The organism is Mucilaginibacter flavidus, assembly GCF_024055575.1.
GTDB lineage: Bacteria > Bacteroidota > Bacteroidia > Sphingobacteriales > Sphingobacteriaceae > Mucilaginibacter > Mucilaginibacter flavidus.
Genome location: NZ_JAMXOE010000001.1, coordinates 403,700 through 461,370, shown reverse-complemented (window position 1 = coordinate 461,370; position 57,671 = coordinate 403,700). Strand labels below are relative to the sequence as shown.

51 protein-coding genes and 1 pseudogene (2 of these 52 running past the window's edge) are annotated in these 57,671 nt (G+C 43.5%); 28 read left to right on the top strand and 24 right to left on the bottom strand.

Annotation, left to right across the window (positions count from 1 at the left end; all coding sequences use genetic code 11):
• Nucleotides 1-748: the 3' portion of an amino acid permease gene (locus NAF19_RS02070; RefSeq protein WP_252788085.1), read on the top strand. The gene continues 956 nt to the left of window position 1, outside the view; 748 of the gene's 1,704 nt are visible here — the last part of the coding sequence; its start codon lies off the left edge, out of view; the stop codon is at nt 746-748.
• Nucleotides 749-750: 2 nt separating this feature from the next.
• On the opposite strand, the gene NAF19_RS02065 is transcribed toward NAF19_RS02070, so the two are convergent.
• The gene (locus NAF19_RS02065; RefSeq protein ID WP_252788084.1) at nt 751-1,209 is read right to left on the bottom strand and encodes a hypothetical protein; all 459 of its coding nucleotides are present in this window, start codon (nt 1,207-1,209) and stop codon (nt 751-753) included.
• Nucleotides 1,210-1,278: 69 nt separating this feature from the next.
• On the opposite strand from NAF19_RS02065, the gene NAF19_RS02060 reads away from it, so the two are divergent.
• The 3 genes from NAF19_RS02060 (at nt 1,279) to NAF19_RS02050 (ending at nt 2,967) form a co-directional block, all read left to right on the top strand.
• Nucleotides 1,279-1,767, top strand: coding sequence for an ABC transporter ATPase (locus NAF19_RS02060; protein WP_252788083.1), 489 nt, complete (start codon nt 1,279-1,281; stop codon nt 1,765-1,767).
• A gap of 279 nt (nt 1,768-2,046) precedes the next feature.
• Nucleotides 2,047-2,334: a YciI family protein gene (locus tag NAF19_RS02055; RefSeq protein ID WP_252788082.1), complete on the top strand. Its 288-nt coding sequence runs from the start codon at nt 2,047-2,049 to the stop codon at nt 2,332-2,334.
• A 21-nt stretch (nt 2,335-2,355) separates the two neighbouring features.
• A complete protein-coding gene (locus tag NAF19_RS02050; RefSeq protein ID WP_252788081.1) occupies nt 2,356-2,967 on the top strand; it encodes a YdeI/OmpD-associated family protein in 612 nt (203 codons plus the stop codon).
• A 125-nt stretch (nt 2,968-3,092) separates the two neighbouring features.
• Here NAF19_RS02050 and NAF19_RS02045 read toward each other — a convergent pair whose 3' ends face one another.
• The 6 genes from NAF19_RS02045 to rpsF all read right to left on the bottom strand — a co-directional run bounded on the left by NAF19_RS02045 (nt 3,093) and on the right by rpsF (nt 6,187).
• Complete coding sequence (locus tag NAF19_RS02045) at nt 3,093-3,506, bottom strand: DUF1801 domain-containing protein (protein ID WP_252788080.1); 414 nt, start codon at nt 3,504-3,506, stop codon at nt 3,093-3,095.
• A gap of 9 nt (nt 3,507-3,515) precedes the next feature.
• Nucleotides 3,516-4,073 (bottom strand): PH domain-containing protein, encoded by a 558-nt coding sequence (locus NAF19_RS02040; RefSeq protein ID WP_252788079.1) that lies wholly within the window; start codon nt 4,071-4,073, stop codon nt 3,516-3,518.
• Nucleotides 4,074-4,123: 50 nt separating this feature from the next.
• Nucleotides 4,124-4,885, bottom strand: coding sequence for a monofunctional biosynthetic peptidoglycan transglycosylase (gene mtgA / locus NAF19_RS02035; RefSeq protein WP_252788078.1), 762 nt, complete (start codon nt 4,883-4,885; stop codon nt 4,124-4,126).
• Nucleotides 4,886-5,101: 216 nt separating this feature from the next.
• Nucleotides 5,102-5,545 carry a 50S ribosomal protein L9 gene (gene rplI, locus NAF19_RS02030; RefSeq protein WP_252788077.1) on the bottom strand — a complete coding sequence of 148 codons (444 nt, stop codon included), beginning with the start codon at nt 5,543-5,545 and terminating at the stop codon, nt 5,102-5,104.
• A gap of 16 nt (nt 5,546-5,561) precedes the next feature.
• Complete coding sequence (rpsR, locus tag NAF19_RS02025; protein WP_252788076.1) at nt 5,562-5,825, bottom strand: 30S ribosomal protein S18; 264 nt, start codon at nt 5,823-5,825, stop codon at nt 5,562-5,564.
• Nucleotides 5,825-6,187 (bottom strand): 30S ribosomal protein S6, encoded by a 363-nt coding sequence (rpsF, locus tag NAF19_RS02020; RefSeq protein ID WP_252788075.1) that lies wholly within the window; start codon nt 6,185-6,187, stop codon nt 5,825-5,827. The genes rpsR and rpsF overlap by 1 nt, the downstream gene beginning before the upstream one ends.
• 122 nt (nt 6,188-6,309) lie before the next feature.
• Here rpsF and NAF19_RS02015 point away from each other — a divergent pair, with 122 nt between their 5' ends.
• Entirely contained in the window at nt 6,310-6,924 is a 615-nt protein-coding gene (locus NAF19_RS02015) for a hypothetical protein (RefSeq protein WP_252788074.1), read from the top strand.
• Nucleotides 6,925-6,997: 73 nt separating this feature from the next.
• Entirely contained in the window at nt 6,998-7,222 is a 225-nt protein-coding gene (locus NAF19_RS02010) for a hypothetical protein (RefSeq protein WP_252788073.1), read from the top strand.
• Nucleotides 7,223-7,315: 93 nt separating this feature from the next.
• Here the strand turns inward: NAF19_RS02010 and NAF19_RS02005 are convergent, their stop codons facing one another.
• Nucleotides 7,316-7,630, bottom strand: a complete 315-nt coding sequence (locus NAF19_RS02005; protein WP_252788072.1) for a hypothetical protein — start codon at nt 7,628-7,630, stop codon at nt 7,316-7,318.
• A gap of 58 nt (nt 7,631-7,688) precedes the next feature.
• Nucleotides 7,689-7,844 (bottom strand): hypothetical protein, encoded by a 156-nt coding sequence (locus tag NAF19_RS02000; protein ID WP_252788071.1) that lies wholly within the window; start codon nt 7,842-7,844, stop codon nt 7,689-7,691.
• A gap of 63 nt (nt 7,845-7,907) precedes the next feature.
• On the opposite strand from NAF19_RS02000, the gene NAF19_RS01995 reads away from it, so the two are divergent.
• The 4 genes from NAF19_RS01995 (at nt 7,908) to NAF19_RS01980 (ending at nt 12,593) form a co-directional block, all read left to right on the top strand.
• The gene (locus NAF19_RS01995) at nt 7,908-8,144 is read left to right on the top strand and encodes a hypothetical protein (protein ID WP_252788070.1); all 237 of its coding nucleotides are present in this window, start codon (nt 7,908-7,910) and stop codon (nt 8,142-8,144) included.
• 130 nt (nt 8,145-8,274) lie between these two features.
• Nucleotides 8,275-8,511, top strand: a complete 237-nt coding sequence (locus NAF19_RS01990) for a hypothetical protein (RefSeq protein WP_252788069.1) — start codon at nt 8,275-8,277, stop codon at nt 8,509-8,511.
• A gap of 249 nt (nt 8,512-8,760) precedes the next feature.
• Complete coding sequence (locus NAF19_RS01985; protein WP_252788068.1) at nt 8,761-10,116, top strand: glycosyltransferase family 25 protein; 1,356 nt, start codon at nt 8,761-8,763, stop codon at nt 10,114-10,116.
• Between the two features lie 2 nt (nt 10,117-10,118).
• The gene (locus NAF19_RS01980; protein WP_252788067.1) at nt 10,119-12,593 is read left to right on the top strand and encodes a hypothetical protein; all 2,475 of its coding nucleotides are present in this window, start codon (nt 10,119-10,121) and stop codon (nt 12,591-12,593) included.
• Between the two features lie 33 nt (nt 12,594-12,626).
• Here NAF19_RS01980 and NAF19_RS01975 read toward each other — a convergent pair whose 3' ends face one another.
• The gene (locus NAF19_RS01975) at nt 12,627-13,400 is read right to left on the bottom strand and encodes a helix-turn-helix transcriptional regulator (RefSeq protein ID WP_252788066.1); all 774 of its coding nucleotides are present in this window, start codon (nt 13,398-13,400) and stop codon (nt 12,627-12,629) included.
• Between the two features lie 176 nt (nt 13,401-13,576).
• On the opposite strand from NAF19_RS01975, the gene NAF19_RS01970 reads away from it, so the two are divergent.
• A complete protein-coding gene (locus NAF19_RS01970; RefSeq protein ID WP_252788065.1) occupies nt 13,577-13,864 on the top strand; it encodes a helix-turn-helix domain-containing protein in 288 nt (95 codons plus the stop codon).
• Here the strand turns inward: NAF19_RS01970 and NAF19_RS01965 are convergent.
• Together NAF19_RS01965 and NAF19_RS01960 are read right to left on the bottom strand one after the other, a co-directional pair.
• Nucleotides 13,859-14,695: an aminotransferase class IV gene (locus NAF19_RS01965; RefSeq protein ID WP_252788064.1), complete on the bottom strand. Its 837-nt coding sequence runs from the start codon at nt 14,693-14,695 to the stop codon at nt 13,859-13,861. The two genes, NAF19_RS01970 and NAF19_RS01965, sit on opposite strands and share 6 nt — an antisense overlap.
• A 113-nt stretch (nt 14,696-14,808) precedes the next feature.
• Nucleotides 14,809-15,849 (bottom strand): RluA family pseudouridine synthase, encoded by a 1,041-nt coding sequence (locus tag NAF19_RS01960; RefSeq protein WP_252788063.1) that lies wholly within the window; start codon nt 15,847-15,849, stop codon nt 14,809-14,811.
• Between the two features lie 77 nt (nt 15,850-15,926).
• On the opposite strand from NAF19_RS01960, the gene NAF19_RS01955 reads away from it, so the two are divergent.
• The 6 genes from NAF19_RS01955 (at nt 15,927) to NAF19_RS01930 (ending at nt 24,405) form a co-directional block, all read left to right on the top strand.
• Nucleotides 15,927-16,994, top strand: coding sequence for a DUF6588 family protein (locus NAF19_RS01955; protein ID WP_252788062.1), 1,068 nt, complete (start codon nt 15,927-15,929; stop codon nt 16,992-16,994).
• 85 nt (nt 16,995-17,079) lie between these two features.
• A complete protein-coding gene (locus NAF19_RS01950; RefSeq protein WP_252788061.1) occupies nt 17,080-17,970 on the top strand; it encodes a 1-aminocyclopropane-1-carboxylate deaminase/D-cysteine desulfhydrase in 891 nt (296 codons plus the stop codon).
• Between the two features lie 107 nt (nt 17,971-18,077).
• Nucleotides 18,078-20,048 (top strand): amidohydrolase family protein, encoded by a 1,971-nt coding sequence (locus tag NAF19_RS01945; protein ID WP_252788060.1) that lies wholly within the window; start codon nt 18,078-18,080, stop codon nt 20,046-20,048.
• 217 nt (nt 20,049-20,265) lie between these two features.
• Complete coding sequence (locus tag NAF19_RS01940; RefSeq protein ID WP_252788059.1) at nt 20,266-22,173, top strand: amidophosphoribosyltransferase; 1,908 nt, start codon at nt 20,266-20,268, stop codon at nt 22,171-22,173.
• Nucleotides 22,174-22,421: 248 nt separating this feature from the next.
• The gene (locus tag NAF19_RS01935; protein WP_252788058.1) at nt 22,422-23,102 is read left to right on the top strand and encodes a YiiX family permuted papain-like enzyme; all 681 of its coding nucleotides are present in this window, start codon (nt 22,422-22,424) and stop codon (nt 23,100-23,102) included.
• A 196-nt stretch (nt 23,103-23,298) separates the two neighbouring features.
• Nucleotides 23,299-24,405, top strand: a complete 1,107-nt coding sequence (locus NAF19_RS01930) for a C1 family peptidase (protein ID WP_252788057.1) — start codon at nt 23,299-23,301, stop codon at nt 24,403-24,405.
• A gap of 267 nt (nt 24,406-24,672) precedes the next feature.
• Here the strand turns inward: NAF19_RS01930 and NAF19_RS01925 are convergent, their stop codons facing one another.
• Nucleotides 24,673-27,039 (bottom strand): glycoside hydrolase family 127 protein, encoded by a 2,367-nt coding sequence (locus NAF19_RS01925; protein WP_252788056.1) that lies wholly within the window; start codon nt 27,037-27,039, stop codon nt 24,673-24,675.
• A 145-nt stretch (nt 27,040-27,184) separates the two neighbouring features.
• Nucleotides 27,185-27,913 (bottom strand): hypothetical protein, encoded by a 729-nt coding sequence (locus NAF19_RS01920; protein WP_252788055.1) that lies wholly within the window; start codon nt 27,911-27,913, stop codon nt 27,185-27,187.
• Nucleotides 27,914-28,074: 161 nt separating this feature from the next.
• Between NAF19_RS01920 and NAF19_RS01915 the strand changes: the two genes are divergently transcribed.
• Together NAF19_RS01915 and NAF19_RS01910 are read left to right on the top strand one after the other, a co-directional pair.
• Complete coding sequence (locus NAF19_RS01915; RefSeq protein ID WP_252788054.1) at nt 28,075-28,638, top strand: carboxymuconolactone decarboxylase family protein; 564 nt, start codon at nt 28,075-28,077, stop codon at nt 28,636-28,638.
• 207 nt (nt 28,639-28,845) lie between these two features.
• On the top strand, nt 28,846-29,028 hold the full coding sequence (locus NAF19_RS01910; RefSeq protein WP_252788053.1) for a hypothetical protein: 183 nt from the start codon (nt 28,846-28,848) through the stop codon (nt 29,026-29,028).
• A 75-nt stretch (nt 29,029-29,103) separates the two neighbouring features.
• Here the strand turns inward: NAF19_RS01910 and NAF19_RS01905 are convergent, their stop codons facing one another.
• Complete coding sequence (locus NAF19_RS01905) at nt 29,104-29,301, bottom strand: hypothetical protein (protein ID WP_252788052.1); 198 nt, start codon at nt 29,299-29,301, stop codon at nt 29,104-29,106.
• Between the two features lie 231 nt (nt 29,302-29,532).
• On the opposite strand from NAF19_RS01905, the gene NAF19_RS01900 reads away from it, so the two are divergent.
• The gene (locus NAF19_RS01900) at nt 29,533-31,269 is read left to right on the top strand and encodes a phospho-sugar mutase (protein ID WP_252788051.1); all 1,737 of its coding nucleotides are present in this window, start codon (nt 29,533-29,535) and stop codon (nt 31,267-31,269) included.
• A gap of 124 nt (nt 31,270-31,393) precedes the next feature.
• Here NAF19_RS01900 and NAF19_RS01895 read toward each other — a convergent pair whose 3' ends face one another.
• Nucleotides 31,394-32,308: a TapB family protein gene (locus NAF19_RS01895; protein ID WP_252788050.1), complete on the bottom strand. Its 915-nt coding sequence runs from the start codon at nt 32,306-32,308 to the stop codon at nt 31,394-31,396.
• A gap of 305 nt (nt 32,309-32,613) precedes the next feature.
• On the opposite strand from NAF19_RS01895, the pseudogene NAF19_RS30675 reads away from it, so the two are divergent.
• Together NAF19_RS30675 and NAF19_RS01885 are read left to right on the top strand one after the other, a co-directional pair.
• Nucleotides 32,614-32,969, top strand: a pseudogene (locus tag NAF19_RS30675) (endonuclease domain-containing protein).
• A 328-nt stretch (nt 32,970-33,297) separates the two neighbouring features.
• Nucleotides 33,298-35,013: an AAA domain-containing protein gene (locus tag NAF19_RS01885; RefSeq protein ID WP_370362839.1), complete on the top strand. Its 1,716-nt coding sequence runs from the start codon at nt 33,298-33,300 to the stop codon at nt 35,011-35,013.
• A 308-nt stretch (nt 35,014-35,321) separates the two neighbouring features.
• On the opposite strand, the gene NAF19_RS01880 is transcribed toward NAF19_RS01885, so the two are convergent.
• Nucleotides 35,322-36,713: an alpha-amylase family glycosyl hydrolase gene (locus tag NAF19_RS01880; RefSeq protein ID WP_252788048.1), complete on the bottom strand. Its 1,392-nt coding sequence runs from the start codon at nt 36,711-36,713 to the stop codon at nt 35,322-35,324.
• Between the two features lie 1,218 nt (nt 36,714-37,931).
• Between NAF19_RS01880 and NAF19_RS01875 the strand changes: the two genes are divergently transcribed.
• Together NAF19_RS01875 and NAF19_RS01870 are read left to right on the top strand one after the other, a co-directional pair.
• Nucleotides 37,932-41,171: a SusC/RagA family TonB-linked outer membrane protein gene (locus NAF19_RS01875; RefSeq protein WP_252788047.1), complete on the top strand. Its 3,240-nt coding sequence runs from the start codon at nt 37,932-37,934 to the stop codon at nt 41,169-41,171.
• An 11-nt stretch (nt 41,172-41,182) separates the two neighbouring features.
• On the top strand, nt 41,183-42,655 hold the full coding sequence (locus NAF19_RS01870; protein ID WP_252788046.1) for a SusD/RagB family nutrient-binding outer membrane lipoprotein: 1,473 nt from the start codon (nt 41,183-41,185) through the stop codon (nt 42,653-42,655).
• Nucleotides 42,656-43,063: 408 nt separating this feature from the next.
• Here NAF19_RS01870 and NAF19_RS01865 read toward each other — a convergent pair whose 3' ends face one another.
• The 4 genes from NAF19_RS01865 to NAF19_RS01850 all read right to left on the bottom strand — a co-directional run bounded on the left by NAF19_RS01865 (nt 43,064) and on the right by NAF19_RS01850 (nt 50,516).
• Nucleotides 43,064-45,406 carry a S9 family peptidase gene (locus tag NAF19_RS01865; RefSeq protein WP_252788045.1) on the bottom strand — a complete coding sequence of 781 codons (2,343 nt, stop codon included), beginning with the start codon at nt 45,404-45,406 and terminating at the stop codon, nt 43,064-43,066.
• A gap of 615 nt (nt 45,407-46,021) precedes the next feature.
• On the bottom strand, nt 46,022-46,357 hold the full coding sequence (locus NAF19_RS01860) for a hypothetical protein (protein ID WP_252788044.1): 336 nt from the start codon (nt 46,355-46,357) through the stop codon (nt 46,022-46,024).
• Between the two features lie 734 nt (nt 46,358-47,091).
• Entirely contained in the window at nt 47,092-49,773 is a 2,682-nt protein-coding gene (locus NAF19_RS01855; protein ID WP_252788043.1) for an alpha-L-rhamnosidase, read from the bottom strand.
• A gap of 155 nt (nt 49,774-49,928) precedes the next feature.
• Nucleotides 49,929-50,516: a Uma2 family endonuclease gene (locus NAF19_RS01850; RefSeq protein WP_252788042.1), complete on the bottom strand. Its 588-nt coding sequence runs from the start codon at nt 50,514-50,516 to the stop codon at nt 49,929-49,931.
• Nucleotides 50,517-50,641: 125 nt separating this feature from the next.
• Here NAF19_RS01850 and NAF19_RS01845 point away from each other — a divergent pair, with 125 nt between their 5' ends.
• Nucleotides 50,642-52,450 carry a DNA polymerase III subunit gamma/tau gene (locus NAF19_RS01845; protein ID WP_252788041.1) on the top strand — a complete coding sequence of 603 codons (1,809 nt, stop codon included), beginning with the start codon at nt 50,642-50,644 and terminating at the stop codon, nt 52,448-52,450.
• 222 nt (nt 52,451-52,672) lie between these two features.
• Nucleotides 52,673-53,695: a sterol desaturase family protein gene (locus NAF19_RS01840; protein WP_252788040.1), complete on the top strand. Its 1,023-nt coding sequence runs from the start codon at nt 52,673-52,675 to the stop codon at nt 53,693-53,695.
• A gap of 7 nt (nt 53,696-53,702) precedes the next feature.
• Here the strand turns inward: NAF19_RS01840 and NAF19_RS01835 are convergent, their stop codons facing one another.
• Both NAF19_RS01835 and NAF19_RS01830 read right to left on the bottom strand, forming a co-directional pair.
• Nucleotides 53,703-54,230 carry a DinB family protein gene (locus NAF19_RS01835; protein ID WP_252788039.1) on the bottom strand — a complete coding sequence of 176 codons (528 nt, stop codon included), beginning with the start codon at nt 54,228-54,230 and terminating at the stop codon, nt 53,703-53,705.
• Nucleotides 54,231-54,283: 53 nt separating this feature from the next.
• Nucleotides 54,284-55,600: a gluconate:H+ symporter gene (locus tag NAF19_RS01830; protein WP_252788038.1), complete on the bottom strand. Its 1,317-nt coding sequence runs from the start codon at nt 55,598-55,600 to the stop codon at nt 54,284-54,286.
• Between the two features lie 110 nt (nt 55,601-55,710).
• On the opposite strand from NAF19_RS01830, the gene NAF19_RS01825 reads away from it, so the two are divergent.
• Together NAF19_RS01825 and NAF19_RS01820 are read left to right on the top strand one after the other, a co-directional pair.
• The gene (locus NAF19_RS01825) at nt 55,711-56,109 is read left to right on the top strand and encodes a VOC family protein (RefSeq protein WP_252788037.1); all 399 of its coding nucleotides are present in this window, start codon (nt 55,711-55,713) and stop codon (nt 56,107-56,109) included.
• Between the two features lie 65 nt (nt 56,110-56,174).
• Nucleotides 56,175-57,491 (top strand): multidrug effflux MFS transporter, encoded by a 1,317-nt coding sequence (locus NAF19_RS01820; RefSeq protein WP_252788036.1) that lies wholly within the window; start codon nt 56,175-56,177, stop codon nt 57,489-57,491.
• An 88-nt stretch (nt 57,492-57,579) separates the two neighbouring features.
• Here NAF19_RS01820 and NAF19_RS01815 read toward each other — a convergent pair whose 3' ends face one another.
• A protein-coding gene (locus NAF19_RS01815; protein ID WP_252788035.1) for an ATP-dependent Clp protease proteolytic subunit crosses the window boundary here: on the bottom strand, nt 57,580-57,671 show its end. The gene runs 595 nt beyond the window's last position; the window shows 92 of its 687 coding nt (coding positions 596-687); the start codon falls outside the window, past its right edge; its stop codon occupies nt 57,580-57,582.

Below are 57,671 nucleotides of genomic sequence, written 5' to 3'. Positions count from 1 at the left end.
GCTTACCGGTATGGTGAACTATAAAGAACTGGCGGTAGGCGACCCGTTAGCTTACGTGTTTACCAAGCTGCACTTAACCATGCTGAGCGGTATTATATCATTCAGCGCTGTGATAGCGACTGCCAGCGTACTATTGATATTTCAATTAGGTCAGCCGCGTATCTGGATGAGCATGAGCCGCGATGGTTTATTACCAAAGGCATTCTCTCGAATTCACCCAAAATATCGCACGCCATCGTTTGCAACTATTGTAACCGGCTTTGTGGTGGCTATACCGGCATTGTTTATGAACCTTACCGAAGTAACGGATTTAACCAGTATAGGCACGCTGTTTGCGTTTGTACTGGTTTGCGGCGGGGTGCTTTTATTGCCGAGGGAAGAGGCTCAAAAGGGAAAATTTCATTTACCTTACATCAACTCAAAGTATATTGTGCCAGTGATTTTCGTAGTCTGCGCATATTTTACCAGGGATTATGTTTGGAATATGTTCACAGGCAAAAACGCACACGAAAATTTCCCATTCTTTTTGTTTGTTATCCTGTCGGCGGTATTAACTGTAATGGCTGTTGTTAAAAACTTGTCGTTAATACCTGTACTTGGCCTTTTAAGTTGTTTTTACTTAATGACCGAGCTGGGATATACCAACTGGCTTAGGTTTTTAATATGGTTGGTAATTGGACTGGTGATTTATTTTACTTATAGCTATAGCCACAGTGTGCTAGGGAAAGAAAAGGCGCACGAAAGTTAGCCTTACAACCCCTTCCCCTTAAAAAAGTTAAAGGCCTCTCGTAAGCTATCCAGGCGTTCGGGCTCCATGTTCCTAACCGGGACGTTGAGAACGGTTGTCATCGAGTCTACATCGCCTTTTCGGTCGTTGCGGGTTTGTACGATGATGTCGTCGGCCACAGTTTTTAATTGCAGGGTGCCGGTTACCGTACTGCCGAAATAATCAATATCATTAAGCTGGTGCAGGTTGAAGGAGTAGTATTCCTCTTTGCCTTTCGCATAGGTTTTACGCAAACGGATAAAGGAGTCGCTGGTTACGGTAAATTCGAACTTCTTGAGTTTGGTATCGGGCAATGGGTTGTACGATTGCATGAGGCACTTGTTGGTCCACAAAAGCCAGTCCTGCTCATTCATGCTGCTTTTAAAGCTGCAGATGGCGGTTATCGCACAAATTACGACTGCAAATAGTCCTATTTTCTTCATTTTACAAACTCCTGATGTTAACCTGCCAACAAAAATAATTTCTAAGTTAATAAATGCATAGTTTTGTACATGCATTTTTCAGAAAATTCGAGAGTTTGGGTTTACCAGGGCGACAGGGAACTAACTGATAACGAAGCCCTGCAAATAAAAGTATTGCTCGACAACTTTACCACGGGCTGGACAGCGCACAACAACCAGTTAAAAGCCAAAGCCGAAATACGGTATAACCGCTTTTTAATTTTGATTGTTGATGAAGGCCAGGCCGGCGCCAGCGGCTGCTCAATTGATAAATCGGTGCATTTTATGCAGCAGATTGAGGCGCAGTTTGGCATCAACCTTTTCGACAGGTTTAACCTTGCGTATCGTAAAGGCAACGAAGTGTTGTCTGCTCCACGGGCCCAATTTGAAGAACTGCTAAAGCAAGGTAACATTAACACTGATACCATTGTATTTAATAACCTGGTGCAGAATTTAACAGAGCTTGAGAACAAATGGGAAGTGCCATTTAAGGATAGCTGGCATATACAGTTGTTTGGGAATTTGGTGTTGAGTTCATAGTTGATGGTTCATAGTTCATAGTAGCAATTCTGATTTGATAAGTAGGCATGGCAAACCTAAATAAGAAATTAGAGGCATGTGGTATAAAAGTCCCTACTGACCTGACTAAGTAAAGCAAACTGACACGGGAAATAATGGAGGCTCTATTGGAGGTTAAACTAATACAGAAAGGAAAGATAAAGCCACTTACCATAAAGGATATCTAATACCAGTTTGTTCTTTTGCAGCTTAAAACTAATCTCTTATCTCCGATCTCTTATCTCCAATCTCTAATCCACCATGTTCATCATCAACCTCACTTACATCGTCCCCCTCGAAGAGCTTGACCAACACATGGCTGCCCACGTTAAATACCTGCATAAGTATTACGACAAAAATATCTTCGTAGCCTCAGGCAGAAAAGTGCCGCGCAAAGGGTGCATTATTTTAGCAATGGCTGACAGCAAAGCTGAAGTTGAGGAAATAATTAAAGAAGACCCCTTCTATAAACATGAGCTTGCTGAATTTGACATCACCGAATTTTTAACCCCCCAATATCATCCCGATTTAAAAAATTTGCTGGGTTAATTTTTGTAATTAACTTTAGCTATGGAACAATATGACGCCCGGGTTGACGCCTACATAGCCAAGGCCGCACCTTTTGCAAAACCAATACTTGAACATATCCGCGAGGTTGTACATAAGGCTTCGCCTTTGATAACAGAAACTGTTAAATGGGGTATGCCTTTTTTTGACTACAAAGGCCCGGTTTGTATGATGGCATCGTTTAAACAGCATCTTGGCTTTGGTTTTTGGAAGTCGTCGCGGTTGAACGACCCTGAGGGCTACCTGCAGGGAAGCGACGAAGAGGCTGCTGCCGGAAGCTTTGGCCGTATTGAAAAAATGGAAGACCTGCCGCCCGATGAGGCGATGATCGGTTTTATATTGCAGGTGATTGCCTTGAATGAAAGCGGCATTAAGGAGCCTAAAAAAGCGGCTCCCGCCAAAGCAGAACTACCCATCCCTGATGATTTTAACCAAATGTTAAGCAGCAACACCACTGCCCTTGGTTATTTCGTGGACTTTTCGCCATCTAAAAAACGGGAATACCTCGAATGGTTTGCCGAGGCAAAAAGTGATGACACACGGCAGAAACGTATGGAACAGGCACTGGAGTGGATAAGTGAGGGGAAATCGAGGCATTGGAAGTACCAGAAGTAGAGCCCCCTGGCCCCCTAAAGGGGGAATGAATAGCAAGCGGGGTGTTATGCTGAGGCTCTCGAAGCATGCGGGCAAAGGCCTCTGCGCTCACCCTTCGAGTGCCTCAGGGTGACACCCGGTCTATTTCACTTATCAACCAGTTTTAGCCATTTTGTTATAACGAGATGCAAATCAGCCTTACGTGCTTTTACATCCTCCATATCTTTAAAAACAACAATCCGGCGGCCGTCTGCGTAGTTGCCGGTTAGCAGGCCGGTGGTATCGTTTACTTTGGCGCCGCTTGGGAAAACCAGCATTATCCTGTTTTTATGCAGGTTGAATACGATCATTTCCCGTTTATATTCTTTGGGGTCGAAAGGCTGCATTTCGCCGTTGTAGTAAAAGCTTGGGTTGTTCCATTTTATCCGCTCGCTTATTTCATCGCTAACGTTCAGGATAATTTGGCGCAGGGTTTCAACCGTATCCTTTATTGACGCGTCGAGGTTTTGGATGTGTTGGGTTACTTGTTGCTGGTCGGTTGGTTTGGGTGAGTTGGGCATGATTACAGGTTATTTTTGCTGCTGCTGTAAAATCAGGTTATAAACGCTTCGCACATTTGGTATGAATTCGATTTGCGGATTTGGTTTCTGCTGCGGGAGGTTACGTATCCGGTTACCGGAAAAATTACCGGTGCTCGCGTCCAGTGTTATAGACCCGCTGCCATCCTTTTTTTCATCAAGGCCAAGGTTTGGTAAGGTGTTTATATTAAATGAATTAATGGTTGTATTAAACACGCCGTCTTTAATAATTATCCTGTTATTGGTGATGCCATAAATAGTGCTTTTACGCAACAAAGCGTCGTAAAAGAAACGGCCAATTGTTATATAAAAGCCTACTACTATAAAAGGAATTCCCCAGATCATGAAAAAGTATCCACCTGCCTGTGACGCGCCAAATTCCCAAAAGACAGCAAAGCCAAACCATAGTATACTAAACGGGATATACACAGCATCCGAAATTCTTAAAACAATCCCTGTTTTTGGCTTGCCTGTCCATAACAAACGCTCACCAGCTATTAGCTCAGGCTGCAAATCCTGCTGAAGGTCGAAATCGTTGTCAACTAACATGTTTATATTTTTAATCAATAAAGTTCCCCTTTAGGGGTTAGGGGGCCGCACTAAAACTCCAACGGCCCCAACCTCCGCATATTCTTCATTATCAAATACTGCCGGTGCCGAAGATAGTCGCTGGGGTTTGTGGCCGACCATTTTAGGGGATTTGGAAATATCACCGCAATAGCTGCCGCTTCGCGGTTGGTTAGCTGCGATGCCGGCTTATGAAAATACGCCTGGGCTGCCGCTTCCACGCCGTAAATGCCATCGCCCATTTCAATTTCGTTAAGGTATACCTCCATGATACGCTTTTTGCTCCAGAATATGTCCATCAACACCGTAAACCATGCCTCGAACCCTTTACGAATTATCGACCTGCCCGGCCAAAGGAATACATTTTTTGCGGTTTGTTGCGTTATGGTGCTGCCGCCAATAAGCTTTTTGCTCTTCGAGTTTTTCTCATAAGCTTTTTCAATGGCGTTAAAGTCGAAGCCGTGGTTTTCTAAAAATGTCTGGTCTTCGGCGGCAACGGCGGCTCGTTTCATGGATAGGGAAATATCGTCGAAGTCTTTCCATTGTTTATCTATCTTCCAGTCCTTGCCGTCGGCTTTGCGCTCAAAACCACGCTGAATCATCAGCCAGGTAACAGGCGGGTTAACAAAGCGGTACAGTATCACAAAAAACAAACTGCCCAACACAAAAACTATAAACACCAGCTTTACAATACGCAAAACAAGCTTAAGCCAGCCATTACGGAAGATGCCTTTCTTTTTGCCGGCAGCCGATCTATTATTTGAAGCAGGACTTTTACTCCGCGTGGTTTTCATTGGGTTAAAAATAATTTTTTATTTCGGAAGTCGGAATTTCGATTTCGGATTTATTTTGGGGATTTCACCGATTTGGGAATGATTGCACCGATTGTTCCTCGCAATGACGTGGCGGGGAGGAGGGCAACAAAAAAAGGTGTCAAGCTTTCGCTCAACACCTTTATATAAATCTTTAATTCGAAATCCGACATCGTAAATCCGACGTCCGAAATCAGATTACTCTGCTACTACTTCGAAAGGAACCTGTACTTTAACCTCTTTGTGCAGGTTAACATTGGCAACGTATTCGCCAACAAATTTTGGTTCAGTTTCAAAAGTGATGCGGCGACGGTCGACTTCAAAGCCTAATTTCTTCAATGCATCAGCAACCTGGATAGTGTTGATTGCACCGAAAATTTTACCGGTTTCGCCAGCTTTAGCGCCGATAGTAAGCTTAACGCCTTCTAAACGGGCTGCAATAGCATCAGCATCTTTGCGTATTTTATCTTGTTTAAACTGGGCCTGTTTAAGGTTTTCAGCTAAAACTTTGCGGGCACTTACAGTGGCCTGTATGGCATAACCCTTAGGGATAAGGTAGTTACGGCCATAACCTGGCTTTACTTTCACTACATCATCCTTATCACCCAGGTGCTTAACGTCTTGTTTTAAAATAAGTTCCATTTTCTTTACCTCCTGATTATTTTAATGAGTCTGTAACATAAGGTAATAAACCAATGTGGCGCGCACGCTTAACAGCCTGTGCAACCTTGCGCTGAAATTTTAACGAAGTACCGGTTAAGCGGCGTGGTAATACTTTACCCTGGTCGTTAATAAACTTTAATAAAAAGTTAGCGTCTTTGTAATCGATATACTTGATACCATTCTTTTTGAAACGGCAGTATTTTTTACGTGTGTCCTCTACTTTAGGGGCGGTTACGTATTTAATTTGTTCGTTAGCCATTAGTGTGCTGCCTCCTCTGCTTTAGGTTTTTTGTTGAAAGCACCACTGCGTTTTTTGTCGTTGTAAGCAACAGCGTGCTTATCTAAGGCAATGGTTAAAAAGCGTAACACGCGCTCATCGCGGCGTAGTTCAACTTCAAGTTTGTTAATTACATCACCCGGGGCCTTAAATTCAGTTAAGTGATAATACCCTGTCGTCTTTTTTTGGATAGGGTACGCTAATTTTCTCAAACCCCAATTATCCTCCTGGACAATTTCGGCTCCGTTATCAGTTAAAATTTTGCTGAATTTGGCGTTAGCCTCTGCAGCAACATCAACTGACAACAACGGGGTTAGAACGATCACAATTTCGTACTGTTGCATTGTTATACTTTGATTTTAAATAAATTACCCGCTATTACGGGGCTGCAAATGTATGAAGAATATTTGTATTTTCAAACCAATTAATTGTATTTTACGCCGTTAACTGTTAACGATATTCAATTATGAAATCTTTATTACCAATCCTTGTATTTACCTTAAGTATCAATTGTTTACTGGCACAAAGGGTTGCAGGGCCAGCAGAAAAAAAGCTCACTGATTCTATATGCGACTGCATGACGAAAGTGGATTTTACCAAAGTTACCACCAAACAACAGGCAACGGCAGTATTTAGCGACTGCTTTGCGCAACATCCGGCTTTACTTGTTGACGTAGCTACGGAACGCCACACGACAATGGCAGACGACGAAGGCATGAATAAAATTGGAAATGACATAGGTGAGAGCCTGATGAAGCAAAATTGTGCGGCGGCTATGAAACTGGGGTTGCTGATGGCCGATGATAAAAAGAATAGCGCCGAGGCAACATCCGAAACAAACGGTACATTTAACCGGATAGATTTAAAAGGCTTTAATTATATAGTTGTTACTGATAAAACGAACAGCGAGAAATCTTTTTTGTGGTTGAGAGAGTTTCCCGGCTCTGACAAGTTTATGAATGGTTCGGTTCAGCTTAAAGGCAAAAAGATAAAAGTAACCTGGCGTGAGATGGAGGTTTACCTGCCAGCCGCAAAGGGTTATTATAAGGTAAAAGAAATAACAGCAATTGACTTTTTATAAATCACAGTTACGGTATTGTTTTTGATATACAATGCCGCTGACGTTTACTTTAACATTTTTATTAATAAATACGATGATAACCCCCTCAACATACAACGACGACCACATCCAAACTATTGATGCCGACGATACTTACGCAGCATATTCGCCAGAAGGCGACGACGATGATTGGGATGACGAGGAAGACGAATCATTTGACGACGAGGCCGGCGATGATAACGACCTGCATGAAATTATTGTAGAAGAAAATATTGATGACGCAGATGACGATGACCATCTGCCCAGTGAGGATTACTAGTATCGTGTTAGTCTCAAGTTGAAAGTCTTTAGTCCTAAGTCGGAAGCTACAAGAATTCGACTATTGACTCCGACTAAAGACTTTCGACTTAAGCTACTCAGTTAGTTCTTCGTAAAATTCGCGTTCTATTTTAATACCCAGGTTGGTTATAAAATCAACCATGTTGAATCCTATGCGCTGATATTCGGCCTGCACGGCAATTTTGGCTTTTTCAATCATGCCTGCATTTCCCCAAACAGCCATGGTAACTATTACCGGGTCTCCGGCTTCGTTTGTGCGTTTGTACGCGGCATCGTGCACAAATCCGTCGAGTTTTTTTATAAAGTTACGGTTGTAGTTCATCCGTTTTGTGAATTCAGTAAGCGCTGCTGCCGGCACCACGAATTTATCAATAAGTATTTGTTTCATTTTATTTCAGTGTTTTCTACAAAGTTCCGGTTATAGCAGATTCAGACCTTGTAAAAAATCATTGATTTACCCGTTCGATCTTCATTTGATGCCATAAGCCAAAATAGGGCACATGGAACATTAAAATCAGGAGCGCATACAATAAAAATGCTGCTGTGCGGATATCCGTATTGGGGTGCATATATTTTAAAAAAAATACTTGTATTCTTGACATGTATTTAATTATATTGCAGTCCCAATTATATTGCAACTTACTAATTGTACACCAAACCTTTTCATGAAAAATAATCCTTCGCTGGTTTTAAGCCGTTTTGTAAGTGAAATTGATTTACCCAACTATCGGGTACCTGATATAACTTATTGCTATACTTTTAAAAAGTTATCTGTCACAAGGATAGCGGAACCATTATTTAGCCGTCTTGGAAACGAGCGGGGTGAGTTTGTATTTGTAAACGCCTTGAATGGCATCATGACGCGCAACATTATTAACGGGCGCAGCCTCCCAAAACTATAAACCGAACGATATAAAACATTTATATAAAGCAAAGAAATTGTCTCGAGAACAATAAGTTGCCTGTCTTCGGTAAAACAGGATAGGGAAAAGCCGCAACCCGATAATAGAGGCACAATTTAAACATATTATTATGAAAAAGTTAAAGCTCGAAGCGCTTGAAATCAGCGCTGGAGGGAGGCTTACAAGGCAACAGCTCAGGAATGTGGTTGGTGGAAGCGAAGGCGGCCATTGCCAGGTAGTAGCAGATTGTGGTACTGGTTATAACTATGCATGTGTCAATTACGTTTGCGTTGTGGTTGGCTGGGGAGAGCCATGTTACCCAACTTGCGGCGCAGGTAAAACTTGCAGTAATGGTGTTTGTATCTAGAATTGATTTCTTACTATTTTTTCGTGGACGCTGGCATTTTCATAATGCAAGGTTCATGTAAATTAATAGTTTTATTACTAATGTCATTAACTTGAGCGAAGAGCGAAATGGACAAGGCCCGTATTGAATAGTGGCAGTCGTTATTTTGTTTGTCTCTCTTTAAAAGTTAATGGCATTATTTCTCTTTATTATCTACACAGCCTGACGGATTTGAAATATTTTTTAAGTTATTAATGCTAAAACCATAAAATGACCAATCAGATACCTATCCCCACTTTTATTATTAACCTGAAAAGCAGACCCGACCGCAAAGAACATATAATAAATGAATTTGCAGGAAGAGATGAATTTGCTTTACAGGTTATTGAACCCATAGCGCATCAATATGCCGTTATTAGTTTATGGAACACAATTAAATATATTATTTTAGATGCAATCGATAATAATGATGAATATGTAGCTGTATGCGAAGATGATCACGCTTTTGGGCCACAATATTCGGCTGAAGCACTGAGGAATGCTATCACCGAAGCTGATGGATTACAGGCGGATGTCCTTTCGGGGGGTATAAGTTCATTAAAAGGCTGTTTGCAGATGTCGGAAAAATTGTTCTGGATGGAGGGATTTTCCGGAACCCAGTTTATGATTATATACAGGAGATTCTTTCAAAACATTGTGGACGCTGATTTTAACCCGAGTGATACTGCAGACTATAAAATTGCATCGCTGACTGACAATAAATACTTTGTTTTTCCATTTTTTTCGACCCAGAAGAGCTTTGGTTATTCCGACGTAACACCCCGGAATAATACACAGGTTAAAGTAGAAAACTTATTCCGGGACACTGCGGTCAACGTACTAATATTAAAAGAGACAGCTACGTTTTATGAACTTAGAAATAGGGAAACGCAATTGATGACTCCCGTTAAGGTGCCTGAAAATATTAGCATTCCAACGTATATAATTAACCTTCCGGAACGAACTGAACGAAAAGCGCATATTATAAACCAGTTTAACGACAAACCCGAGTTTGAAGTAACAATTGTCCAAGCCTGCAGGCATAAAATAGGGGCTGTAGGCTTGTGGCAGAGTTTCAGAAAAATAGTTCAAATGGCTATCGACAACGACGATGACGTAATAATTATTTGTGAAGATGACCATCGTTTTACTGCCGATTATTCAAGGGAGTATTTGTTGAAAAATATCCTGGAAGCGCACCGGCAGGATGTTGAATATATGTCGGGTGGCACAAGTTATTTCAACTTTGCTATACCCGTTAGTGCAAACCGTTTCTGGGTGGATACCTGCCTGGCCACGCAATTTGTGATACTTTATAAAAAAGCATTTGAAAGTGTTCTTAGTGAACCATTCGATGATACCGTTGTTGCCGACATTTTACTATCCCGGATTACCGCAAATAAAATGATATTATCGCCCCCGGTTTCGTTGCAACAAAATTTCGGTTATTCAGATGTAAGCGCCATCCATAATAAAAATACCAACCTGGTTGACGAAATGTTTTTGCGGTGTAATGCCAAGCTGACCTTATTAAACAAGGTAATGGCAAAGCGGCGGGCGGTCGACAAAAAAACACAAGTTGCATGACAATGGCCGACAATATAAAAGATATCATTAAACCATTTTCCTTATTTATTTTCTTTGTTTTGCATTTTGTCACTCTTTCGGCGCAAAGCAACAACCGTTCAATAGATTCACTTACCTCAAAAATTATTTCATACGGAAAAAAGAGTGCACCCTCTTCATTATTTACCTGTTTCGATAAAACAATATACGTCAACAATGAAAGCGTTTGGTTTACAGCTTACCTGTTGAATTATAGTAAACAGGCGTACGGGCCGACGATGCTCTCTGCAATACTCATCAATGACCAAATCGGATCGATTGCATTAGATCAAAAATTTGAGATGGCCAACGGCTTAGCATTTGGGCACGCAATTATCCCCGACTCAATCCCGCCCGGTGATTACTCTTTCATAACTTATACTAACATTTTAGCAAATGGTATCCCGAAGGATGTGTTTATTCAGCCGATAAGCACTAAGAGTGCCGCCGAAACGCCCTTTTTTGCCTCGTTAAAGTTGATTGATACAGCTGGAGCCAAAGCGAACAATGGTGAACAGATTAGCCTTACGGTTGAAACTAAAGACCATGTACCGATAAAAAACGCAGTTGTAACATGGGAGTTAGGGCTCGTCAGCAATAAAATTTCGTCGGGCACGGTAAAAACAAATGCAGACGGGAAATACCTTTTTTCGATTGCCCATAGCCAGGTTGAACCCGGCAGGAATTTTTTGAATGTTAGGGTTGCTTATAAAAACGAAGTAAGGAATGTTAAAATGTTGTTGCCTGTTAATGACAAAAAACTAAATATTAAATTTTATCCGGAAGGCGGTTACCTTATCGACGGATTGGTAAGTACTGTTGGCTGGGAAGCAAAAACAGTATATGGACGCCCGTTAAGCATTAATGCCGTATTATACCAGGATAATTATATTATCGACACCGTTCATACCGACAGCTATGGGATGGGCCGGTTCAGGTTCATGCCGCGGCTGGGGAGTAAATATGAACTGAAGCCTATGGGCTTCTCCGGCAATATCAGCTATGCATTGCCCGGCACATTACCATACGGCGTTGTAATAACCACCCAAAAAGCAATTTCCGATGATTCACTCCAATTGAAATTAACGAGCAAGTACCCCGGAAAATTCCTGGTTATGGTTCACAATTTCAGGCAGGTATTTTATTCATTTCCTGTTAAGGTAACTGCAGATGGAAAAAAAATACTGGTAAACCTTACAGAACTGCCAAAAGGACTTACCGCCATTACCGTATTAGATAGTTTGCAGCGGCCCTGTGCCGAGCGAATATTTTTCGCACATTATAACCGGCGCAGCCCGGTAAGTATAACTACTAACAGGGCTGCTTATACCACCAGGCAAAAAGTACGCATAAAATTAAAGATGCTATTACCTAAAGGCGACTCAACAACGGGTATCGTGACTGTGGCGTGCGTTCAGAACAATAAAATTGAAGCAAAAAAAGCAAATGATATTGAAAGCTTCTTTTCCCTGAAACAAGAACTAGAGTCCCTTCCTGTGCGGGACACTTATATGGGACAAAATGCAGGCGATAAGGACTACCTAGAAAAAGTATTGCTGATTAAAGGCTGGCGAAAATATAGCTGGCAAAACATGACCCGCGACAACGCAAAGGATAGTACAGTTGACGAAAAACGAGTGTTAATAAGCGGGGCGGTCACCAGGTACGGAAAACCATTAAAAAAGCCCGTCGCGTTGGTAGTGATGACCGATTCTGCTTCAAAAGTTATTACAACCACTGCAAAAGGCGATTTTCAATTAGACAACACTAATGCTATTACGGCGGAACGAAGAAAAATTTACGTAATGCTGAGTGAGGGAACAGCTGATGTTTATGCGATAAAAATGAAAGACTCTTTTAAATTAGCTAACAATGTATTGATAAATGGATTTAAGCCTGGTAATTATAGCGTAATACCGGTACCTGTAATAAGTTCAGACTCGGCAACCGTAAAAGGGTTAAACCATGTAATTAATTTGAAAGAGGTGAAAATTACAGGCCAAAAAGAAGATACCTATAGTCTTCAGCAAATGCGTTTGGGCCAAAGAAATGAATGCGGGGATTATGTGTGTAAGTATGGTTACCTTAATTGTCCTAATCACCCGGATGAAATGGGAAATACGTCGCCGGTAATTGGTGAAAGCTACCGCGATAGATATGGAAGACTTGCTGTTTATCAAGGCTGCACATTAATTACTAAGGGGCCCTCAACTATAGTGGTGAATGGTGTAAATTACCCCGGGGAATTCTACGGGTCAGACTATTCAGTATTCAATCCTCCTGAACCTGAGTATCAATCAACCATTTTTTGGAAACATGCATGTTTCATTAATTCGAAAGAAATTGAGTTTGAGTTTTATACCAGCGACATAACAGGTGTGTTCTCCATAATAGTGCAGGGGATATCGTCAAATGGCCTGATCTATGAAAAAAAAGAATTTATAGTTAATAAGCAATAACAATTGTTTCATTGATCTTCACATACAGCTGTTTTACCAGAAGGATGACGACTTGAAAAAATCTGACGGGGTTTGGCCGGTAAATAGCTTGAAATCATTATTAAAGTGCGATTGATCGAAATAGCCGGCATTGTAGGCCAGTTGGTTAAACTTTTCATGCTTCTTGCCGTTTGCTATGATAGTCCTCATGCGTATAATAGACGAAAATTGTTTCGGTGATGCACCTGCACTCTTTCTGAACCTTTTTTCAAAGGCGTCCTGGCTTATATACAGTGAGTCGGCCAGATTTTTTATTTTGTAAAAACCTTTGGCAGCATACATCTTTTCTATAGCTGCTAAAACAAGTTGATCCCCGCCGGCGCCCTTATATTGAGAAAATAGAAACTGCTCAATTAAAATTATTCTTGCAACGTTATTTTTTGCAGCTGATAGCCGCTCTTCAATTTCTGAAGCTTGCGGGCTGCTGATAAAATTATCGAGGGGCAAGCTATCTTCAAATAATTTGTGAAGCGGTACTTTGAAAAAGCTGCCTGCTGCCGCAGTTTTAAATATTACCAGGATAGCTGCAGACCCGGCAGAATAGTTTACTAACCGCGAAGTTTTTTTTAAACCCGTTAAAACCGACGCCGGTATATTGGTTTCGATGCCCCCGGCTGCGTAGTTTACATTTCCTTTATATCTAAAAACCAGCACCACCGAAGTATCGGGCACCAGCCGGTTAATAACCTCCCTGTCGCTTTCAATAACCAGGTAGTGTTTGATAAACGGCTTTAAAGCATCCGTGGGAAAGTAAGTGGTAACTGTCATTTTTTTATTACGAAGCAAGTTAGTCAGCACTTGTGTTAAAATCCCCTTTTTTGTGTCATTTTATTGCCTGTACAAAAAACGGCAGTCACCCGGTAAATTTGCGTATAAGTTAATTTGGATTTAAAAAAACCGCTTAGCTAATTACTTCGTTTATACTACTTTATAACTAAATTTTTATGAGGTCGATAAGCGATTTAAAAACTAAAGCCATAGTCTCGAATATCCGTAAGATTCGGGAGTTTAGAAATTACACGCAGGATTACCTGGCGGCGAAACTTAAAATATCTCAAAATGCCTACAGCAAAATTGAACTGGGATATAGTAATATTACCCTGAACAGGCTAGTTGAAATTGCAGAAATACTGGAAATTGAACTTGTTGATTTGATTTGCGAAGACTGGGAAGATGTTATAAAATTAAAATTAGCCAGTCGGCAACTTAGGCAGAGCGGCGGCTCGCTATAGCTTATTAAGCTCTTCGACAAGAATTTTACTCAACTCGTTAAAATACCGCCGTACCCCAAACCCTATTACACTTTGAATACCACGGCCGGCGTTTGTTAAAAACACCTCATCGGCTTCGTACAATATATCCGGACTTATCTGTGCCTCGGTAACCGGGATGTTATTATTTTTTGCCAGGCCGATCAGCACATGGCGCATAACGCCTTCCACGCAGCCCTCGCTTAAAGCGGGCGTGTAAAGGTGTTTTTTGTAGGATATGAAAATGTTCGAACTGCTGGCTTCGCATAAATTACCGGCCTGGTTCAGTAAGAAAACATCGTCAAGTTTGTTTTGGGTTTTGTATAGGCCTGCCATCACGTAAATTAGTGAGTTGCAGGTTTTAATGTTCGACAGGTAATTGGTTGGCTTGGGCAGTTCACTGTAAATATCCATTATCAACCCTTTGTCGTTCAAAAAATAACGGGGCTCATCCATTGGCTGTAACTCCAGGCACCAGCCCATCTTGTTTTGGGTTGGGGTATATAAGCCGCCGGCATCCCTGTAAACGGTTAAGCGCAGCCGGCCATGCTTGGCTTTGTTGCGGCGGGCAAGGTCGGCAACTTTCTCTTTTAAAAACCAGGCATCCATAGCCGAGTAGCCATCAATTTTCAACGCCTTCATCCCTTTTTGCAGGCGCTCGGCATGCAGTTCCGGGAATTTCAGCTGCCCCTTCATCATACGCATGCTCTCAAACAGGCCATCGCCATATTTAAAAGCACGGTTATTTATCGAAACCAGTTTGGTATCAGCCGGAAGTATTTCTCCATTAAAATTGATAAAAACGGGTGTCATGGTTGTTTTTTAGTTGTTCATGGTTAATGGTTCATAGTTCATTGTAGGAAATTCACAGTTCATGGTTCATGGTGCAAAAAGTGCAGCGGCTATGAACCATCAACTACGAACCATCAACTGTCGGCTACGCGCTCTCCTACATATTTCCTCCACTTTTGCAAAACTGCGGCAAAATCTTCGGGCAGGGGCGCTTCAAAATGTAATTGTTTTTTTATTGTTGGATGTAAAAACCCCAGCGACTGTGCATGCAGCGCCTGGCGTGGCATTAACTCAAAGCAATTTTCGACAAATTGTTTGTATTTACTGAAAACAGTTCCTTTTAATATTTTATCGCCGCCATAAGTGGCATCGCTAAACAGGGGATGGCCGATGTGTTTCATGTGGGCTCGTATCTGGTGCGTGCGGCCTGTTTCGAGCTGGCACTCAATCAGCGTAACGTAGTCCATGCGCTCCAGCACCCGGTAATGTGTTACCGACCATTTTCCTTTTTCGGGGTCGTCGTAAATACTCATCACCCGCCGGTCGGCTATGCTGCGGCCTATGTAACCGGTTACGGTACCGTCTTCGGGTAAATCGCCCCAAACCAGGGCAATGTATTTGCGGGCTATGGTATGCTCAAAAAACTGACGAGCAAGCCAGGTCATGCTGCGTTCGTTTTTACTGATCAGCAACAGGCCCGATGTATCTTTATCAATGCGGTGTACCAGCCCCGGCCGGCCATCATTACCCGGTAAAGTTGGTAATTGCTGAAAATGGAAAACCAGCGCATTAACCAGTGTGCCTGTATAATTGTTGTAACCGGGGTGCACCACCATGCCTGCCGGTTTGTTAACCACCAGTACATCGTCGTCCTCGTAAACAATATTAATAGGGATGTTTTCCGGGTAAACTTCGGTATCGCGGGGAGGGTGCGGCAACACCACCGAAATAACGTCAAGCGGTTTCACCTGGTAGCTTGATTTGGTGACCTTATCGTTAACCAACACATTACCAAGCTCAATAGCGTTTTGTATGCGGTTACGCGATGCGTTTTCAACGCGGTGCATCAAAAACTTATCAATACGCAACAGCGACTGGCCCTTATCAACCACAATCCTTAGGTGCTCATAAAGGTCTTGCTCTTCCTGCTCAATAAATGCGGCGTCGTCGGTCATCGGGGCAAAAGTAGTCGTTTTTTCACATAATGATAATAGTAAAAAAATATGTCCCGGTAATAAGCGTTTAGTACTGTATGAGAAAATATTATTACTTTTTAACAGTAGCTTTCTTAGTTAGCACCGTGTTTGTCGCAAATGCGCAGAACTCCTTTTCGGGCCTTATTAAATCGAGCCCCGCCGATGCTACAAAATTATTAAATGCCTATGCGTTGCCGTTTTTTAAGGGCCTGGGCGTGGATCAAAACAGCGGCTGGACCAACACCGCCAAAACGAAAGGCATACTTAAATTTGATGTACGCATTACCGCATCGGCAGCATTTATTTCGTCGGCTGATAAAACTTTTGATGTTACTAAAATAGGATTGTCAAACCACGTAAAGCCCGCCGATCCGGGTCTGACTATTGCCCCAACCTTTGGGGGCGCTAAGAATACCGACGGCCCAAAGCTTAACATCTACGACGATAACGGCAACAAAGTAGCCGATTTTAATACCCCCGCCGGTGTTATAGCGGTAATACCGGCCCCGCAGATACAGGTTACGGTTGGCCTGCCTCAAAATACGGACATTACCTTACGCGCTATACCCAAGGTAACCGTAGGCAGCGACTTTGGGAGCATATCAATGGTAGGCTTCGGCTTAAAACACAACATAATGCAGGATATTTATGGAAAAACTGCCGGTGAATTGTTACCGTTCGACCTTGCCATTGCCATCGGCTACAGCCATTTAAACTTAACCAAAACACTTAACGTTACCCCCGAAAATGGCGCGCAGCCTAAAGACAGCCAGCAAAGCACCAACTTTAGTAATCAATACCTGGATGGCAGTTTCAACAGTTTTACGGGCGAGGTTATCATATCAAAAAAGCTGCTGTCGTTTACCCCGTTTTTGGCTCTGGGCTATAATACTACGCATGCAGGTGTTACAGCAGTAGGAAATTACCCTGTTACCACCGGCGGCACGTTAATAACAAATACCTATACAACGTTTACCAACCCGGTATCCATCAGCGAGAACGTAATTAGTGGCGTGCGTGCTGATGTTGGTTTTCAATTGAGCCTCGGCTTTTTTCGTTTTTATGCATCAGGCAGTTTGGCGCAATATAAATCGGTAAATGCGGGGATAGGGTTTGGGATTTGATGATTAGCAACCGTGGCGTTAACGCGATGGGCATCGCCCTGCGCGTCAAACGAACCAACGGCGAAATTTTCCATAAATTTGCCCCATGCACATTAACCTCGAAATTTATAGCCCCATTCATCAAATAAAAAACAAGTTGTTTGATGAAAAGGGCATAGAGGTTTTTATCAAACGGGACGACCTTATCCACCCTATTATATCCGGCAATAAATGGCGCAAGCTGAAGTATTTGCTGCAACGCGCGCAGGCCGAAAATAAAAATCAACTGGTAACATTCGGTGGGGCGTATTCCAACCATTTACTGGCCACGGCTGCTGCTGCGGCAAAATTTGGATTTAAAGCGACAGGCTTTGTAAGGGGTGAAGAAGTAACCAACGACACCTTGTTTTTATGCCGCTTACATGGCATGAATTTGATTTTCACCGATAGGGAAAGCTATCGCGATAAACCAGCCTTATTTGATAAATATTTTGGCGATGATGCAGATGCGATTTTTATTGACGAAGGCGGCGCAAGTGCTGAGGGCGCAAAAGGTTGCAGCGAACTGGTTGATGAACTTACTGAGCCCTATGATCATGTTTTTTGCGCCTGCGGAACGGGAACTACCGCTGCCGGAATTATTAATGGAATCCAACGGAACCAACTGTCCACCCAATTTCATGCAATCCCTGTGTTGAAAAATGGGGACTTTATTAAAAACGAAATAGATAAATTTTTAACGGCGCCTGCCGATTATCATTTACATACTTCCTATCACTTTGGCGGTTACGGAAAAACCGACGAAAGGCTGATCAATTTTATTAAACAATTTGTGGCTGAAACCGGGATACTGATTGAACCGGTTTATACGGGTAAAATGCTATATGCTTTGTTTGATTTGGCAGCCGCAGATTATTTTAAGCGGGGCAGCAGGATATTGGCTATTCATAGTGGCGGGATATGGGGGTTATTGGGCATGAAGGATAAATTTAGGTGATGATTACACCGATTGGAGGATGATTTCACCGATTAATTGGGCTTTTGTTAAATTTCGAAAATCAATAAAATACCTATCTTTAACTTTCCGAAACTTTAGTAAATCCTATGAAAAAATACATACTCCCGGCACTTTTATTGTGTTCTGTTTTTGCTGCCGACGCCCAAAACAAACCGGATAGTGTTACCTTTTTGCTGCATAAATTTGAGCAGCATATTGGTAAAGAAGTCTATCGCGTTAGCAAAACCGGCAACGAAATTACCTATACAGTTGACTTTAAATTTGTAGACCGGGGCTCGCCTGTTCCGCTAAAAGCTGAACTGAAACTTACAGCGGCCAACGAACCTATCAGCTTAAAAATAAAAGGTAATACGGCGCGATCGGCTACTATTAACGATACCATTGGCATTTCGGGTACGCTGGCACGCATAAAGGTTAACGACTCATCTTACCAGCAGCAGCTTACTACCCTTGCTTTCCCGGTTGCCAGCTATGCACCCGGAACTGTGCAGCAGGTGCTGATACAATACTGGAAAAACCATCATGAACCGGCGAGCATCACCACGCTGCCATTCGGGAGTGTACAGATAAAAAAGAGTGGCGACGACACTTTCACCTTCAATGGCAAAACGCTGCAGTTCGACCGCTATACCATTGGCGGCTTAATTTGGGGTAACGAAATTGTGTGGACTGATAAAGCAGGGCAACTGGTATGCCTGATAACCAACGATGCAGAAGCCGACAAACTAGAAATGATGCTGGAGCCATACGAAAGCCTGCTGCCGCAGTTTATTGGCAAAGCAGCTACTTACGGCATGGAGCTGTTCGCAAAATCAACACCAAAATCAACAGCTGCCGATAAAGTAATTGCCATAACCGGCGGAACGGTAATAGATGTGATTAACTCGAAATCGACACCTAATTCGACAGTAATAATTGAAAACGGCATCATCAAAAAAGTTGGCGAAGCAGGCAAAGTAGCCATACCTGCAGGCGCAAAAATTATTGATGCCAAAGGCAAAACCATATTGCCCGGTCTGTGGGATATGCATGCCCACTTTGAACAGGTTGACTGGGGCCCGGCTTACCTTGCAGCGGGTGTAACTACGGTACGCGATTGCGGTAACGAGTTTGGTTTTATCAATTCGGTGCAAAGTGCAATTGATAACGGGAAAGGTATTGGCCCTAAAATATTAAAGGCCGGAATTATTGATGGCAAGGGCCCAATGGCGCTGGGCATTATACAGGCTGATACTAAGGAAGAGGCGATAAAAGAAGTTGACCGTTATAAGGATAACGGCTTTGTGCAGATAAAAATTTACAGCTCGGCAAAACCGGCCATTGTAAAAGCCATTTGCGATGAGGCGCATAAGCTTGGACTGACTGTTACCGGGCATATACCTAATGGAATGACTTTGCAGGCGGGGGTTGATTCGGGTATGGATATGGTTAACCACGTGCAGTATGTATATTCGGTTATGAAGCGAAATAAAGACCGTTCTGTAAATTTTGAGGACTCGACCAGTATAGCTGCGCTTAAATTTATTAAGGCGCACCATACGGTTATTGATCCTACAGTGGGTGTGTTCGAAATGTTTTTCCGGTCGACGAAGGAAGACATAACCGAAATGGAACCTGCGTTTTACTCACTACCGTTGCCCTTACAAGCCATTTTTAAAAACACGGGTACCGACCCGGCAAGCGCCACAAGGCTGAAACCCATTTGGGACAGTTTCCAGAAACTGGTGAAAGTAATGTATGATAACGGCATAACCATAGTTGCCGGCACGGACCAGGGTTTCCCCGGCTACAGCCTTGATCGTGAGCTGGAATTGTATGTGCAGGCCGGGTTAACACCCATGCAGGCAATCCGTACCGCAACTATAACCCCTGCTTCGGTAATGAAGATGGATAAAGAAACAGGCTCTGTTGAAGTTGGTAAAAAGGCTGATATTATTATAGTAGACGGTGACCCGTTGACAACTATAAGGGATATACGTAAAGTTACAACCGTAATAAAAGGCGGTAAAATTTACGACCCGGGGATGCTGCATAAGTTGGTTGGGTTTGGGAAATAGAACCGGGATTAAGGGATTTTTTAGATTAATAGGATGCCTGGTACATTAGAAATCAGGAAACTATGAAATCCCTTAATCATACGTTCTCCTAAAAAATCGCTAATTCACTAACTCACTAATTCATCAATTTTTCCACTTCAACATTAATGCAATTTTATGACATTGTTAATTCCGAGTTTTAACATTTAAATTATAACTTTGCCGCTCATTACCAAGCATGAGTGATCAGATTAAACATGAATGCGGTGTGGCATTTATTCGCCTGTTAAAACCGCTTTCTTTTTATCAGCAAAAATACGGCACTGCCCTTTATGGCATAAACAAGCTTTACCTTTTAATGGAAAAACAACACAACCGCGGCCAGGATGGCGCAGGTGTTGCAACCATTAAACTGGATATTGAACCCGGTAAACGCTACATAAGCCGCCACCGGTCAATGGCCTCGAATGCAGTAGCCGATATTTTTGAGTACATACAGAAGAAGTTCGCCGAAATTCAGAAGGAAACGCCTGAGAGAATGAAGGATGCCGAATGGCTGAAAGAGCATGTGAGCTTTACCGGTGAAGTTTTACTGGGGCACCTGCGTTACGGCACCCATGGTAAAAACAGCATCGAGAATTGCCACCCGTTTTTAAGGCAAAACAACTGGATGACGCGTAACCTGGTTATTGCCGGCAACTTTAACATGACCAACGTTGACGAGCTGTTACAACAGCTATATGGCCTTGGCCAGCACCCCAAAGAAAAAGCGGATACCGTTACCGTACTCGAAAAAATAGGCCACTTTATTGATACTGAAAACCAGGGTTTGTTTGACCAATACAAACGCGAAGGGTTAGACGACAACATACAGATTAGCAAGCTGATTGCCAATGATATGGATGTGGCGAAAATTCTGCGTAAATCAGCAAAAAACTGGGATGGTGGCTATACCATAGCCGGTATTTTGGGCCATGGTGATGCATTTGTAATGCGCGATCCGGCAGGCATACGCCCCGCGTTTTATTATTATAACGATGAAATTGTTGTAGCCGCATCCGAAAGGCCTGCACTACAAACTGCCTTTAATATACCTATTGAGGATATTAAGGAGATAAAACCCGGCCATGCCCTTATTGTAAAAAAGAACGGCAAAATAACCGAGGATATGGTGAGCGAGCCTGCCGAAAAGAAATCATGCTCGTTTGAGCGGATCTATTTTTCGCGCGGCAGCGATGCCGATATTTACCGTGAGCGTAAACAACTTGGTCGTTTACTCTGCCAGCAGATATTGGAATATGTTGACCATGATGTAAAAAACACTGTTTTCTCGTACATTCCGAATACTGCCGAGGTAGCGTTCTATGGTATGGTTGAGGGTGTGCATAAGTACATCAAAAAATACCAGCGTGACAGGTTGCTGAACCGCGAAGATAAAATTACCGAAGAAGAACTGACGGAGGTGCTTGCAATGGCGCCCCGTGTGGAGAAGATTGCAATAAAAGACGTTAAGCTGCGCACCTTTATTACACAGGATGCAGACCGCAGCGAAATGGTTGCGCACGTTTACGATACCACTTATGGCCTTATAAATAAGGGAACTGACACGTTGGTTGTTTTAGATGACTCCATTGTACGTGGTACCACACTTAAGCAAAGTATACTAAAGATACTGGACAGGCTTGGCCCTATAAAAATTGTGGTGGTATCATCAGCCCCGCAAATACGTTTCCCTGATTGTTATGGTATCGATATGTCGCGCATGGGCGAGTTTGTGGCATTTGAAGCGGCTATCAGCTTGTTAAAAGATGCAGGCAAAGATGATGTGATATTAAAAGTATACCAGCAATGTAAAGATAGCGCTAAGCTGCCTAAAGAGGAAGTGGAAAACTACGTAAAGGCCATTTACGAGCCGTTTACCGACCAGGAAATATCTGACCGCATTGCACAAATCATCACGCCGAAAGAGATAAAAGCCGATGTAAAAGTTATCTACCAAACACTTGATAACCTGCACAAAGCCTGCCCCGATCACCAGGGCGACTGGTACTTCTCAGGAAATTACCCAACGCCGGGCGGTAACAAAGTGGTGAATAAAGCCTTTGCAAACTGGATGGAAGGAAAAAATACAAGGGGGTATAATTAAGTCGAAAGTCTTGAGTCGAGAGTCTTGAGATAACACCCGCAATATTAAATTCAGCCACATTATGCTATTTAGCTGTTTGTGGCTGACTTTGTTTTGGATATTGCCCATTTAAAGGAGATATCTTTAGATAAAAATTTCCCTGAATATCTTTTAATATTCTTAGTCATTTTCGCAGCCGATAATCTTTTTTCAGCTATATTAAACGACCGAATGTCTTTTAAGCCAGGATGGGTCAAATCCCCCTTTTTATGAAAAAAACACTCATCGCCATACTTTTATTGTTGGTAATATTTTCCGGAGGATATTTTATTAGGAGACATTTTTGGGGACTACATAATAAGCTGGTTAATGCAAGGAAAGAGGTAAAACAGCTTGAACTTAACAGTGAAATTAAGGATGGCGATTTGATTTTTCAAACCTCATTGTCGAAACAAAGTTTAGTCATCCAACTTGCTACAAAATCACAATACTCGCATTGCGGATTGATATTTAAAAGGGATAGTGAATACTATGTTTTTGAAGCAGTGCAGCCCATAAAGTTTACCCCTTTAAAGAACTGGATTGCAAAAGGAAAAGACGGTAAGTTTGTTATTAAACGACTTAAAAATGCCAATGAAGTTTTAACGCCGGATGTTGCGTATAAGATGTGGGCTATTGCAGAACAATTTAAAGGCAAAAATTACGACATTACTTTTGAATGGAGCGATGAGAAAATTTATTGCTCGGAACTGATTTGGAAAATATATCAGCGCGCGGCAGGTATCGAGATTGGCAAGCTTCAGAAACTCCGTGATTTTAACTTAACAAACCCGGCAGTTAAGAAAAAGATGAGCGAACGTTACGGAAGTAAAGTGCCTTTGGATGAAAACGTTATTTCGCCGGCTGCTGTCTTTAACAGTGAGTTATTGAAGACTATTAAATCAAACTGAAGCTGTTGTTTCCCGCGGCTTCTCCGCCCAAATCCGCATGCTATCAATAGCTGGAATCAATTCGCTGCCGGTTGTTGTTATGGTACACTCAATCGTGGTAATATGGTTGTTAGCTGGTTATTATACCCATTATTTGTGCTTTTAGCATATTGATAATATACTGTTTTGTATATATTTGGTTTTTATAAACCACTTTATGAAACCAATTATAGCACTGCTGGCGGCATCTTTTGTCGCTGTCAACATATTTGCCCAGGAACCGCAATTTACCACCGTTAAAAATAACGCTGCCACGCCGGTTAAAAACCAGGGGCAGTCGGGTACATGCTGGTGCTTTTCGAGTACGGCATTAACTGAGAGTGAATTGCTTTTTAAAAAACAACCTGAAACCGATTTGTCTGAAGTGTTTACGGTTTATAACCTCTACCTTGATAAAGCCGAAAAATATATCCGCAGGCGCGGTACCACCCGGTTTACCGAGGGCGGACTGGAGCAGGACATGCTTTATTCAACCGATACCTATGGAGCTGTACCTCAAAGTGTTTATCCGGGCGTAGGGCGTGATACTGTGCTGAAACACGATTATGCAATGGAAGGGAAACTGAAAATTTACCTTGATAAAGTTTTACAGGATAACCCGAATGCGGTGCCAATGGACTGGAAAGCTGGGTTTAAAGCTATACTTGATGGCTTCCTTGGCGCTCCGCCCGCTACATTTACCTTTAACGGTAAAACCTATACCCCCAAAAGCTATGCAAGCGAAAATGTGCCGGTAAAATCGACGGGCTATATTGGCTTAACATCGTTTCAGCACCACCCGTATTACACCACTTTTGCCATGGAAGTGCCGGATAATTACAACAGCAATATGTATTATAATTTGCCGCTTGATGAGCTGATGAGAGATATCAAAACAGCTATTATGAAAGGCTATACCATAGCCTGGGACGCCGACGTAAGCAACAAAGGATTTCAGCAAATGAAAGGCTACGCCAAATGGGTGAGCGACGACACTGAGCTGAAAGATTACGCCACGTTTACCGAAAAAAATGCAACTCCCGAAATACGCCAGCAATTGTTTGATACCCAGGTTACACAGGACGACCACCTGATGCAGATAACCGGCCTTGCAAAAGATAGCAAAGGCAATGAGTATTTTATTGTGAAAAACTCGTGGGGCGAAGTAGGACCTTATAAAGGTTATATTTATGTAAGTATGAATTACTTCGTTATCAATACCATTTCGGTATTGTTAAATAAGGATGCATTGGAGCCGGCTATGCTGGCCAGGGTTGGGAAGTAGAAATTTCCATACCTCTGCGGGGGGACAATTTTAAGTTTTGGGTGCAAATAATTGCAAAAAAACGTTGCTGTTCACAGTGAAACACAAGGAACGGGGTGGAACGGTAAAATTCAATACATTTCGGCAAAAAGCGCATTTCAGGCTTAATTTAGCGGTTTTATAAAAAAATAGCCGCGAAAAATGCAAAAAGTGCTGACAAAACACTGTCAGCACTTCCATCATTTTAAATGTTTAATTAGCGGTGTGATAGGTATAAGCCCACCATCTTCAATTCTTCACCATCCTGCTTCCATAAACCGGCCCGGCGCTGTTGCCTTGCTTCGGTACAAACTTCACTGTTACCTTTTGCTTGCTTTTGGTTAATTCAACAGGGATAGCGTAACTGATGTCGTAAAAACGGCTTTCCTTATATTTATTTAAATCAACGGTGGTTACTTTGGTCCCATCAATCATAATATCAAACACGCGGCCGCGGTTGTCCATGCCCCAGTAGGTATTGATCAGTGTATTTTCAGCATTCGCATCAACCTTCATATCAAATGAAACAAAGCCGCCATTTTCTGTAGAGCGCCATTTCTTTTGATGGTCCTCGCCTGTGGTCAGGTTTTCGCCGCTAAAGCTGTGGTCGCGCTCGGGCTGCATTTCGCCGACGCGCAAAATATCGGTGGTACGTGCATCCAGTTCCTGTTGTTGCTTGCGCTGCTCGTCGTAGGCTTTTTGCTGCACCGTCCATGCATCAGGTGTAAACACATCCCAGTAAACCGAGTAATATTCATTTTTGGTCCGGTTAAAGGGAATAAGGTTGACATCCTGCGGCTGTGCAGTGTTCAGGGTTCGGAAGGTCAACTGGTTTTTGTCTACCATTTGCAGCCATTTGTTGGGATCAGTTTCGCTGGTAACAAATACAGGGATTCCTTTAGTCGGGTCGGGTTCTTTATCACCTAAAATACCTGCCAGTAAAACAGGACCGTAAAATAAGGCGCGACGGTTGGCGTTATCGGGCAGTGCCTCGGTATATAAATTTTCGGGTGCGGTGAAGGTTATCTTATCACCATTTTTCCAGTTACGGCTGATGGCAATGTAACCATGCTCGTCAATCTTAACGGGCTGTTGTTTGCCATTTATGCTGATGGCGGGATTTATCGCCCAATGTGGTTTGCGGATGCGGATAGTTAACGGGCCCGGCTTAGAGGTGTTTACAGTGAAACTAATATGGTCGTTAGCTGGCAGGTTGCTTTCCTGCTTCAGACTCAAACCCTTAGCGGTCCAATTTAAAACCGACGGAATAAACAGGTTTACATAAACCGAACCATCTGCCCCGCGAGAATAAATGCTCTCGTTATATTTAACATGGTTTTCCATGCCCGAGCCTACGCAACACGTAAAGGTGTCAAACTGGTCGCTGTACTCTTTTTTGCCACCCATGCGCATCGGCACAAAATAACACATCATCCCGGTTTCGTGGTTTTGCGATGCCAGTATGTGGTTATACAGTGCTTTTTCGTAGTAGTCCATCAGCAGTGCTGAAGGTGCGGTTGCAAACAAATGCCGCGTTAGCTTCAGCATATTGTAAGTGTTGCAGGTTTCCGTAGTGTTTTCTGTGAGCTTGTCGTTCAGCTTGCGCGGTTCGCTTAAATATTCGTAGTTGCTGTTGCCGCCGGTGGCGTAGGAGTGATTGTTAACTACCGTCTCCCAAAAGAAATCGGCAATGGCTTTGTCGTTGGCATCGCCCGTTAACTCGTATCGGCGGGCGCTGGCAATTATTTTGGGGATTTGGGTGTTTGAATGTTTGCCCGGCAATATATCCTCCTTTTTGGCAAGCGGGTCGAGTATGCTTTTATCGTAAAATTTATAGGACAGCGCCAGGTATTTCTTATCGCCGGTTATGGCATATAAGTTTGCCAGTACTTCCGTCATCCCGCCGTATTCGCACAGCATCATTTTTTGCAGTTTCTCGTCGTCAAGGTTTTTGATGGTTTCGCCTGTCCAGTTGGCCATACCCTTGCAAACCTGAAGCGCCTGGGTATTGCTGCAATATAAATAAGCATCTAACAGCCCAGCCATTACCTTGTGCACCGTGTACCAGGGCGACCAGCCGCCATTTAAATCGAAGCCGTGCGAGCGGATATCGCCTTTGGCAACCTCGGCCCAGATGGTATCTTCTTTGGGAATGGCGCCAATATAGCCGGTTTTGCGGGCTACCTGGCATTCATTAAGTTGGCTAACAATATAGTTTACCCGCTTTAAAAACTCAGGCTCGCGGGTTGAAGCATAATGCAGGGAGAGGGCCGACAAATAATGCCCCAGCGTATGCCCCGCAAGGCCTGATGATTCCCAGCCGCCGTACATTTTGCCTTTGGGTTGTAGACCGGAATGTGCGCGGAAAGCCGCCAGCAGCCTGTCGGGCTCAATAGCTAATAAATAAGCGGCATCAGCCTCCATTGCCTGCTTGAACGGGCCGGGCAGCAACTTTACGTCCTTTAAATCAAAGCTATATGCCTTTATGGGCACCTGCGGTTTTACTTTTATCCGGGCGTCATTCCATTCAGGTACGTATGATTGGGCATGCGCTCTTACTGTTGTTAATCCACAAAATATAACCAGGCTGTATTTAAGCAACTTATTCATCATCATAAATCGGTAATTTATAAATATACGGGTTATAAAGTTACGGGTGTAACACTATTTATTGTGCCTGATATTTTGCAGTTGATAGCAGGATATTAGCCGGTTTTAATTTTGATAATGGCCAGCAGGAGTAAAATATGGGAATACAGGATTATCCAATCACGGTGCTTTTGGCAAACCGGCTTAAACAACCGGTGTTGATCGACACCATTACAGCACACAAAATAAACCAGGCAGTAACTAACAAAGGTGTGCCCATAATCCAAACTTGGTTTAACAGGCCTTTTTGCAGGATTCCGTTTAATAATAACAAAATAACTACTGTATCTAAAATAAGAGGTATCACCAGGAAGCCTATGAAAACTAAAATCTTTCGTTTATTTGAAATAAACTTGTAAGCAGTTATCAACGGCGGCACACAAATAACTGAAACGATAACAAAAGCGGCAATTTTTATAATCAGTAAATTTGAATGATCGTGGTTTAAAAACAATGTGCGCAGGCCCCACACTTCATCGCCCGATCCGGTGGCAGCCATATACATGCGTCCAAATTGCATATTACCCAATATTAAAATCAAACCAAATGATTTAACCCCGTTCGATTTTCCATATTTTAACCAATATCTGCCAAGCCATAGCATAATAAACGTAAATATCGGTCCGGCAAAGGTCGCCAAAATAGCCAAAGGGTGTTGTCGCTGGCAGTCGGTGTAGATATCCCATACATTAAAATCGCGGGTACCCCAGCAGCCGCAAATCAGCCGGCCGGTTATTATATGGGCTAGCTCGTGCAGCTCATGCATCAAAAAAAAGAAAAATATAAATACCAGCAGGTTTTTGAAAGTAAGCTGAATTTGTAAAGAGGACGTGCCCGGCATTTTAGATTGCGATTTGTAAAGTTGGCGTTGTGACGCAGGTTTAACACGGGAGGTTACATGGCATTTTTTACCGGGCGAGAGGGTCTGCCCACCAGCTTCGTTCCTTCGTGCCTTTTTAATAAATTTACTCCGTTAATAAATGCACAATAAATTTAACCGCCATGCCCCACATACCCTTAGACCCCAACCTGCCCGGTATTACCGGTCTGCTGAATTATCGCCAGGATACCGCTTTGCCCATTCGCCAGCTTACGCAAATATTGCTGCGCGGTGAGTCGACGTTAACCGAAGGCGAGCGGGAGTTAATTGCCACCGTGGTATCGCAGGGCAACCAATGTAATTTTTGCTGTAACGCGCATACTGCTGCTGCCGATGCGCTTTTAGGTGAAAGCACCACTACCGAAATGGTTAAAAACGACCCGGAAAACGCGCCGGTAAGCCAAAAGATGAAACACCTGCTGCAAATAGCCCGCAATGTGCAGGCCGATGCCCGTACAGTTAGCGCCGAACTGGTGGATAAAGCAAGGCAAGCAGGTGCTACCGACCTGGAGTTACACGATACAGTTTTAATTGCAGCCCTGTTTTGCCTGTATAATAAATATGTTGACGGCCTGGCCAGCGTTACGCCAACCGAGCCCGCTTTTTACAACCGCCTCGCCAATATTTTGAAAACGAGCGGTTATTTACCGTCTGAAGACAGGTATGCGAGTCTGAATAAAAGTTAAATCGATAAATGTTGATTTGGCCTTTTAACAGCATCTCATTTGCCCTGTAAACCGACGAAATTCTTTGAAACAACTCAGGTTTCCTAGACAGGCAAGACAATGTTCGCTATTTTATAATAGTTTTAAGTAATAATTTAATTTTCTAATTAAATTTGATTCGCTTTGGCATGGTATGTGTTATTTCTAGAGTGATAGATTATTGACACTATGGAAATTCAACACACCGGCAAACCCGACTACATGGCGGATAATTTACAATTGGATAAATTAAAACACCGCCAACCTTTTATGAAACAATTAATATTATGGATGATGATCATACTGTCACTTATTTGTGTGGTAGCATTGGGGATGATTATTATCAATTATAGTATACATGCAAAATTGTAATAAACTTATAGATAAGGTTATTTGAACAACCAAATGTTTATTGAGATTATACTTGATTCGGGTAGCGAGGTAAGATTAACTGCTTTTCCTGAATTTTAGAAAAGTAATTACAATAAAAGCTATAACTGGCGTGGTAAATATGGCCAGCAAAATAGAGCCCCAGTAACCCAATGCCGAGTCTTTACCATACCGGCCTATCGCCACTATTAACAATATAGCTACAATTATTAAAATAAGTTCAGCACCCCCGATATTTAAAAATGCTAATTTCATAAGGCTTATTAATTTATACTAATATAGATATTTAATTACTATTGTTCATTTTGTCATTTAGCACGAAAAAGCATCTATTGGCCGTATTTCGAAGTCGTAGGTATTAAGGTGTGGCAACGGTATCGCAAAATATTTTTATTTGCTGCAAACAACCCCTGTTTAAAATACTTTTTTATTATCATATTTGGATTGTAACCCAATACGGGATTAACCGACATTATACATACTACTATGCAGGAATTAGACCCAACAATTTTACAGAAGGCCAACGTGTGGCTTACCGGCAACTATGACGCTGATGTTAAACAAGAAATACAAACTTTAATTGACAATAAAGCATATACCGAACTTACAGATTCGTTTTACCGCGACCTTGAGTTTGGTACCGGAGGTCTGCGCGGCATCATGGGGCCTGGCAGCAACCGTATTAATAAATACACCATTGGCGCTGCAACGCAAGGTTTGGCCAATTACCTGAAAAAAACCTATCCCGGCGAAAAGGTAAAGGTTGCCATTGCCCACGATAGCCGTAACAATGCCGATTTGTTTTCGCGCATTACGGCCGAGGTGTTTTCGGCTAATGATATTTACGTTTACTTTTTTAAGGCCCTGCGGCCAACACCTGAACTTTCGTTCGCGGTGCGCCACCTGGGTTGTCGCAGTGGTGTGATGCTTACTGCGTCGCATAACCCTAAAGAGTATAATGGTTACAAAGCCTACGGTGCTGATGGCGGGCAGTTTGTGTCGCCGCATGATAAGGCTGTGATGGACGAAGTTGCTGCCATAAGCAGTGTTGATGATATTAAATTTAACCGGGTAGATGCCAACATAGAGGAGATAGGCGAAGAGATTGATGAGCTTTACCTGGATGCAATAACCAAGCTATCTGTATCGCCCGAAGCCATTAAGCGCCAGAAAGATTTAAAAATTGTTTACTCACCGATACACGGAACCGGTATTACACTTACTCCGCAGGCCCTAAAGCGTTTTGGTTTTGAGAACGTTATTTTGGTTGAAGAACAAATTACACCGGATGGTAATTTCCCAACGGTAATATATCCAAATCCCGAAGAAAAGGAAGCACTGACCCTGGCCCTTAAAAAAGCACAGGAAACGGATGCCGACCTGGTGCTGGCCACCGACCCGGATGCCGACCGCGTAGGCATCGCCGTAAAAAATACTGACAACGAGTTCATCCTGTTAAACGGTAACCAAACCGGCACCATGCTGATCAACTACCTGCTAACCGCGTGGGAAGAAAAAGGTAAATTAACAGGCAACGAGTATATTGTTAAAACCATCGTTACCACCAACCTGATTGATGCTATTGCCAAAGCCAAAAATGTAACCTGCTATAACACTTTAACCGGCTTTAAGTATATCGGTGAATTGATGACCCAATTTGAAGGCAAGCAAACCTTCATCGGCGGCGGCGAAGAAAGCTATGGCTATTTAATTGGCGAATTGGTGCGCGATAAAGATGCTATTATATCAAGCGCGTTTATTGCAGAAATGACAGCCTATTACAAAGACAAGGGCAGCAGCCTGTTTGAGGCCCTGATTGATACTTATGTGCAATACGGCTTTTATAAAGAGAAACTTATTTCCCTCACTAAAAAAGGAAAAACCGGAGCAGAAGAGATTAAGGAAATGATGGAGAAGTTCCGCAGCAACCCGCCGGCTACGTTAGGTGGCTCAAAAGTGGCTACGCTTAAGGACTATGAAAAAGGCATTGAAACCGATTTACTGACCAATACCACTAAAAAGATTGAACTGCCAACCAGCGATGTGCTACAGTTTATAACTGAGGATGGCACCATTGTTTCGGCACGGCCTTCAGGAACCGAGCCTAAGATAAAATTCTATTGCAGTGTTAATGGCAAGCTGGCCAGCAAAGCAGCATATGCCGAAACTGATAAGCTATTAGATGAAAAAGTGAATAACGTGATGAAGGATTTGGGGGTGTAATAAAAAATTTGTCATTGCTGTAAAGGAACGAAGCAACCGCGAACTATGCAGATCCGCTCTGTAAAGTTCGCGATTGCCGCACTCGTTCCTCGCTTGCAATGACAATTATGTATAGAACTGACGACTAATTTGTAAGCTTAGTCAACTCCGAAGTAAGCATAATCTTTCCATCCGGTCCATGAATTTCCTGTTTCACGGTGCCAACTCCGGGGCAAAACCATTGTATAATTTCCTGTTTTGGTGTGGTAAACTTGCGGGCAACTGTACCTATCAGCCAACGGCCGGTTTCTTTTTTGGCAACCGTCATGGTGTACATTTCGGCTGTAATTTTAAAACAATTAAAGGTGCCGCCGGGTACAGTTACTGATTCCAGTGCGCCAACCTGTATATTGGTGGTAACCATGCGTGTGCTGGTGCCAATGCCATTGTTAACTAATTCCTCAACATAACTACGGCTAACATTTGTATGGTCGTAATAACCTGCGGAGTTGTTTACATTACTAAATTTGGGTAATCCAACTTCTTTCCATTGCTTTTCGGTTACGGTATAAGCCATTGCCGAAAGGTTTTCGTAAGGTTTAAGCGTCATCCCGGTCTTTAGCTCCAGCGGAAACTCAATAGGGTCGCTCGATGAGGCATAGACAAAGCCTTTGCCACCTTTTTTTGTTGCTATTTCTTCCAGGTCGTGGGCGGTTTTTTCGGCTATAGCTTTGTTATCATAAAAAAGGCGGGTTACAGTATCATTACAAACATAAGTTAGGTTTGATACGCTGTTTGAAACACCTGCAGCTGTGTAATGTGTGCTTGTTGTTTTAATTACGTGTACCTTGTCTTCATCTTTAACTTCGGTTACTGCGGTTACATTTTTGCCCAGTGCCATATGTGTTGCGGAGTAAATAGTTAGCTCGGCTTCTGAGCCCACTTTGTGCATAAACAGGGCATTGCAATCCTGGCTAAATGCTGTTTGTTTACCTGCCATTAAGAATAAGGCCAAAAACAGGCTGCCTTTAAGTAGTTGTAGAGTCGAAGTTTTTTTCATCGTGGTTGATTTTTAGGGTCAATTAATTTGTATGGCCCGTGGTTGTTTTTTATAGTTGGGCCGTTGATGTAAAAATGCCTGTGTTTTAGTGGATTGGCAATAATACATATGTAGTATAAATGGGGTATGTAGTGAATGCACTTGCGCAGGTGATTAGCGTGAATGTCCGCCGGAGTGGACTCACCCGCTCGACGCTTCGCTGGAGCTGCCCTCTCTATGGCAAGCCGTAAAGAGGGCGGGGGATTTTCTGTTTTTAAATTCTACTTGAGTTTTGCGATAAATAAAGATTTATTTACTTTTCGGTTATGGCGTCTATAATCGAACTGTGTCGTGAATTGAGGCAACGGGAAACCGTCGCCGAAAGAGTTTTGTGGGAACATCTTAGAAACAGGAAATTTTCGAACTACAAATTCCTGCGGCAACATCCAATTTTTGTTATTAATGCATTTGGCAGGAACTCATATTATATCCCCGATTTTTATTGCCTAAAGCAAAATTGGTTATCGAAGCTGATGGCCCTGTACATCTTTATAAAAAGGATTTTGATAAAAATCGGGATGAAGTATTGCTGGGCTTGGGGCTAACTACGTTGCGATTCGAAAATGAAGAAATTTTAATTGATCTTCAGGCTGTTTTACGAAAAATCAAGGAGTATTTATAAATTATAATTCCGCCGCCCTCTTTACGGCTTGCCGTAGAGAGGGCAGGACGAGCGAAGCAACGTCCGGGTGAGTCCACTCCGGCGGACATTAAAGCCAGCGCGCGGTTAGCCACTATCCATCCTTCAAAAAATTTCTCCCATCTTTGCACATGCCTTATTTTAAAAGCTGCTTGATTTATTAAAGATCGAGCGTGAGGAAGACCGTAATTCTTATTTAAAACTTACCGAAACATCGTCTGTAGCCGACCGCCGGGCTAACGGCCTAACCTGGTATCCTATAGCCATACGCGGGACTGAACCCAGTCGTGGCGATTATTTAACTGTTGAGGTGGAGCGTACTACGCACCATGATATTTCGCACCAGTTCAGGTTTGGCTCGCCGGCCGTTTTGTTTACCAACCACGACCCAAAGAAAGACCGTGTTGAAGGCACCGTTACCTACCAGGGCGGCAACCGCTTAAAAATTACTCTGTTTACTGATGAGTTGCCCGACTGGAGCCGCGATGGCAAACTGGGCATCGAATTGCTTTTTGATAACAACAGCTACGATGAAATGCAGAATGCCGTTAAACAGGCATCGGCAGTAAAAGAAAAACCGGAAGGCAGACTGGTCAATATTTTAACAGGGGAATTGCTCCCCGTGTTCACCCGCCAAAATCAATATCCAACTTTTGCAGGCTTAAACGCTTCGCAGCAACAGGCTGTTCAGGATATATTGGCGGCGCAGGATCTGGCCATTGTTCACGGTCCGCCGGGAACGGGAAAAACTACTACGCTGGTGCAGGCCATAAAGGCGCTCATCGCACAAAATAAAGAACAAATACTGGTTGTAGCACCGAGCAATACCGCTGTTGATTTACTGAGTGAAAAGTTAAGCGTAGAGGGTTTGAACGTATTGCGTATAGGGAACCCGGCGCGGGTATCTGAAAGGCTGATGTCGTTAACCCTTGACAGCAAAATGGCGGAGCACAGCTACGTGAAAGATGTAAAGAAGCTCAAAAAACAGGCCTCCGAATACAAAAATATGGCCCATAAATACAAGCGGAGCTTTGGCAAAGCTGAACGCGACCAGCGTAAGGCGCTGTTTGATGAGGCCCACAAAATAATGCGTGAGGTTGATAAAACCGAGCAGTTTATCATCGACGATTTGGTTGCCAAAGCACAGGTTATTACTGCTACGCTGGTTGGCTCAAATCATTACACCGTCCGCAATGTAAAGTTTAATACTGTGGTAATTGATGAAGCCGGACAGGCGCTTGAACCTGCCTGCTGGATACCGATATTGAAAGCTCAAAAGCTTATTATGGCCGGCGACCACCTACAGTTGGCCCCAACTATTAAATCGAACGAGGCAGCGCGTGCCGGGCTAAGCACCACTTTGCTGGAAAAGTGCGTTGCCTTGCACCCCGAAGCGGTAACGCTGCTGGAGGAACAATACCGCATGAATGAAACCATCATGGGCTTTTCGTCAAAAGAGTTTTATGGCGACAGGCTGAAGGCGCATGAATCCGTTGCTCACCGGTTATTAATTCCCGGCGACTTGCCTTTTACGTTTATTGATACAGCCGGCTGCGGTTTTGACGAAAAACTGGAAGGTACCAGTTCGATAAACCCGGAGGAAGCGGCGTTTTTAATAAAACATCTAACACAACTGGAAGAATCATTGCAGGTAGATGCGGCGGGCTTTCCGACCATTGCTGTAATATCACCCTATAAAGAACAAATCCGTGTTTTGCAGGAGCTGTTGTTAAGCTCTGAAGTATTACAAGCTCATGCAGATAAGATATCGGTTAACACCATCGACAGTTTCCAGGGACAGGAGCGCGACGTAGTTTATATCAGCATGACACGCAGCAATACCAGCGGCGATATCGGTTTCCTTGCTGATATCCGCCGGATGAACGTGGCCATTACCCGCGCAAAAAAGAAACTGGTTATTATTGGCGATAGCTCAACGCTGGGTAATTTTCCTTTTTATGCGGATTTGATTAAATATGCTGAAGGAGCTGGGGGATATAAGAGTGCGTGGGAGTTTATGGAGTAATGAGCTAAAAAAAATTGTCATTGCGAGCGCAGCGCGGCAACCGCGAACTTTACAGAGGGGAAAGAAAGGTAAGCTATCTGCACTGGCGGTTGTGCACGGCGTGCGGTTGCCGCGCTCGTACCTCGCTCGCAATGACAAAATTTGTTATTGAAGTGGTTTGGCTGTAATTAATACAAGGAAGCGGGAGCGCTCCCGCCCCTTGTAAACCAATTGTACGAAGAGAAAAAATCTTTATTGCTAGTCAGTGATCATTAGTCATTAGTGCTTTTCGGGGCACCTTCAAATTTTCAAATCACCACATCTTCAAATTATTTCTTTAATATCATATATTCATACGGCTGCAAAGTTACCTTGGCGCCTAATGTTGTGCCGGCATTTGTCATTCCGTTTGTCCATGCGCCTTGTAAGGCAGCGGGGACGGCAAAGTCATTTACGCCGTTTTTGGCGTTCACTAATATCAGCACATCATCAGTTCCGGCTTTCTTTTCAAAAGCGATGACGTTGGTATCATTATATGGTGTTAATGTCCCGGTTTTGATTGCTTCATGAGCGATACGGAACGCTATTATCTTTTTGTAAGCAGCCGTCATGTCGGGGTTGGTGCTCCAGTCGATGGCGTCGTTACTAAAAATGCTTAATTGTTTAGGGCTGCCGACTTCCTGACCTGTATAAAGCAATGGTATTCCGTTCATATAGGCGGCCAGCACATAAGCAGCAAGCGCGCCCTGTTTACCCTTGTAAACGGTTACCGTGGCGCCATCGCTCGATGTTACATCATGGTTGGTGCTGTACCTTAATTTAAAACCGCCGGGGGCTAATGTGTTATTTTCATTTGTATTGCTGGTAAATAATGCACTTGGCGCTTGGGTACCGGCAAAAACTCCTTTCAGCGTGCCATAAAAATCAAATGCGTAAGTCATTTGGAAACCGCTGTTAAACATGCTGGTTTTCACGCCCTCAGCAAGTAATACCAGTTTGCGGTTAGTAAACTTATGTAAGGTATCAATCGTTTGTTTCCAAAAATCATCGGGTACAAAATCAACAGCATCGCAACGGTAGCCATCAACATTGGCGGTTAGTACCCAAAACTTCATGGCGCGTATCATGGCGGTGCGCATGGCGGTGCTGTTATAATCCAACGCGGCCACGTCGTTCCAGCCTGTACCCGGCGGACTTATAATATTACCCGCCCCATCCTGTTTATACCACGATTTGTTGTTTATCCAGGCGTTATCCCAGCTTGTATGGTCGGCTACCCAATCAAGTATTACGGCCATATTGCGGTTGTGGGCTTCGGTTACAAGATTACGCAGGTCGTCGAGGTTCCCAAATTCGCTGTTTACTGCGTTATAATCTTTAACGGCATAGGGCGAGCCCAGTCCCCCCGCTGATTTCAGTACGCCTACCGGGTAGGTCGGCATCAGCCAAACGGTATTAACGCCAAGCGCCTTTATCGAATCGAGCCTGGCGAGCACACCGGCAAGGTTATGCGATGAACTGAACGAGCGCAGGTTAACCTCGTACATAACAATATCCTTGGTATCGGGCACGCCTGTAAATGGTGTGCCGTAGGCCGCAGGGTCTTTATAAGTGTCAACAGGTTTGGTAGCAATGGTATCGGGCTTGGTGGGGGTAACTGCTTTTTTACCGCAGCCCGTCCCCAAAAAGGCCGATAATAGTATTATTAGTAAACTGTTCATTTGGAATTTTAAATTGTAAATTTTCATACTCACTTTCCTTTTTGTCTTAATTAAATGCTGCCCTGTTTTTTTATTATCTACCTCAAAAATACGGGCATTTTGTTGGGTTATAGCATTGCCTGTTTTTAAATAAACAGTTAACCGGGCATCTGCCTAAAATGTCTTATTATTTAAGTTTGTATGAAAGAAGAGCTTTATAAAGTTTATTCTCCGTTTCTCTGTGCTTCTCTTTGTGAACTCCGTGGTTAATTTTTACCACAGAGTTCACTGAGAAGGCACGGAGGCCGCTGAGTTTGAAAATCATAATTTGCCTCTTCTTTATATTAATTTTTAACTATGGTATAAGCGTAATATTTCGGGTTAACCTGGCTCATGTCCAGTGTAACAGTGTAGTTTCCTGCATCGTTAATGGTAACTGCTCCCGGGTCGTTAAAAATAAGCTTACCGGTTAATGAATTTGCATCGGCAGGGCCATAGTTGATATCTTATGTCTCGTTAGCACGGAATTTTAATAAGCCCCACTTTAAAAAATGATGTTTTGAGCTGATCAATTTTGGTGATAATAGTACCAATAAACCAGATTCTGATTTAATTTTTGCAGGAATTTATCCCGGCGTTCTTAGAAAAAAATTGAAAATTCATCGTATTGTTGCTGCTGGCTATAGTCAACAACAAAGTTTTACACTAAAAAATCTGCATTTATTTCAGCTGTTTCCTGCCGGATAACTCATTTTTCCAGGTTGAAATTTAAACTAAAACTAAAACTTTGGGAGATAAAAAGCCCCTTGAAATAGGTTTTAAGGCAATATTCGGAAAAAAAAAGCGCCATTTAAATACGATGTCATATTGGACAATACATTCCAATATGTTTTATAATACATCTCAATATCCCATCAATATCTGCCTTTATTAAAAAAGAAGCCGGAAAATACCTCGCGTATTTTCCGGCCACAATTAACTAATAACTGCCTTATTATTATAGATTTACTATTAACTAATAGTTACAAATAACTCAGGTAGTTGTGCTTTTGAAACGGCCGAAAATCTGAATTGTTATACTAAATTATTGTAAATAGTTCGTTACGATTAATTTACATTCTGTAAACAAAATATTACAGAAATAAATTTTAGTTAAACGAAAAGTAGCTGTACGTTTACCGCCTTTATTGCGTTAACTAACTAACGCTAAACATTAACTATTAAATTATCTATTTATTCATGAAAAAAATTCTACTACTGAATTTGTGCTTTCTCCTTTTAGCCGCGGGCCGGCTATTTGCACAAACTCATGCCGTAACCGGGACAGTTACGGCTAAAGAAGATGGCTTACCGCTGCCAGGCGTAACGGTATCCATAAAAGGAACAACAAACGGAACCCAAACCGACGTTAATGGTAAATACACTTTAAGCATACCCGATGGTGGTTCACTTTCGTTCAGCTTTTTGGGTTATGCTACCCAGTTACAAACCCCAACCGGAAACACGCTAAATGTGGTAATGGTTGCAACCGCCCAACAGCTTGGTGAAGTGGTTGTTACCGGCGCACTTGGTTTAACACGTACACGTAACCAGCAAAGCTATGCGGCGCAACAGGTTAACGGCGATGAAGTTAGCAAGCAACGCTCAACCAACTTTATTGATGGACTGTCGGGCAAGGTAGCCGGTTTGGAGATCCGCCAGAATAATGCTTTGGGCGGCTCAACCAACGTGGTGTTGCGTGGTAACAAATCAATTTACGGTAATAACCAGGCGCTGTTTGTTATTGATGGTGTGCCGGTTGATAATACCAATACCAACGGTGGCGACCAACAGCAAGGTGGCGGCGGTTATGACTACGGTAGCCCCGCATCTGACATTAACCCTGATGATATTGAAAACGTTACTGTGTTAAAAGGTGCCGGTGCAACAGCATTGTATGGCTCACGCGGTAGCAACGGTGTTATCTTAATTACCACCAAGAAAGCCAAAAAAGGCCTGGGTATTGTTGTTAACTCAACTGTTAGCTTTGGTGCGATAGATAAATCAACCTTTGCACAATATCAAAAGCAATATGGCGCAGGCTATGGCGGTACATTCTACTCCGGAAATGTATTTGGCAATCCAAATGCTAAAGTTGTGCAAACAGATGCTGATGCATCAAACGGGCCGGCTTTTAATCCTGGTTTAAATGTATATCAATGGAATGCCTTTGACCCAAGTTCGCCAAATTATGGTAAAGCCACACCATGGGTTGCCGCTAAAAACGACCCTACTACATTTTTTGAAAAGCCGGTATCAACCAATAACAGTATCATGATTACCAATGGTGGTGATAATGGCACTTTTAAATTGGGATATACCAACAGCAATGAAAATGGCGTAATACCAAACAGTAATTTAAAAAAGAACCTGGTTGATTTTTCGGGGACTTATAACATTACACCCAAATTAATAGTAGGCGCAAGCATAAACTATTACAACACTAACGGCACTGGCCGTGGCGGAACCGGTTATGACGGTGCAAACTCCGATAACAGGAACGTTGTCTCTGGTTTCAGGCAATGGTGGGAAACAAACGTTGACGTGCAGGAGCTTAAGGCTGCTTACGACCGTACAAAATCAAACATAACCTGGAACATGGCCGACCCAAGACACGGCAACACCTTCCCTGCTTATTGGAACAACCCGTATTGGGTAACCGAACATAACTATGAAACCGACTCGCGTAACAGGTATTTAGGTAATATCAACCTGAATTATAAAGCAACAAGCTGGTTAAGCTTCATGGGCCGTGTATCGTTGGATACTTATTCGGAACTGCAGGAAGAGCGTTATGACGTGGGCAGTATTGGCCTTCCTTACTATTCAAGGTTTAACCATAACTATTCCGAAACCAACTTCGACCTGTTAGCCAACGTTAATAAAAACCTGGGTAACGATTTTAACCTGAAAGCATTGTTGGGTACCAACATCAGGAAAAACAGCGATAATAGTATTTTTGCGAGCACCAACGGCGGTTTAATTATACCTGGTTTATACTCGTTGACCAATACATTAAGTTCGCCCTTATCGCCAACAGAGGTTTACCAACGCAGGGAAATCAATGGTGTTTTTGCAGGTGCAACCCTTACCTGGAAAAATATGTTAACGGTTGATGGTACAATCCGCAGGGACCAGTCATCAACCTTACCGGCAGTAAATAATAAATATTACTATCCTTCAGTTTCGGCCGGCTTTATTTTTTCTGAACTGCTTAAACAATACAGCTGGTTATCATACGGAAAGTTAAGGGCCAGCTATGCACAGGTTGGTGCCGATGCGCCGATTTACAGTGTTAACGATACTTATACTATCGTGCCACCGTTTGGCTCAAACCCGCAAACAGTTGCCAGCACAACCAAAAACAACGCCAACCTGAAACCTGAGCAAACCAAAAGCAAGGAAATTGGCCTGGAGTTGTCATTCTTTAACAATCGTTTAGGTTTTGACGGTAGCTACTACGTAACCAATACTTTTGATGAAATATTGCCTGTAAACGTATCCGGAGCTACCGGTTATACTGCGGAATATTTAAACGCAGGTAACGTGCGCAATAAAGGCTTCGAGCTTTCATTAAACGGTACCCCGTTGAAGTCGAAAGATTTTAGCTGGAAAATTAACCTGAATTTTACCCGCAACCGCAACGAAGTTACCGCATTGTTTAAAGATGCAACCGGCAACGAGGCGCAAAACCTGCAGTTAGGCAGCTTCCAGAATGGCGAAACCTTAAACGCACCGCTTCATGGCTCGCTGGGTACCATCAGGGGAACAGATTATACTTACTATAAAAACGGCCAGCCAATAGTAGGTCCTGATGGACAGTATGTTTTAACAGGTTCGTCAAACCACGACATCGGTAACACAAACCCCGATTGGACCGGTGGTATCAATAACAACTTTACTTACAAAGGTTTTAATTTAAGCTTCCTTATCGATATCCGTAAAGGCGGTTCGGTATTCTCTAACGACTTAGCTTATGGGTTAGCTGACGGGATTTACCCGTTAACTGCTTATACAAACGATTTAGGGAACCCGGTACGCAGCCCGCTTACTACAGGTACAAACAGCGGTGGCTTTATCCGTCCGGGCGTTACTGCCGATGGTCAGCCCAATACCGTGCGTGTGCCCGGTGGCCCTTATGGCTCATTTGGCGATGGCGCAGGCTTATTACCGTTAAAAGCATTTGTGTATGATGCCAGCTTCATTAAATTAAGGGAAGCTATTTTGGGCTACACACTGCCACAGGGTGCAATTGGCAAGTTAGGGCCGGTAAAAGAGGTTACGTTCCAGGTTATTGGCCGTAACTTATGGATAATCCATAAAAACCTGCCTTATGCCGACCCTGAAGAAGGATTATCATCAGGCAACCTGCAGGGCATACAGGAAGGTGCATACCCAACTGTGCGTACCATTTCGTTTAATTTAAAACTACGTTTCTAATCATCACAGATATGAAAAAAACAGCATTAATTTTTGCAGCCTTGCTTACTTTGGGGGCCTGCAAAAAGGATTTGACAAGTTTAAATGTCGATCCGAAAAACCCTTCCACCGTGCCATCCTACTCGTTGTTTACCGAGGCTGAGAGGTTGTTGACCAATACGGTGACGTCGCCAAGTGTGAATTTAAATATATTCAGGTTAATTGAACAGCAATGGACAGAAACCCAATATTTAAATGAAACCCAATACCAGATAAGCTACCGTAAACAACCCGATGGCATCTGGACCGCCCTTTATACCAACACACTGCAAAATTTCGAAAAATCGAAACAAGCTATGGTCCTTGATGTGAAAGACGCCGGGACGCTTAAAAATCAAACGGCTATTGCCGATATTTTGCAGGTGTACAGCTATTATTATTTGGTTACTACTTTCGGTAATATTCCATATTCTGAAGCTTTGGATATTAATAAGCCGTTTCCAAAGTATGATGATGCCAAAACTGTATACACTGCATTGTTAACCCGCCTTGATGCCGACATAGCGGCATTGGATCCAAATTCTGGCAGCATAGGTGCAGCTGATATAATTTATGGTGGCGATGTAAACAAATGGAAAAAGTTTGCCAACACATTCAAGCTTAAAATGGGCATAACCATTGCCGATTCAGACCCGGCAACGGCAAAATCCACTGTTGAGGCTGCTGTTACCGCAGGCGTTTTTACATCGAATGATGATAATGCCTTATTCCAATATGTTGCAACCCCGCCAAACACCAATCCAATTTGGGTTAACCTGGTACAAAGCCAAAGGCACGATTTTGTGGGTACAAGTCAATTCATCGATTTGCTTAATCCTAATACCCCAACACAGGACCCAAGGCTTCCATATTTCTTTGCCAAAAGTGCATCCAACAACATTTACGAAGGTGCAGATAACGGCACAGGTGATGGTTCGCTTGCATTTTCAGATTACTCGTTACCGGCAGGAGCACTGTTAACGCCAGGCGCTATCGGAAACCTTACCAACCCTGACTTCCCTGGCCTGCTGTTAGACTACTCGGAAACAGAATTTAACCTTGCGGAAGCAGTTGCACGGGGATACGCTGTTGGTGGTACTATTCAATCGCACTATACTGCCGCGATAAGCGCCTCTGTATTGTATTGGACAGGCGCCAACCCAACCGGGACTTTCCTTGCACAAACCAATATTGCCTATGCAACCGCTGCCGGTGCTACACCGCTGCAAAAAATTGCCGGTCAGGAGTATATCGCCCTTTATAACAGGGGATGGGATGCCTGGATAGTAAATAGGAAACTGGATTACCCGGCATTGGTGCCACCACCCAGCGCGTTTAGCGATTTCCCGGTGCGCTTTACCTACCCTATAAGCGAACAAAATGTTAACAAGCCAAACTACGACAAGGCATCTGCTGCCATCGGTGGTGACGTGGTAACTACAAAGCTTTTCTTTGATACCCATTAATTTGGCTTCATTAATTTAAATACTTTACAAATCTTTATCCCCGGTTGTGAAAGCAGCCGGGGATTTTGTTTAAATCGACGCGTCAGTTGTCAATTCCTGCTTTGCTATTATTTTCACGTTTTGCCTGCTGGTTTTTAGTAATTATTTGATTTTGTGATCGTTATATCATAGCAGCCTCGAAATTGTGTCAACCCTGTCAACCCGCGCTTTTTTTGCTTTGTTCATCGGTAGCTTTCGACTAAAGGCTACTAGTTTTGTCAATTTATCGTTTGAACGTACACCAGCGTCGCATAAAATTTCCGAAGAGCGAATGCGCTGGAGTTTTTTAAGGATCATTCTATCATCCAACAAAAAAAGCCTGCCCCGAAAAGGAGCAGGCCATATAAAAAGATACAGGTTTCCTAATTTTTACCTTCCGCCACCATTGCGTGGGTCGGATTTGGCTTTTAGCTGGTATTCGTGCGGTGGCTCAACACCAAGGAGGTTCTTTACGAAATAGTCCCAGCGACGGCGCGTCATGTACGGCGAATACTGGCCATAGCCATGCGGACTGTTAGGGAACACCACCAGGTCATAATCCTTGCCGGCTTTCTCAAGCGCTTCAACAACTAATAAGGTGTTATATGGCGGTACGTTATCGTCCATTAAGCCGTGGGCAAGCATCAGTTTACCTTTCAGATTTTTTGCCAGGTTTTGGTTGGCCTGGGCAGCGTAGTCAGCATTGCCTACTAATCCGTTGTAGCGTTCGCCCCAATCATCCTCGTAGTTAAGGTTTTCGTGGTTGCCCGATTCTGATATGCCAACTTTAAAGAAGTCAGGATAACGGAACATCGCGCCGGCTGTAGCAAAACCACCGCCTGAGTGTCCCCATATACCAACGCGGGTTGTGTCCATGTAACCATATTTCGAGGCCAGTTGGCGAATAGCTGTTATCTGGTCGGGCAAGGTGTTTTCGGCCATGTTACCATAGCTCATATCGTGAAAGCTTTTTGAACGCAGCGGGTTGCTGGTGCCTTCAACCTCAACTACTATAAAGCCCAACTCTGCAAGCGCCTGTCCATCGCCCCTTGAAGCTGCGAACGACCAACTGCCAACGCTACCTCCCTGCGGACCAGGATAGATATAATCAATAATTGGATATTTCTTATTCGGATCGAGTTTTGACGGAGTTATCATCAAACCATAGATATCTGTTTTGCCGTCATGGGCCTTAACAGAGAACGTAGTTAGGGGTTTCCAGCCGGTAGCCATTAACCTTGATACATCAGCTTTTTCTAAGGTGGCAATCATTTTGCCGTTCAAATCGCGCAGCACGGTAACCGGTGGTACGTCTGGTTTTGAGTAGCTGTCAACAAAGTAATTGCCGTTTGGCGATAAAGTAACGTTATGGTTGCCCGCCTCAGGTGTAAGATTGGCGAAATGTTTGCCATCGAAACCAATTTTGCAGAATTGTGCAAAGTAAGGATTCTCTGCCTGGCGGTCATCAGCCGTGAAATAAATCATGCGGGCTTTTTCGTCAATCTTTAAAATGTTGGTGACTAAGTAGTCGCCTGTGGTTATCTGGTTTTTAACCTTGCCGGTGGTGGCATCATACAAATAAAGGTGGCCCCAGTTATCGCGTTCTGAGAACCAGATAATTTCGTTCGATTTATCCAGGTAGCGCCAGTTAATGCCGCCGTGACCTGATTCAAACTGTGTTTTTACAGTCTCTTCAAAAACTTCGCGTACGTCGCCGGTAGCAGCATCAGCAATGCGAACTTTTTCGTTTTTATGATCGCGCGATGTTGACACGAAAGCAACTTTCGTGTTATCTGAACTGAAGTAAATATCATCCATAGTACCGCTGCTGGCGATGTCATCGCTCAATGTAGCGCGGTGCGGATCAGGAGCAACTTTGGTCATTACCACTTTTGCATTGTCAATATCGATGATGCAGCGTTGTATCATTGGTATCTCGCCACCAGGCAGCGGGTATTTCCATTCTTTAAGGGTTGGTTTGCCTACGTTGGTAGTAACCAGGTACATATCGCTAACCTTGCGCTGGTCGTCTTTAAAAGTGGCGATCTTTTTCGAGTCAGACGACCATATCAAAATTGCATTATCGCTGTGTTTCCAGCCGGCGTTATCTGTGGCATAGCCATAATCTTTAACACCGTCGGTAGTTAGCTGGGTTTCTTTTTTGGTTTCCATATCGCGCACCCAAAGGTTCCAGTCGCGAATGAAAGCGCCTTTTTTGCCATCCGGCGATAGGTTTACACCACCTGCGCCGCCTCTGCCACCACGCCTTCCGCCGCCGCCTGCTTCAGCAGCCATGGGCGAACCATCTTCGGTAACAACATACGAGCCCAGGTCGGCTTTCCATTGCTTGCCATCAGCCATAAACACAATGGCTTTCCCATCTGCCGAAAAGGTGAACCTTTGAAAAGGCAGCATTGCTGCGGTGTATTGTTTACCGGTTGCTGTAGAAAGACCTGCGGCAAGTTTTGCCTGGTCGAATGCTGCTGAGCGTGTGCCTTTAGCCGGGTCGACCAATATAAATTCGCTGCCGGTAGCATTCAGGTTACGGTACCAGAAACGACCATCGGGCAGCCAATCCGGGCGTACCGTGGCGTTATCAATCAGTGGTTCGGTGCCATAGCTCAAAAAGCTTTCGGCGCGTTCATAATCTTTTGTTGTGAGAGGAGGGCCCTGCTGGGCACGGGCGGAAAATACCAGGGCACAGGGTATGGCCGCGAGTAAAAATTTGTTCATAGCTTTATAAGTCAGTTATCAGCAAACCAAGCTACAGCAAATAAATAGCTTTCACAAATTTGAGGGCTTGTGTAATATTATTGTGGCAGAAGATTTCGGATTTGCGCCACCGCTAAAGCTAAGGCGGCACGCGGTCGGATGTTCGATGTCGGAATTTTTAAGGACCTCTTCCGCAGGGTCTCTCGACAGAGGACCCAGCTGTGGATTAACATTTCAGAACAAAATAGCTTGTATGCATTCTTCGGCTCGATTATTACACACCAACGCAGGGTCCTCTACGAGTTTAAGTTAATCCACAAAAAACATATGGATTTTTGCAGCGGGCAGTTAGGTGAATTAAAGAGGCGTAGCCTCGGCCGGATATTGTAGCCACGGGTTTTAACCCGTGGAATAAAGACGAAATTGATTCAGAACCTTAGGTTCGACCAATATTTTTGAATATTTACACCTTAATATATTTCGTGCCGATGGCACTCTTTTTTTTAAAAAATCAATCTACCATGGGTTGAAACCCGTGGCTACAATATGTTTCAGGCCGATGGCCCTTTAATATACTTGAAGAATTTTTATGGGTTAACTTAAATCTTTGACAGACCTGCGAGGAAAAAAATAATATTAAAACTCTATATCAAAATTACCATTGGGTGAAATCTTATCGGACTTAATCCCATAAGATAACATTATAGTGAAATCCTTAATTCCAAATTTAAATCGCTCGACACCTTTCATAAGGGGAAAATCAATGCGAAAATCGTTACAAATAAAATTTACATAAACCCTTCTTTTGATTTCCTTTTTCAATTTGAAGGTTAAATGACGTTCTGCTCCATCACTACATAACATGATTAATTTACACGTATTGATATTGGTTAAATCATAAGAATATTTTATGTCGCCATCTAAATTAGATTCAATTGATGTTATTGATTTCAAAGCTGTATTAAAATTCATTCTGTGTTTTTAATATTTCGCTATAAACTCAGGCCTGTTTGAGAACTCGTAGTCCTAATCCTTAATTAGTTTATTATCAGCGCCACAAAAAGGGCATTTCACTAACGTTACAGGCTTTTTCAGAATGTTAGGAAAGATGTTTGATGCCTTTTCTCTTACGTCTAATGAAAATCACAATCAGGGATATTACCAGTATTACCAATATTAAAACATTTCCAGTTATAAGAACGCCTAAAAAAATTGAAATATCATCAAATCCCCGAAATAGTGCTTTTGTAATAACTTCCGAAAAATAGGTAAACAGTGCTGATATTACTATCCATAGCGAAAAATGGATTAAAATTATCTTTTTCATTCTGAAATTTATGCCCGTTGGTGCATTCGTAGTCTTTACCTTACAAACAATTGAATAATGCTATGAAATATATGTTTGATATCTGTTGCTAAGCTTTCTTGTTTGACATAATATGCTAAGTTACATTTTTCTCATTTCTCTTCTTCGCTTGTTGATTATGCCACCAAAGGGCAAAGAACTGCGTGGTGTGTAAAAAGCCGCTACTGATCATGCGGCATCCTGCAAAATACAAATATTGCATGAAAATTGAATATGTTGATTATTAGCATGTTTCATAGCGTTTCGGGTGTTCCACGTAGGGAAATGGAACGCATTACTGGCATGATTATGGAAAACTCACATTAAGTTGAAGGCTAAAGTATGCGATATACCCCTACCACTATTTTATCAAATAAGCATAATTCCCCGCCACAACCTTTAACCCATTAACCGCATTAACTGCCTTTCCATTGGCGGTAATCGTTTTTCCCGCCGGGAAGTAAATCATCGCCGTAGAATTTGCCGGAATAACCACCGAATATTCAACCACATCACCCTTCCTTTTCCAGGCAGAAACAATTTTACCATACGGGCCGGTATGTTCCGATTCAAAATGGTCGAGCTTTTCTACAAAATTGGGCGTCAGCAATACATTTTTAAAGCCCGGCGATTGCGGGTCGGGTTTTATACCGCCGATACCTTTATAGTACCAGGCGCCAATTTCGCCAAACATAATATGGTTTAATGATAGGGCGTCATCGGCATCGATATTCCAGTTTTCATACAGCGTAGTCGCTCCACGTGCTATCCACCATCCCCAGGATGGGAAAGTTTCCTGCGAGGCAATGGAGTAGGCAACATCAGCATACCCATTATCGCTCAATGCGCTTAATATGGCTTTGGTGCCTAAAATCCCAACATCCAAGTGGTTGTTGGCCTCTTTAACCCGGTCGGCAAGTACCGACGCTACTTTGTGTTTAAGGCCGTCGGGCACCATGCCCCAAAACAACGGTACGCTTTGTTCTGTTTGAAAACCTTTGTCGTAAATGCCGGTTGCGGTGTTTAAATATTTTGCATTGAATGCGGTCTTAATTTTTAATGCCAGCGCCTCATACTTTTTCTGGTCATCCAGCCTGCCGAATAATTTTGCCGCTTTTGCCATGATGGTAACATCAGCGAAATAATAGGCGGTCGAGGTAAACTCAACCGGTGTTACCGATTTTACCGGCACCCAGTCGCCCAGCCCCCAGGTGGTGAGGCCGGTAGGGTAGAGGTCGTCAATGTGGTTTACATATTTTTTTATGGCATCGTAATTATCGCCCAGGGTTTTGCTGTCGCCATAAAACAGGTACAGGTTCCAGGGGATAATGGCTACCGTGCTGGTCCAGTCGGGCCCATTGCCCCACTCGTAACCCCAACCGTTCGACGGGATGATGGAGGGCAGCACGCCGTTTGGCTGCTGTTCGTCGCGGTGATCCGCCATCCATTTTTCATAGATGGTAATGCCGTCGAAATTATACAAGCCGGTTTCGCTGGCTATGTGCGCATCGCCGGTCCAGCCGTTCTTTTCGCGCTGCGGACAATCAGTAGGGTAACCAAAAAAGTTCGACAGGTATGAAGTATTTGTCGCCTGCCAGATCTTATTAAGCGTATTGCTCGACGAATTGATTGTACCGACAGCTTCTACATCGCTGTGCATAAAATAACCGGATAGGCTTTCTTTTTTTAGTTCGATAGGTTTGTCGCTGCTAACCTCAACATATTGAAAACCCTTATAGTTAAAGCGGGGCATAAAAGTTTCTTCGTCTTTTCCGCTTAAAATAAATATATCGGTTTGGAAAGGGTCCTGGTCATCAGTTGGGCGGTAGTGGATGTCGATATTCGATTGGTCGGCAAACCCATTTTTGCCCAGTTTCTCCGCATGCTTAAGGCGGATAACCGTGCCTGCTTCGCCTTTAACAGTTATACTGCTTACGCCCGAAATGTTGCGACCCAAATCAAAGAGGTATGTTTTATCATCCAGCTTTTTGATGCTTTGCACTGGGATTTTTTCTATGGCACGGATCGGCTGCATGGTTTGTGCAACTATATTATTCGATGGCGCCGACCGGTCAAACGCATCTTTCCAGGCCGTGTCAATAAATGAAGCCGTGTTCCATCCAGGTAGCTCCAGGCGCGCATCGTAATGTTCGGCGGTATAAATACTGTTGAATGTGATGGGGCCGGTGTGGGTCTTCCAATTCCGGTTTGATGATATGGTTTCTGTCGTGCCATCGGTGTAGGTGACGCGTAAATCCAGGCAAAATGCCGGCCGGTTACGCCATGGCGATTTGTCGAAATACCATACGGCCGTACTCTGGTGGTTATACCAGCCATTGCCCAGCAATACACCTACTGCATTTTTACCTGCTTGCAATTGCCGGGTAACATCATAAGTAACATAAAGTGTCCGCCTGTCGAACCGGGTGTACATTGGGTCGAGGCGGTGATTACCGATTTTTTCGCCGTTAACATATAATTCATACAATCCTGCTACCGCAATGTAAGCCCGTGCCGATTTTATTTTTTTGGTGATATCAAACGCATGCCTAAAATAGGGTGCCGGTTTGGTATTGGCGTTATGCCCATCGCTTATCCAGCCGCCTTTCCAGTTTACCATGCCCATAAGCCCGGTTTCAAATGTAGCCACCGGCGATGTAACAGTTTTGCCATCCTTGTCCCAAACCTGCACCCGCCAGTAGTATTTGGTGTATGGCTGCAAGGCTTTTCCGTTATAGTTTACGCGATTAACATCGCTCATAATTTTAACTTTTTGCCAGTTGTTGGCGATGCCTTTGGTTAACTCAACTGAATCGGTGCTCACTGATAATTGGTAAGCTGTTTGTTTTGCGCCCTGCCTGCGGTCGTCCATCACCCACATTAACCGCGGATGGGGCGAATCCACACCGATAGGGTTGGCGAGGTATTCGCATTCAAGCCGGGTGACTTTTGCGACTGCGTTAGCAAAAGCAACGTTAAAAATCAGTAATGCACCGATAAGGACTATGTTTAATGGCGATTTTTTTGAAAAGTTAGTGGTCATCAATAGCTGTTGAAATAAAATAATTTACCGCAGTAAGGTCAAAATAATTGGGCTGATTGTATTTGCCGCCCAAATTTAGAGATTACACATAAACGACCATCCTGCACCGTCTGCCAGTTGGAGCTAAATTAAAACACGTAAACCAGGTGGCAAATTTATTGCAACTGGTCGGCAAAGAGATCGTCGAGGCTAATCAACAGGCCCGGCAAAATAGGGGTGATTATTTCATCGCCAATAGTAAGCATATCAGACGACTGGAAAGTGCCATTTACCAACGAGTATTTAAAAAATGTTTTTTCAACTGGATGAATAATCCAATACTCAAGTACTCCGGCTTCCTCGTAAGCATCTTTTTTATTTTTCAACTCTTTTTTGTTATTACCTGGCGATAATATTTCAACCACTATGTCCGGCGCACCAATACATCCCCTGGCATCCACCTTGTTAGGGTCACAAATCACGCAGATATCAGGTTGAACCACTGTCGTAATATCTTTGTCATTAATTGAGCGTCTTTTTAACCTAACATCAAATGGGGCTGAAAAAACCCTGCACGGTTTATGCTTTAAGTGGTTGTACAATTCAACAAATAAAACTCCTGAAATTATTTGATGTACCGATCCCGGAGCCGGACTCATGGTGAATATTTTCCCCTTAATTAATTCCAGCCGCTCATCAAACGTCCACTTGAGATAGTCGGCGTAGGTGTAAGTTTTGTTTATATCAAGGTCTGATAGCTGCATGAGTATATTATCTTATACAAATTTAAAAAAAAATATCGGCACCGTCACATCTGTAAAGTTTCATTGCCCCGGTAATTTACCCACATACCTTTTAACATAACTTTATTGTTATTACCTTAGTAGCTGTGGATAATTTTATTGTTTCGGCACGCAAATATCGTCCGGTTACTTTTGAAAGCGTTGTTGGCCAGCAACATATAACCAATACGCTAAAAAACGCCATTAAGAATAATCAGCTGGCGCAGGCGTTTTTATTCTGCGGTCCGCGTGGCGTGGGCAAAACTACCTGTGCCCGTATCCTTGCAAAAACCATAAACTGCGAAAATTTACAGCCAAACGGCGAAGCTTGCGGCGTTTGCGCGTCCTGCCAGTCGTTTCAAAACGGTAACTCTTTTAATATCCATGAACTGGATGCCGCCTCCAATAACTCGGTAGATGATATCCGCAGCCTGATTGAGCAGGTGCGTATACCGCCACAGGGTGTGAGGTATAAGATCTATATCATTGATGAGGTGCACATGCTGTCGCAGGCAGCCTTCAACGCGTTTTTGAAAACGCTGGAAGAGCCGCCGCATTATGCCATATTTATACTGGCCACTACCGAGAAGCATAAAATACTGCCAACCATACTTTCGCGCTGCCAGATATTTGATTTTAACCGCATCCGGGTTGAAGATATGGCGTCGCACCTCGCATCCATCGCCCAAAAAGAAAATATCAGTTACGAGGTAGACGGACTGCATATCATCGCCCAAAAAGCCGACGGCGGCCTGCGCGATGCCCTGTCCATGTTCGACCAGATCGTGAGTTTTTCCGGCAGCAACGTTACCTACCGCTCGGTAATCGACAACCTGAACATCCTCGACTACGATTACTACTTTAACATAACCGACAAGCTGCTGGGCCAGGACAATGCCCAAACGCTGTTGTTGTTTGATGAAATCCTTTCGCGCGGTTTTGATGGCGCACACTTTATATCCGGCCTGTCTGAACACTTTCGCAACCTGCTGGTAGGAAAAGACCAGGCCACTTTAAAGCTGCTGGAAGTTAGCGAAGGTATCCGCAATAAATACCTGCAGCAATCGCAGGCGGCGACGGTGTCATTCCTGTTATCGGCCATGAATATTGCCAACCAGTGCGATATTGGCTATAAGCTCAGCAAGAATCAGCGACTACAGGTGGAACTCGCCCTGCTCAAGATGTGTAACCTGCAGGCGGTCTTTAATTTGGCCGTAACGCCGCTCACTTCAATGCCCGCATCGCAGGAGCAATTAAAAAAAAAACCTGATTCCGCAGCAATAACCCCGGTTACTGAACAAAAACCGGCTGCCGAAACGCCTGTAATTAATACGGTGAAGCCTGTTGCCCCTGTTGTAGAAAGACAGGCGGCACACCCGCCCGTTGCTGAAATTATAAAAGAAGAAGCCGCCGCTGAAAAGCCTAAAATATTTATACCAAACGCACATTCTCCCTCTACATCGGTAAAAATACCGTCGTTAAAAGATGTGGGTAAAACCAAGGAGGCTATGGCCGAGGAGGAAGATCCCTACATTAAAGGCGATGCCAAAAACGATTACACGCCCGACCATCTCCTAAAATGCTGGAGCGACTACGCGGCAATGATGAAGGCCGACGGGAAGAAAAACCTGCTCACCATTTTTACCACTAATCCCCCGAGGCAGCTTAAGCCAAACTTATTCGAAGTAATAGTGGAGAATAAGGTTCAGGAAAACGTGTTCAGGGATGAGCGGCCCAACCTGCTCAACTATTTGCGTACGACGCTAAAAAACTTCGATATAGAAATAAATGCGCGCATTGACGAAGTTGCGGTGGTAAAGCGGCCGTATACTGCGTCTGAAAAATTTCAGCACATGGCGGCCAAAAACCCGGCGCTGGTTGAACTTAAGACCAAGTTTAACCTTGATTTTGATTAGCAAATCAAATTAAAAAACGTTGTCATTGCGAGCGAGGTACGAGCGCGGCAATCTCATCGCTATGCATTGTTCGCCATTCGTGGGTAGAGAGGCAGGGCGACGAGGTTGCCGCGCTTCGCTCGCAATGACAAAGTTGAGTAACTAGCCCGGCAATGGCGTGTTGGGTGTAGATTTTCAACAAAACTTCTTACCTTGCATTTACCAATTATTAATATTTGTACGATGAATATTTTACAGGGCGCCTGGAACGACATCAGCGGCTTCTTCGGTTACGACGAATTGCTCAAAATTTTAAAGACTGGTAATTATAGCGAATTTTTAACCCTTAAAGGTATTGAAGCCGCAATAGGGCCTATTCTCCCTTTGATATTAGTATTTGAAGTTATCCGGGCTGCTTTCTATAAACGTTTTAAGGTCTTCGATTATAAAATATCCTTTTTTACCTTCGTATTTAATGCATTTATAGGCCAGTTAATTTCCATAGGCGCTTACGTTTTTTGTGTCGGTCTTTTCCAGCCACATGCTATTTTCGATACCACGTTTACCTGGTATTGGTTTATTTATAGCTATGTAGTTTGGGAGTTTTCGCATTTTATCTATCACTTTTTGGCGCATAAAGTGCGGATATTATGGTGCCTGCATTCAACCCATCATGCACCAGCGAGCATGAACTTATCAGTTTCTTACGCACATTTTTTTCTCGAGGGGCCTTATGCTACAGTAATCAGGACGTCAATTTGTATGTTGTTGGGCGTTAATCCCGCAGTACTGGCAGTAATTATGTTTGTCGACGGTACTTGGGGCGGCTTTATCCACATCGGTGAGAACATAGCCAATGATGCACGCTTCGGCTTTCTTGGTAAGATCATTCTTACGCCATCCCACCACCGCGTGCACCATGCCAAAAACCCCAAGTACATGGATACCAACTTTTGCAACCTGTTGAATATCTGGGACAAAGTTTTCGGAACCTACCAACCAGAAGACCGCGACATGCCGATTGAATACGGTATTACCCGGCCCATGAAACCGCATAGTTTTTTAGATGCCTATTTCGGCGAAATAGTGGGCCTGGCAAAAGATGTTGCCAAAGCTCCGGGACTAAAAAACAAAGTCCTCTACATCATCATGCCCCCCGGCTGGAGCCACACCGGCGACCATAAAACATCGGCAGTTGTAAGGAAGGCTTATTTTGAGGGAGAGAAGAAGAAGGAAAGTAAATCGCAGGAATTGGTTGAGGGGTAGGGCCTCTTTACCTATCCTTATAAAGCTTCCTGATCATACTGATTTGTCCCCGGTGATAAATTTCATCCTCGGCCATGTGGTATAAAACCCAGGCGAGGTTGCAGCCCGTTTCATCATCATAGTCGTCAATCCGCCTGATAAGATCTTCGTGGGTAAGTTTGGTTAATGCATCAAGCATCAATTCCCTCGATTCGGTAAGCTGAGCAACGTAATCTTCAACCGGTTGCCGAATAATCAATTTCGGGAGATGCACCCCCATATCCAGTGCAGGCGTCCATCTTTCGTTTTCCTCATCGGTAAGTTTTCGGCCTTCTACAAATTCTATCCGGAAATAGGTTTCAATACCCACTATATGCGATAACAAGGCGCCGATAGTATTCCATCCTTCTTTATATTGCCAATCCAATTCCTCTACCGAAAGGTTTTTAAGCGATAGGATAGTTGTAATTCGCGTATCCTGCAAAATTCCCTGTATGTAATCTAATGAGTGGTCGGATAGTTTACCGAATTCGATGTTAAATGCTCTTTTTAACATGTTTTAAAAATCTCAATATTAGTCAATCGCACGGGGCCGCGGCTTTTTTTCCTCTACACTATTGCGTTCAAAACCAACACACCACCCAACCCTACAACCGACACTATCGTTTCCATCACCGACCATGACTTTATTGTATCCTTTATTGATAAGTTAAAATATTCTTTAAACAACCAAAAGCCGCCGTCGTTTACGTGCGAAAATGCCAGGCTTCCTGCGCCGATTGCGAGCACCATTAAATTGGGGTTGATGCTATGATCGTGGGTCACCATCGACGATATAATGCCCGCAGCCGTTAGCCCTGCAACAGTTGCTGACCCAAGGCTGATGCGGATAATGGCCGCGATGAGCCATCCCAGGAACAAGGGCTGCACATTAAGGCTTTTAAACAGGGTGGTGATAGTTTGAGTGATCCCGCTATCGGTAAGCACTTGTTTAAATGCACCGGAGCCGGCAATAATTAGCAGGATGAGCGATATATCTTTAGCCGCATCACCATAAATTCCGCCAAGGTGTTTCAATGTTTTTCCCTGGCGGACACCCAGGGTAAAGGTTGCCACAATAAGCGAGATAAGCATAACAATGGGGGCATCGCCTATAAATGCGATCAGCCTGTGGGCTTGCCCCTTTGACGTATCCAGGTTGAGATATACGGTGGTGGCCATTATAAGAATAACAGGCAGCAGCGCAGTTAAAAAGCTATTGGCCGCTCCGGGCAGTTTGTCTGACGGTATTTCTTTGGCGATAAAAGTCTCCAACGGATTTGACGGGATTTTTTTTAACGCCAGTGCAAACACCGGTCCGGCCAATATTACAGCGGGGATAGCCAGGATAAGCCCGTAAAATAAAGTAGTGCCCATATCGGCATGGAAAATAGCAACTAACGCCGTTGGTGAAGGATGTGGGGGTAAAAACCCATGAGTAACTGACAAGGCAGCCAGCATCGGCAGGCCGATATAAACAGCAGGCAGTTTGTATTTATAGGTTACTGAAAAAATGAGCGGTACCACCAGCACAAACCCGGTGTTATAAAACAAAGGTATCCCAATAATAAAGCCCACAATCAGCAAAGCCCATTGAACATGTTTAACACCAAAAGCATTAACCAAAACTTCCGCTATCTTTTGAGCTGCGCCGCTTTCGGCCACCAGTTTACCCAACATTGCGCCCAGGCAGATGATAATGGTAATAGAGCTTAACGTATCACCAAGTCCTTTTTGAACCGATGCGGTAACTTTATCCAAAGGTATACCCAGCAGCAAGCCCGCTGTTATTGAAACAATAAGAAACGCCACAAAAGGAGTTACTTTAAGCCAGCTAACTAATAAAACAAGCAGGAGAATGCAGAAAAGGATGGTGAGTAGTATCATGGTTAATGATTGGTTTATTGGCAGCGATAACGCCCTAAAGTAACAACATTATTCCAATTTGAAATTTTTGCGCGACAAAAACTTTGTACTTTAGTAAAAAATAAACCCAAATGAAACTGATACCCTATCTAAACTTCGCAGGCAATACCGAAGAAGCTTTAAATTATTACCAGAAGGTTTTTAATGGTACCGTTCACGATTTAAACCGCTTTGGCGATATGTTCCCGCCCGAGGCAAACTATAAAGACAAAATAATGCACGCCCGCCTTGAGTTTGGCGACAGCATGCTGATGTTTAGCGATGGCATGCCCGGTACACCTATCGACCATGGCAACGGCATCTACCTAAGCATCGGCCTCAACGACGAGGCCCAGGCTCGCTCAATTTTCGACCAGTTGGGCGAGGGAGGCAAAATAACCATGCCGTTAGAAGTGCAGTTTTGGGGCGCCCTGTTCGGCCAGGTTATGGATAAGTTTGGCGTTAGCTGGATGATAAATTGCGAGATGTGAGCCCCAGCCCCTAAAGGGGAGCAATGAACTATTAACCACAGTGTAGGCGAGGTAATTTTTAGGTCATGTTTACCTGTCACCTGAGGCGTCAGGGCGGTTTCCTTAAAAAGCATCTCTATCTTAGCAACCCGGCAGACATAACCGGGCTATTCGCCATGACAAGAAAACGTTACGTACTTATTGTATTAATATTAGGGGCACTTACGGCAATTGCACCATTTTCAATCGACATGTATTTGCCGGGCTTCCCGCAAATTGCAGCCTCTCTGCACACCACCACGGTGCAGGTATCACTTTCTTTGTCAGGCTTTTTTATCGGAATTTCCGCCGGGCAGTTGCTATATGGTCCCTTGCTTGATAGGTTTGGGCGGAAGAAACCCTTGTACATCGGTTTGGTGCTGTACATAGCTGCTTCAATTGCATGTTTTTTTGTTGGGTCGATAGAACAGCTGATCGTGTTGCGTTTTATACAGGCGATAGGCAGTTGCGCGGCAACGGTGGCTGCTATGGCAATGGTACGTGATATTTTCCCGATCGGCGAAAACGCAAAAGTATTTGCCTTGCTGATCCTGATATTAGGCGTATCGCCAATGCTGGCGCCAACTGTAGGCGGCTATATTACCACAGCCTTTGGCTGGCAGTTAATTTTTTTGATACTGGCAGCAATAGCATTCCTGATATTGTTGGCGGTAATCTTCCTTTTACCCGAAAGTTACCAGCCCGATCCGCATTATTCGTTAAAACCAATTCCTATTATAACCAGCTTTTGGTCGGTTATGAAGCATCCGCAGTTTTATACTTATGCAGTTTGCGGGGCAATAGGTTTCTCTGGTTTATTCGCTTACCTGGCTGCCTCGCCTTTTGTTTTTATGGATGTCTACGGCATCAGCGCCAAAGTTTATGGGTGGATTTTTGCACTGCTTTCCATTGGTTTTATTGGTTCCAGCCAGTTTAATGGTATGCTCACCAGGAGGTATAAAAGCGAGCAGATAGTAAACGTTACATTACCGGCAATGGTGATTATTGGCATTATATTTTTAATTGGTTCCGCCGGTAACTGGCTGGGCATCTACGGCACCATTACCAGCGTATTTGCATTTTTATGCTGCGTGGGTATAACCTATCCCAACACAGCGGCGCTGTCTCTTGCACCATTCGGCAAAAATGCTGGAACGGCTGCGGCCCTGATGGGTTGCCTGCAAATGGCCATGGGTACGCTTACATCAGTAGTGGTAAGCATGTTTAAAAGCCGCAGCACCATCCCCATGGCGGGATTAATGGCAACTGCGGCTGTTGTGGCTTTTTTTGTGCTGATAATAGGCAGAAGAAATATCAGGCAACGTGTCGAAGCGTCTGAAGAAGTTGGTGCGGGAGTGCATTGATTTTAGTCCATAGACCATAGACGATAGTCCATAGGATATACTATCCTTATACTTGTTTTACTATGGTCTATGGTCCATCGACTATGGACTAGCTCCCCAGCACCTCATCAACTATCCCAAACTCCTTTGCCTCAACGCCGTCCATCCAAAAGTCGCGGTCTGATACTTCGTGGATTTTCT

What these genes read in the sequence shown, in the direction of transcription:
- NAF19_RS01830 (WP_252788038.1), bottom strand. Translation starts at nt 55,600, where the DNA reads ATGATACTACTCACCATCCTTTTCTGCATTCTCCTGCTTGTTTTATTA.
- rpsF (WP_252788075.1), bottom strand. Translation starts at nt 6,187, where the DNA reads ATGCAACAGTACGAAATTGTGATCGTTCTAACCCCGTTGTTGTCAGTT.
- rplI (WP_252788077.1), bottom strand. Translation starts at nt 5,545, where the DNA reads ATGGAACTTATTTTAAAACAAGACGTTAAGCACCTGGGTGATAAGGAT.
- NAF19_RS02050 (WP_252788081.1), top strand. Translation starts at nt 2,356, where the DNA reads ATGGAACAATATGACGCCCGGGTTGACGCCTACATAGCCAAGGCCGCA.
- NAF19_RS01905 (WP_252788052.1), bottom strand. Translation starts at nt 29,301, where the DNA reads ATGAAATTAGCATTTTTAAATATCGGGGGTGCTGAACTTATTTTAATA.
- rpsR (WP_252788076.1), bottom strand. Translation starts at nt 5,825, where the DNA reads ATGGCTAACGAACAAATTAAATACGTAACCGCCCCTAAAGTAGAGGAC.
- NAF19_RS01915 (WP_252788054.1), top strand. Translation starts at nt 28,075, where the DNA reads ATGCCCCACATACCCTTAGACCCCAACCTGCCCGGTATTACCGGTCTG.
- NAF19_RS01895 (WP_252788050.1), bottom strand. Translation starts at nt 32,308, where the DNA reads ATGAAAAAAACTTCGACTCTACAACTACTTAAAGGCAGCCTGTTTTTG.
- NAF19_RS01855 (WP_252788043.1), bottom strand. Translation starts at nt 49,773, where the DNA reads ATGACCACTAACTTTTCAAAAAAATCGCCATTAAACATAGTCCTTATC.
- NAF19_RS02005 (WP_252788072.1), bottom strand. Translation starts at nt 7,630, where the DNA reads ATGAAACAAATACTTATTGATAAATTCGTGGTGCCGGCAGCAGCGCTT.
- NAF19_RS01975 (WP_252788066.1), bottom strand. Translation starts at nt 13,400, where the DNA reads ATGACAGTTACCACTTACTTTCCCACGGATGCTTTAAAGCCGTTTATC.
- NAF19_RS01875 (WP_252788047.1), top strand. Translation starts at nt 37,932, where the DNA reads ATGAAAAAAATTCTACTACTGAATTTGTGCTTTCTCCTTTTAGCCGCG.
- NAF19_RS01935 (WP_252788058.1), top strand. Translation starts at nt 22,422, where the DNA reads ATGAAAAAAACACTCATCGCCATACTTTTATTGTTGGTAATATTTTCC.
- NAF19_RS02045 (WP_252788080.1), bottom strand. Translation starts at nt 3,506, where the DNA reads ATGCCCAACTCACCCAAACCAACCGACCAGCAACAAGTAACCCAACAC.
- NAF19_RS02065 (WP_252788084.1), bottom strand. Translation starts at nt 1,209, where the DNA reads ATGAAGAAAATAGGACTATTTGCAGTCGTAATTTGTGCGATAACCGCC.
- NAF19_RS01820 (WP_252788036.1), top strand. Translation starts at nt 56,175, where the DNA reads ATGTTTACCTGTCACCTGAGGCGTCAGGGCGGTTTCCTTAAAAAGCAT.
- NAF19_RS01920 (WP_252788055.1), bottom strand. Translation starts at nt 27,913, where the DNA reads ATGCCGGGCACGTCCTCTTTACAAATTCAGCTTACTTTCAAAAACCTG.
- NAF19_RS02000 (WP_252788071.1), bottom strand. Translation starts at nt 7,844, where the DNA reads ATGTCAAGAATACAAGTATTTTTTTTAAAATATATGCACCCCAATACG.
- NAF19_RS01835 (WP_252788039.1), bottom strand. Translation starts at nt 54,230, where the DNA reads ATGTTAAAAAGAGCATTTAACATCGAATTCGGTAAACTATCCGACCAC.
- mtgA (WP_252788078.1), bottom strand. Translation starts at nt 4,885, where the DNA reads ATGAAAACCACGCGGAGTAAAAGTCCTGCTTCAAATAATAGATCGGCT.
- NAF19_RS02055 (WP_252788082.1), top strand. Translation starts at nt 2,047, where the DNA reads ATGTTCATCATCAACCTCACTTACATCGTCCCCCTCGAAGAGCTTGAC.
- NAF19_RS01870 (WP_252788046.1), top strand. Translation starts at nt 41,183, where the DNA reads ATGAAAAAAACAGCATTAATTTTTGCAGCCTTGCTTACTTTGGGGGCC.
- NAF19_RS01990 (WP_252788069.1), top strand. Translation starts at nt 8,275, where the DNA reads ATGAAAAAGTTAAAGCTCGAAGCGCTTGAAATCAGCGCTGGAGGGAGG.
- NAF19_RS01945 (WP_252788060.1), top strand. Translation starts at nt 18,078, where the DNA reads ATGAAAAAATACATACTCCCGGCACTTTTATTGTGTTCTGTTTTTGCT.
- NAF19_RS02060 (WP_252788083.1), top strand. Translation starts at nt 1,279, where the DNA reads ATGCATTTTTCAGAAAATTCGAGAGTTTGGGTTTACCAGGGCGACAGG.
- NAF19_RS01955 (WP_252788062.1), top strand. Translation starts at nt 15,927, where the DNA reads ATGAGAAAATATTATTACTTTTTAACAGTAGCTTTCTTAGTTAGCACC.
- NAF19_RS01995 (WP_252788070.1), top strand. Translation starts at nt 7,908, where the DNA reads ATGAAAAATAATCCTTCGCTGGTTTTAAGCCGTTTTGTAAGTGAAATT.
- NAF19_RS01900 (WP_252788051.1), top strand. Translation starts at nt 29,533, where the DNA reads ATGCAGGAATTAGACCCAACAATTTTACAGAAGGCCAACGTGTGGCTT.
- NAF19_RS01950 (WP_252788061.1), top strand. Translation starts at nt 17,080, where the DNA reads ATGCACATTAACCTCGAAATTTATAGCCCCATTCATCAAATAAAAAAC.
- NAF19_RS01980 (WP_252788067.1), top strand. Translation starts at nt 10,119, where the DNA reads ATGGCCGACAATATAAAAGATATCATTAAACCATTTTCCTTATTTATT.
- NAF19_RS01960 (WP_252788063.1), bottom strand. Translation starts at nt 15,849, where the DNA reads ATGACCGACGACGCCGCATTTATTGAGCAGGAAGAGCAAGACCTTTAT.
- NAF19_RS01865 (WP_252788045.1), bottom strand. Translation starts at nt 45,406, where the DNA reads ATGAACAAATTTTTACTCGCGGCCATACCCTGTGCCCTGGTATTTTCC.
- NAF19_RS01825 (WP_252788037.1), top strand. Translation starts at nt 55,711, where the DNA reads ATGAAACTGATACCCTATCTAAACTTCGCAGGCAATACCGAAGAAGCT.
- NAF19_RS01880 (WP_252788048.1), bottom strand. Translation starts at nt 36,713, where the DNA reads ATGAACAGTTTACTAATAATACTATTATCGGCCTTTTTGGGGACGGGC.
- NAF19_RS01850 (WP_252788042.1), bottom strand. Translation starts at nt 50,516, where the DNA reads ATGCAGCTATCAGACCTTGATATAAACAAAACTTACACCTACGCCGAC.
- NAF19_RS01910 (WP_252788053.1), top strand. Translation starts at nt 28,846, where the DNA reads ATGGAAATTCAACACACCGGCAAACCCGACTACATGGCGGATAATTTA.
- NAF19_RS01925 (WP_252788056.1), bottom strand. Translation starts at nt 27,039, where the DNA reads ATGATGATGAATAAGTTGCTTAAATACAGCCTGGTTATATTTTGTGGA.
- NAF19_RS02010 (WP_252788073.1), top strand. Translation starts at nt 6,998, where the DNA reads ATGATAACCCCCTCAACATACAACGACGACCACATCCAAACTATTGAT.
- NAF19_RS01840 (WP_252788040.1), top strand. Translation starts at nt 52,673, where the DNA reads ATGAATATTTTACAGGGCGCCTGGAACGACATCAGCGGCTTCTTCGGT.
- NAF19_RS02040 (WP_252788079.1), bottom strand. Translation starts at nt 4,073, where the DNA reads ATGTTAGTTGACAACGATTTCGACCTTCAGCAGGATTTGCAGCCTGAG.
- NAF19_RS01985 (WP_252788068.1), top strand. Translation starts at nt 8,761, where the DNA reads ATGACCAATCAGATACCTATCCCCACTTTTATTATTAACCTGAAAAGC.
- NAF19_RS01940 (WP_252788059.1), top strand. Translation starts at nt 20,266, where the DNA reads ATGAGTGATCAGATTAAACATGAATGCGGTGTGGCATTTATTCGCCTG.
- NAF19_RS01860 (WP_252788044.1), bottom strand. Translation starts at nt 46,357, where the DNA reads ATGAATTTTAATACAGCTTTGAAATCAATAACATCAATTGAATCTAAT.
- NAF19_RS02015 (WP_252788074.1), top strand. Translation starts at nt 6,310, where the DNA reads ATGAAATCTTTATTACCAATCCTTGTATTTACCTTAAGTATCAATTGT.
- NAF19_RS01970 (WP_252788065.1), top strand. Translation starts at nt 13,577, where the DNA reads ATGAGGTCGATAAGCGATTTAAAAACTAAAGCCATAGTCTCGAATATC.
- NAF19_RS01965 (WP_252788064.1), bottom strand. Translation starts at nt 14,695, where the DNA reads ATGACACCCGTTTTTATCAATTTTAATGGAGAAATACTTCCGGCTGAT.
- NAF19_RS01930 (WP_252788057.1), top strand. Translation starts at nt 23,299, where the DNA reads ATGAAACCAATTATAGCACTGCTGGCGGCATCTTTTGTCGCTGTCAAC.